This is a genomic window from Pseudomonas sp. GM_Psu_1, assembly GCF_026544185.1.
GTDB classification, from domain to species: domain Bacteria; phylum Pseudomonadota; class Gammaproteobacteria; order Pseudomonadales; family Pseudomonadaceae; genus Chryseomonas; species Chryseomonas oryzihabitans.
In genome coordinates this window covers 280,234-335,929 of the sequence record NZ_JALNUX010000002.1, presented here as the reverse complement: position 1 = coordinate 335,929, position 55,696 = coordinate 280,234, and the positions used below count along the sequence as shown (strand labels likewise).

The 55,696-nt window shown below is 67.2% G+C and carries 51 protein-coding genes (1 of these 51 cut by a window edge); 28 read left to right on the top strand and 23 right to left on the bottom strand.

The features are described from left to right. The first annotated feature begins 146 nt into the window (after positions 1-146). The 3 genes from OXS31_RS04275 (at position 147) to recX (ending at position 2,295) form a co-directional block, all read left to right on the top strand. On the top strand, positions 147-647 hold the full coding sequence (locus tag OXS31_RS04275) for a CinA family protein (protein ID WP_027597052.1): 501 nt from the start codon (positions 147-149) through the stop codon (positions 645-647). Positions 648-733: 86 nt separating this feature from the next. Further along, on the top strand, positions 734-1,777 hold the full coding sequence (gene recA, locus OXS31_RS04270) for a recombinase RecA (protein WP_007159381.1): 1,044 nt from the start codon (positions 734-736) through the stop codon (positions 1,775-1,777). A 65-nt stretch (positions 1,778-1,842) separates the two neighbouring features. After that, complete coding sequence (gene recX / locus OXS31_RS04265) at positions 1,843-2,295, top strand: recombination regulator RecX (RefSeq protein ID WP_007159380.1); 453 nt, start codon at positions 1,843-1,845, stop codon at positions 2,293-2,295. Here recX and OXS31_RS04260 read toward each other — a convergent pair. The 3 genes from OXS31_RS04260 to OXS31_RS04250 all read right to left on the bottom strand — a co-directional run bounded on the left by OXS31_RS04260 (position 2,270) and on the right by OXS31_RS04250 (position 4,177). Further along, positions 2,270-2,518 (bottom strand): hypothetical protein, encoded by a 249-nt coding sequence (locus OXS31_RS04260; RefSeq protein ID WP_267398077.1) that lies wholly within the window; start codon positions 2,516-2,518, stop codon positions 2,270-2,272. The genes recX and OXS31_RS04260 overlap by 26 nt on opposite strands. A 156-nt stretch (positions 2,519-2,674) precedes the next feature. Beyond that, positions 2,675-3,754, bottom strand: a complete 1,080-nt coding sequence (locus OXS31_RS04255) for a TIGR00730 family Rossman fold protein (RefSeq protein WP_044341506.1) — start codon at positions 3,752-3,754, stop codon at positions 2,675-2,677. 15 nt (positions 3,755-3,769) lie between these two features. Next, positions 3,770-4,177 carry a quorum-sensing-regulated virulence factor family protein gene (locus OXS31_RS04250; RefSeq protein ID WP_027597050.1) on the bottom strand — a complete coding sequence of 136 codons (408 nt, stop codon included), beginning with the start codon at positions 4,175-4,177 and terminating at the stop codon, positions 3,770-3,772. A gap of 141 nt (positions 4,178-4,318) precedes the next feature. On the opposite strand from OXS31_RS04250, the gene OXS31_RS04245 reads away from it, so the two are divergent. After that, entirely contained in the window at positions 4,319-5,056 is a 738-nt protein-coding gene (locus OXS31_RS04245) for a tRNA-uridine aminocarboxypropyltransferase (protein WP_027597049.1), read from the top strand. On the opposite strand, the gene OXS31_RS04240 is transcribed toward OXS31_RS04245, so the two are convergent. After that, positions 5,049-5,945: a DMT family transporter gene (locus OXS31_RS04240; RefSeq protein ID WP_007159376.1), complete on the bottom strand. Its 897-nt coding sequence runs from the start codon at positions 5,943-5,945 to the stop codon at positions 5,049-5,051. The genes OXS31_RS04245 and OXS31_RS04240 overlap by 8 nt on opposite strands. A gap of 172 nt (positions 5,946-6,117) precedes the next feature. Between OXS31_RS04240 and erdR the strand changes: the two genes are divergently transcribed. Together erdR and OXS31_RS04230 are read left to right on the top strand one after the other, a co-directional pair. Continuing rightward, positions 6,118-6,768: a response regulator transcription factor ErdR gene (gene erdR, locus OXS31_RS04235; RefSeq protein ID WP_007159375.1), complete on the top strand. Its 651-nt coding sequence runs from the start codon at positions 6,118-6,120 to the stop codon at positions 6,766-6,768. A 109-nt stretch (positions 6,769-6,877) separates the two neighbouring features. Then, positions 6,878-7,246 carry a diacylglycerol kinase gene (locus OXS31_RS04230; RefSeq protein ID WP_267398072.1) on the top strand — a complete coding sequence of 123 codons (369 nt, stop codon included), beginning with the start codon at positions 6,878-6,880 and terminating at the stop codon, positions 7,244-7,246. Positions 7,247-7,258: 12 nt separating this feature from the next. Here the strand turns inward: OXS31_RS04230 and OXS31_RS04225 are convergent, their stop codons facing one another. Further along, the gene (locus OXS31_RS04225; protein ID WP_267398069.1) at positions 7,259-8,458 is read right to left on the bottom strand and encodes a putative zinc-binding peptidase; all 1,200 of its coding nucleotides are present in this window, start codon (positions 8,456-8,458) and stop codon (positions 7,259-7,261) included. 312 nt (positions 8,459-8,770) lie between these two features. Between OXS31_RS04225 and OXS31_RS04220 the strand changes: the two genes are divergently transcribed. The 8 genes from OXS31_RS04220 to hutC all read left to right on the top strand — a co-directional run bounded on the left by OXS31_RS04220 (position 8,771) and on the right by hutC (position 18,854). After that, positions 8,771-11,251, top strand: a complete 2,481-nt coding sequence (locus tag OXS31_RS04220) for a circularly permuted type 2 ATP-grasp protein (protein ID WP_267398068.1) — start codon at positions 8,771-8,773, stop codon at positions 11,249-11,251. After that, entirely contained in the window at positions 11,251-12,132 is an 882-nt protein-coding gene (locus tag OXS31_RS04215; RefSeq protein ID WP_027602601.1) for a transglutaminase family protein, read from the top strand. The genes OXS31_RS04220 and OXS31_RS04215 overlap by 1 nt, the downstream gene beginning before the upstream one ends. Before the next feature lie 27 nt (positions 12,133-12,159). Continuing rightward, on the top strand, positions 12,160-12,516 hold the full coding sequence (locus tag OXS31_RS04210; protein ID WP_027602602.1) for a hypothetical protein: 357 nt from the start codon (positions 12,160-12,162) through the stop codon (positions 12,514-12,516). A 159-nt stretch (positions 12,517-12,675) separates the two neighbouring features. Beyond that, positions 12,676-13,890: an imidazolonepropionase gene (hutI, locus tag OXS31_RS04205; RefSeq protein WP_267398066.1), complete on the top strand. Its 1,215-nt coding sequence runs from the start codon at positions 12,676-12,678 to the stop codon at positions 13,888-13,890. Further along, positions 13,880-14,824, top strand: coding sequence for a formimidoylglutamase (hutG, locus tag OXS31_RS04200; RefSeq protein ID WP_267398065.1), 945 nt, complete (start codon positions 13,880-13,882; stop codon positions 14,822-14,824). Before hutI ends, hutG begins: the two co-directional genes overlap by 11 nt. A 33-nt stretch (positions 14,825-14,857) precedes the next feature. Next, on the top strand, positions 14,858-16,528 hold the full coding sequence (gene hutU, locus OXS31_RS04195) for a urocanate hydratase (RefSeq protein ID WP_267398064.1): 1,671 nt from the start codon (positions 14,858-14,860) through the stop codon (positions 16,526-16,528). Between the two features lie 3 nt (positions 16,529-16,531). Further along, positions 16,532-18,064: a histidine ammonia-lyase gene (gene hutH, locus OXS31_RS04190; protein ID WP_267398063.1), complete on the top strand. Its 1,533-nt coding sequence runs from the start codon at positions 16,532-16,534 to the stop codon at positions 18,062-18,064. A 76-nt stretch (positions 18,065-18,140) separates the two neighbouring features. Beyond that, positions 18,141-18,854, top strand: a complete 714-nt coding sequence (gene hutC, locus OXS31_RS04185) for a histidine utilization repressor (protein ID WP_007159364.1) — start codon at positions 18,141-18,143, stop codon at positions 18,852-18,854. Positions 18,855-19,092: 238 nt separating this feature from the next. Here hutC and OXS31_RS04180 read toward each other — a convergent pair whose 3' ends face one another. From OXS31_RS04180 to OXS31_RS04170, 3 genes are all read right to left on the bottom strand, one after another. After that, positions 19,093-19,701, bottom strand: a complete 609-nt coding sequence (locus OXS31_RS04180; RefSeq protein WP_074583765.1) for an NAD(P)H-dependent oxidoreductase — start codon at positions 19,699-19,701, stop codon at positions 19,093-19,095. 316 nt (positions 19,702-20,017) lie between these two features. Further along, complete coding sequence (locus OXS31_RS04175) at positions 20,018-21,391, bottom strand: PepSY-associated TM helix domain-containing protein (RefSeq protein WP_267398058.1); 1,374 nt, start codon at positions 21,389-21,391, stop codon at positions 20,018-20,020. A gap of 89 nt (positions 21,392-21,480) precedes the next feature. Further along, positions 21,481-21,888, bottom strand: a complete 408-nt coding sequence (locus OXS31_RS04170) for a hypothetical protein (protein ID WP_042136000.1) — start codon at positions 21,886-21,888, stop codon at positions 21,481-21,483. Positions 21,889-21,991: 103 nt separating this feature from the next. Between OXS31_RS04170 and OXS31_RS04165 the strand changes: the two genes are divergently transcribed. Further along, positions 21,992-22,537, top strand: a complete 546-nt coding sequence (locus tag OXS31_RS04165; protein WP_267398056.1) for a GNAT family N-acetyltransferase — start codon at positions 21,992-21,994, stop codon at positions 22,535-22,537. Here OXS31_RS04165 and cobF read toward each other — a convergent pair. Next, positions 22,504-23,265, bottom strand: coding sequence for a precorrin-6A synthase (deacetylating) (cobF, locus tag OXS31_RS04160; protein ID WP_144955543.1), 762 nt, complete (start codon positions 23,263-23,265; stop codon positions 22,504-22,506). The genes OXS31_RS04165 and cobF overlap by 34 nt on opposite strands. 203 nt (positions 23,266-23,468) lie before the next feature. Here cobF and OXS31_RS04155 point away from each other — a divergent pair, with 203 nt between their 5' ends. Next, positions 23,469-24,602 carry an MFS transporter gene (locus OXS31_RS04155; protein ID WP_267398052.1) on the top strand — a complete coding sequence of 378 codons (1,134 nt, stop codon included), beginning with the start codon at positions 23,469-23,471 and terminating at the stop codon, positions 24,600-24,602. Here the strand turns inward: OXS31_RS04155 and OXS31_RS04150 are convergent. The 6 genes from OXS31_RS04150 to OXS31_RS04125 form a co-directional block, all read right to left on the bottom strand. Continuing rightward, entirely contained in the window at positions 24,599-27,211 is a 2,613-nt protein-coding gene (locus OXS31_RS04150; protein ID WP_267398051.1) for an excinuclease ABC subunit UvrA, read from the bottom strand. The two genes, OXS31_RS04155 and OXS31_RS04150, sit on opposite strands and share 4 nt — an antisense overlap. Positions 27,212-27,260: 49 nt before the next feature. After that, positions 27,261-27,899, bottom strand: a complete 639-nt coding sequence (locus OXS31_RS04145; RefSeq protein ID WP_267398050.1) for an HNH endonuclease — start codon at positions 27,897-27,899, stop codon at positions 27,261-27,263. A gap of 73 nt (positions 27,900-27,972) precedes the next feature. Continuing rightward, entirely contained in the window at positions 27,973-28,542 is a 570-nt protein-coding gene (locus OXS31_RS04140) for an Sbal_3080 family lipoprotein (protein ID WP_007159355.1), read from the bottom strand. Positions 28,543-28,754: 212 nt separating this feature from the next. Then, positions 28,755-29,948, bottom strand: coding sequence for a DUF2252 family protein (locus OXS31_RS04135; RefSeq protein WP_027602615.1), 1,194 nt, complete (start codon positions 29,946-29,948; stop codon positions 28,755-28,757). Positions 29,949-30,077: 129 nt separating this feature from the next. Next, positions 30,078-31,709, bottom strand: coding sequence for a methyl-accepting chemotaxis protein (locus OXS31_RS04130; protein WP_267398047.1), 1,632 nt, complete (start codon positions 31,707-31,709; stop codon positions 30,078-30,080). Positions 31,710-32,058: 349 nt separating this feature from the next. Continuing rightward, positions 32,059-33,459 (bottom strand): PLP-dependent aminotransferase family protein, encoded by a 1,401-nt coding sequence (locus OXS31_RS04125; protein WP_267398044.1) that lies wholly within the window; start codon positions 33,457-33,459, stop codon positions 32,059-32,061. A gap of 86 nt (positions 33,460-33,545) precedes the next feature. Between OXS31_RS04125 and OXS31_RS04120 the strand changes: the two genes are divergently transcribed. The 7 genes from OXS31_RS04120 to OXS31_RS04090 all read left to right on the top strand — a co-directional run bounded on the left by OXS31_RS04120 (position 33,546) and on the right by OXS31_RS04090 (position 40,111). Then, on the top strand, positions 33,546-33,995 hold the full coding sequence (locus tag OXS31_RS04120; protein WP_267398042.1) for a GNAT family N-acetyltransferase: 450 nt from the start codon (positions 33,546-33,548) through the stop codon (positions 33,993-33,995). After that, positions 33,992-34,630, top strand: coding sequence for an NAD(P)H-dependent oxidoreductase (locus OXS31_RS04115; protein ID WP_267398041.1), 639 nt, complete (start codon positions 33,992-33,994; stop codon positions 34,628-34,630). The genes OXS31_RS04120 and OXS31_RS04115 overlap by 4 nt, the downstream gene beginning before the upstream one ends. Before the next feature lie 3 nt (positions 34,631-34,633). Next, positions 34,634-35,065, top strand: a complete 432-nt coding sequence (locus OXS31_RS04110) for a carboxymuconolactone decarboxylase family protein (RefSeq protein ID WP_267398040.1) — start codon at positions 34,634-34,636, stop codon at positions 35,063-35,065. Between the two features lie 479 nt (positions 35,066-35,544). Further along, positions 35,545-37,242, top strand: coding sequence for an aspartate-alanine antiporter (gene aspT, locus OXS31_RS04105; protein ID WP_267398039.1), 1,698 nt, complete (start codon positions 35,545-35,547; stop codon positions 37,240-37,242). A 16-nt stretch (positions 37,243-37,258) separates the two neighbouring features. After that, a complete protein-coding gene (locus tag OXS31_RS04100) occupies positions 37,259-38,878 on the top strand; it encodes a bifunctional aspartate transaminase/aspartate 4-decarboxylase (RefSeq protein WP_267398038.1) in 1,620 nt (539 codons plus the stop codon). A gap of 78 nt (positions 38,879-38,956) precedes the next feature. Further along, positions 38,957-39,313: a YajD family HNH nuclease gene (locus tag OXS31_RS04095; RefSeq protein WP_007159345.1), complete on the top strand. Its 357-nt coding sequence runs from the start codon at positions 38,957-38,959 to the stop codon at positions 39,311-39,313. 96 nt (positions 39,314-39,409) lie between these two features. Continuing rightward, complete coding sequence (locus OXS31_RS04090; protein WP_267398037.1) at positions 39,410-40,111, top strand: ATP-dependent Clp protease proteolytic subunit; 702 nt, start codon at positions 39,410-39,412, stop codon at positions 40,109-40,111. A gap of 26 nt (positions 40,112-40,137) precedes the next feature. On the opposite strand, the gene OXS31_RS04085 is transcribed toward OXS31_RS04090, so the two are convergent. Next, positions 40,138-41,070 (bottom strand): LysR family transcriptional regulator, encoded by a 933-nt coding sequence (locus OXS31_RS04085; RefSeq protein WP_267398036.1) that lies wholly within the window; start codon positions 41,068-41,070, stop codon positions 40,138-40,140. Positions 41,071-41,187: 117 nt separating this feature from the next. On the opposite strand from OXS31_RS04085, the gene OXS31_RS04080 reads away from it, so the two are divergent. Next, positions 41,188-41,448 carry a DUF2798 domain-containing protein gene (locus OXS31_RS04080; RefSeq protein ID WP_042135969.1) on the top strand — a complete coding sequence of 87 codons (261 nt, stop codon included), beginning with the start codon at positions 41,188-41,190 and terminating at the stop codon, positions 41,446-41,448. Between the two features lie 27 nt (positions 41,449-41,475). On the opposite strand, the gene OXS31_RS04075 is transcribed toward OXS31_RS04080, so the two are convergent. Next, positions 41,476-42,099 (bottom strand): DUF998 domain-containing protein, encoded by a 624-nt coding sequence (locus OXS31_RS04075; RefSeq protein WP_267398033.1) that lies wholly within the window; start codon positions 42,097-42,099, stop codon positions 41,476-41,478. A 152-nt stretch (positions 42,100-42,251) separates the two neighbouring features. Between OXS31_RS04075 and OXS31_RS04070 the strand changes: the two genes are divergently transcribed. Further along, positions 42,252-43,121: a LysR substrate-binding domain-containing protein gene (locus tag OXS31_RS04070; RefSeq protein ID WP_115945945.1), complete on the top strand. Its 870-nt coding sequence runs from the start codon at positions 42,252-42,254 to the stop codon at positions 43,119-43,121. A gap of 523 nt (positions 43,122-43,644) precedes the next feature. On the opposite strand, the gene OXS31_RS04065 is transcribed toward OXS31_RS04070, so the two are convergent. The 3 genes from OXS31_RS04065 to OXS31_RS04055 all read right to left on the bottom strand — a co-directional run bounded on the left by OXS31_RS04065 (position 43,645) and on the right by OXS31_RS04055 (position 49,044). After that, positions 43,645-45,558, bottom strand: coding sequence for a methyl-accepting chemotaxis protein (locus OXS31_RS04065; RefSeq protein ID WP_267398032.1), 1,914 nt, complete (start codon positions 45,556-45,558; stop codon positions 43,645-43,647). A 541-nt stretch (positions 45,559-46,099) separates the two neighbouring features. Beyond that, entirely contained in the window at positions 46,100-47,746 is a 1,647-nt protein-coding gene (locus OXS31_RS04060) for an acetolactate synthase large subunit (RefSeq protein ID WP_027597019.1), read from the bottom strand. Between the two features lie 152 nt (positions 47,747-47,898). Further along, positions 47,899-49,044, bottom strand: a complete 1,146-nt coding sequence (locus OXS31_RS04055) for a YbfB/YjiJ family MFS transporter (protein WP_027602626.1) — start codon at positions 49,042-49,044, stop codon at positions 47,899-47,901. Positions 49,045-49,153: 109 nt separating this feature from the next. On the opposite strand from OXS31_RS04055, the gene OXS31_RS04050 reads away from it, so the two are divergent. Continuing rightward, positions 49,154-50,038, top strand: coding sequence for a LysR family transcriptional regulator (locus tag OXS31_RS04050; protein WP_027602627.1), 885 nt, complete (start codon positions 49,154-49,156; stop codon positions 50,036-50,038). 50 nt (positions 50,039-50,088) lie between these two features. Continuing rightward, entirely contained in the window at positions 50,089-51,009 is a 921-nt protein-coding gene (locus OXS31_RS04045; RefSeq protein WP_027602628.1) for a Gfo/Idh/MocA family oxidoreductase, read from the top strand. Positions 51,010-51,515: 506 nt separating this feature from the next. On the opposite strand, the gene trmA is transcribed toward OXS31_RS04045, so the two are convergent. From trmA to OXS31_RS04030, 3 genes are all read right to left on the bottom strand, one after another. After that, positions 51,516-52,604 (bottom strand): tRNA (uridine(54)-C5)-methyltransferase TrmA, encoded by a 1,089-nt coding sequence (gene trmA / locus OXS31_RS04040; RefSeq protein ID WP_115945947.1) that lies wholly within the window; start codon positions 52,602-52,604, stop codon positions 51,516-51,518. A 64-nt stretch (positions 52,605-52,668) separates the two neighbouring features. Further along, positions 52,669-53,964, bottom strand: a complete 1,296-nt coding sequence (locus tag OXS31_RS04035) for an NCS2 family permease (protein WP_027602630.1) — start codon at positions 53,962-53,964, stop codon at positions 52,669-52,671. A 124-nt stretch (positions 53,965-54,088) separates the two neighbouring features. Continuing rightward, positions 54,089-55,480 carry an MFS transporter gene (locus tag OXS31_RS04030; RefSeq protein WP_027597013.1) on the bottom strand — a complete coding sequence of 464 codons (1,392 nt, stop codon included), beginning with the start codon at positions 55,478-55,480 and terminating at the stop codon, positions 54,089-54,091. Positions 55,481-55,652: 172 nt separating this feature from the next. On the opposite strand from OXS31_RS04030, the gene OXS31_RS04025 reads away from it, so the two are divergent. Continuing rightward, a protein-coding gene (locus tag OXS31_RS04025; RefSeq protein ID WP_027597012.1) for a hypothetical protein crosses the window boundary here: on the top strand, positions 55,653-55,696 show its beginning. 208 nt of this gene lie beyond the right edge of the window; the window shows 44 of its 252 coding nt (coding positions 1-44); the start codon lies at positions 55,653-55,655; its stop codon lies off the right edge, out of view.

Here is a 55,696-nt window from a genome sequence, read left to right as displayed (position 1 = left end):
TTTTTGTAGGTGCCTGAAACCGGTTTCAGTAAATCTTTTCTCACGCGCGGCGGCAAGCCGGTCTAAGGTGCAGGCCGACCAGTGGTCGCCGCAGCCACTCGCTTGCCGCGGTCACCTTCTAAGTCTCTTTGCACAGGAAGCTCTCGATGGACCTCCTCGACAGCCTGGCCCAACGCCTCGGTGAAGCCCTGCAGGCGGCCGGCGCCCAGGTCACCACCGCCGAATCCTGCACCGGTGGCGGTATCGCCGAAGCCATTACCCGCATCGCCGGCAGCTCCGCCTGGTTCGAGGCCGGCTTCGTCACCTATTCCAACCGCCAGAAGACCCTGCAGCTGGACGTGCCCGAGGCCCTGTTCGAGCAGGTCGGAGCGGTCAGCGAAGAGGTGGTGACGGCCATGGCGCTGGGTGCGCAACAGCGCGCCGGGGCGCGCTTCGCCGTGGCGGTGAGCGGGATCGCCGGGCCGGGTGGCGCGGTGCCGGGCAAGCCGGTCGGCACCGTCTGGCTGGCCTGGCGCGACGGCGAGAAATTGCGCACTGAACGGCAGGTCTTTGCCGGCGATCGCGCCGCCGTCCGCCAGCAGACCCAGGTCCGCGCGCTGGAGGTTTTATTGGCGTTTCTGACCGAGGAAAAAGGCCCTCAGGTGTAGCAACCAGGGGGCGACTATGGTTTAATACTGTTCACTTATACAGGTATCCACGGCCGTCTGGCCCTTCTTTCTCCGAGAGGAATCTAATGGACGACAACAAAAAGCGTGCCCTGGCCGCGGCCTTGGGACAGATTGAAAAGCAATTCGGCAAGGGCACCGTGATGCGCATGGGCGATCACGATCGCCAGGCCATTCCGGCGATTTCCACCGGCTCCCTGGGTCTCGACATCGCCCTCGGCATCGGCGGTCTGCCCAAGGGCCGTATCGTCGAAATCTACGGTCCCGAGTCCTCGGGCAAGACCACCCTGACCCTGTCGGTCATCGCCCAGGCCCAGAAGCAGGGCGCCACCTGCGCCTTCGTCGACGCCGAGCACGCGCTGGACCCGGACTATGCCGGCAAGCTGGGCGTCAACGTCGACGACCTGCTGGTGTCCCAGCCGGATACCGGCGAACAGGCCCTGGAAATCACCGACATGCTGGTGCGCTCCAACGCGGTCGACGTCATCATCGTCGACTCCGTGGCCGCCCTGGTGCCCAAGGCCGAGATCGAAGGCGAGATGGGTGACATGCACGTGGGTCTGCAGGCGCGTCTGATGTCCCAGGCGCTGCGCAAGATCACCGGCAACATCAAGAACGCCAACTGCCTGGTCATCTTCATCAACCAGATCCGCATGAAGATCGGTGTGATGTTCGGCAACCCCGAGACCACCACCGGCGGTAACGCCCTGAAGTTCTACTCCTCGGTCCGTCTCGACATCCGCCGCATCGGCGCGGTGAAGGAAGGCGACGAGGTGATCGGTAGCGAAACCCGTGTCAAGGTGGTCAAGAACAAGGTGGCACCGCCGTTCCGTCAGGCCGAGTTCCAGATCCTCTACGGCAAGGGTATCTACCTGAACGGCGAGATCATTGATCTGGGCGTGCAACTGGGTCTGATCGAGAAGTCGGGCGCCTGGTACAGCTACCAGGGCAGCAAGATCGGCCAGGGCAAGGGCAATGCTGCCAAGTTCCTGGAAGACAACCCCGAGATCAAGGGCGCCGTGGACAAGGCGATCCGCGAGAAGCTGCTGAGCCAGCCGACTAATCAGAAGGCCGAAGTGGCCGCTGAAGAAGACGCTGACGTCGATTTCTGATCGCCGGCCAGTGCTCTAGACGACCCCCGCCCCGTGCGGGGGTTTTCGCATAAGGAGGATCACCCTTGGGCAATCCACTGGATACCACCGCTGCCATCCGTTTCGCCGCCATGGACCTCCTGGCGCGTCGCGAGCATGGCCGTGAAGAGCTGTCGCGCAAGCTGCGGCGGCGCGGGGCCGAGGAAAGCCTGCTCGGTCCGGTGCTGGATCGCCTGGCCGAGGATGGCCTGCTCGACGAAAGCCGCTATCTGGAGAGCTATATCGCCAGCCGTGCCCGTTCCGGTTACGGCCCCATGCGGATCCGCGAAGAACTGGGCCAGCGTGGCCTGAAAAGAGAGCAGGTGGAAACGGCCCTGCGCGAAGCGGATGTGGACTGGCAGGCGCAGCTGGAAGAGGTGTGGCGCCGGAAATTCGGTACACCGCCGGCCGACGCCAAGGAGCGCGCCAAGCAGGGCCGCTTCCTGGCCTACCGAGGTTATGCCATGGACGGGATCAACCGGGTGCTGAGCCGGCGGTAATGGGGCGTGGCTTGCGGTGTTGGGCTTTGCTGCGCTCAGCGCCAGCCTGCAGGTCCACTCCGCCCGCGGTGAGCGACTGATTGCGGAAAACGGCTAACCCCCTCTCCCTGAGGGAGAGGGTTGGGGTGAGGGCGCGCGTCGCGGTGATGCCGAAGGGAAAGGGAGTTGCCATTTCCCGTGCTTTTGCCTGGAAACGAATCAGGCTCAGCGCTATCGCGGCCATGGGCCGCTCCTACCGTCAACTCAGCGTCCGTAGGAGCGGCCCATGGCCGCGATGTCAGCAATCAACCTCGGTCGCGCAGGTTTGCCCTGAGCAGAGTGCAGACCAACATCGATTCTGGTGTTGGAGAGCGTTGGGCTTCGCTGCGCTCAACCCAACCTAGGTGGCTGCCCAATGCTCCGGTCGATTGAGTTCGTCCACCAGTTCGCGCAGACGGCCATAGTGACGACCGTGGAAGTCAAAGGTGAGGCGTGTCAGGTGGGCGAACTCGGCTTCGTCGGCCTCGCCTTCGCCCGGGGCCAGCAGGGTGAAGCCCGGGGTGCGACAGAGGTCGGCGAAATCCGCGGCCAGCTGTTCCAGGCAGGCGGGGGTCACGGCGTGCTTGAGACGGATGTGCAGCAGGCCGTCACGCCGGCGGGTGGAGTGGTAGTTGCCGTAGAAGTGCTCGATCTCGGCCGCGGCGGCTTCCGGCGAACGCACCAGGCGCACCAACTTGAGATCGGCGGGAAGGATGTAGCCTTCTTCCAGCAGGTTGCGCTGCAGATAGGCCAGGGTGTCGTCCCAGAAATGGCCGTCGGGGGTGTCCAGCAGGACCAGCGGCACCAGGGGGCTCTTGCCGGTCTGGATCAGGGTGAGCACCTCGAAGGTCTCGTCCAGGGTGCCGAAGCCGCCGGGGCAGAGCACCAGAGCATCCGCCTCCTTCAGAAAGAACAGCTTGCGCACATAGAAGAAGTGAAAGGACAGCAGGTGATCCGTGCCCTCGATGGTCGGATTGGCGCGCTGTTCGAAGGGCAGGGTGATGTTGAAGCCGAGACTGGCTTCCGGCCCCGCGCCCTCGTGGGCGGCGCCCATGATGCCGGCGCCGCCGCCGGTGATGACCATCATGTCGCGGCGGGCCAGGGCGCTGCCCAGTTCGCGGGCGAGGGTATAGAGGCCGTGATCGATGCGGGTCCGCGCCGAGCCGAACACCGTGACCTTGCGCCGCCGGCGAAAGCGCTCCAGGGTGCGGAAGGCCTGCTCCAGCTCCTTGAGCGTCTGCAGCATGATCTTGGCGTCCCAGCGCGCCGGATTGGTCTGCGCCATGCGCACCACCGTCACCAGCATCTCGCGGTAGAGGCCGAGATTGGGGCTGCCGCCTGGCAGCGCATGCGCCAGCAATTCGTCGATGCGCTGACCGAGATCGGCGGCGCTGGGCTCCACATGGCGGGCCAGGTAGCTGTCGTCGCTGTCCTCGGTCATGGCCGCGGTCTCCGCTTACTTGCCCAGGCCGCAGTCGGCGGCCTGGAAGCGCTCGACCATGACCGGCTTGTTGGTCTGGTATTCGGTGAAGTCATAGACCAGGGTGGCGCCGCGGGCCAGCAGCTGGCGATAGCCGTTGTTCTGGCAGACGCTTTCGGCGAGCTGCACCCGCACCGTGGCCGGATTCTCGCGCATGCGGGCGGCATGGGCCGGGCGGACGCTGAGGTTGTTGATCAGCTGCTTGCCCTGCACGGTGTAGCCGCGGTCGAGGATGTCCTCGTTGATGGCGCGGGGCGTGCCCTGGCTGCTTTCGGTGGCCACCTTGCGCAGCATCTGGTTGAGCTCGTGGTCCTTGAGCGACTCGGCCGCCTGGACGGTGAAGGGCAGGGCGAGGGTCAGGGCGAGCAAAGCAAAACGAGGCATCGTGTTCTCCAGCGTAGAGGAGCCCGTTTCGACCGTGGTCGCGGGCGGGGGTTCGCAAGGCGTCTGCGCAGGGTAACCTGCCTGGCCGCCGCGGGCATCCCGATCGCTCTGGTAAACTGCGCTTTTGCCCGCGAGCCCGGCATGACCCCGATCAGCGACACCCCTCTGCATGCCGTGGCCCGTTTGCGCCAGGAGCGCCTGGCGCGCAGCATCAAGCCCTTCATCGCCCGTGGCTCGCGCATGGCGCGCTGCCCGAATTGCCGCCTGGCGCCCAGCCACTGCCTCTGCGACTTGCGTCCCCTGCGCCAGACCCAGGCCGGCATGTGCCTGCTGATGCACGACGTCGAGCCGCTCAAGCCGAGCAACACCGGCTGGCTGATCGCCGACGTGGTGGCCGACACCCACGCCTTCGGCTGGAGTCGCACGGCGGTGGATCCGGCGCTGCCGGAATTGCTCGCGCAGCCGGAATGGCAACCACTGCTGGTATTTCCCGGCGAATACGCCGCGCCCGAGCGGGTGGTCGAGAGCCTGCCGCTGGCCCCCGGTCAGCGCCCGCTGTTCGTGCTGCTGGATGCCACCTGGACCGAGGCGCGCAAGATGTTTCGCAAGAGTCCCTATCTGGACCACCTGCCGGTGCTGAGCTTTCAGCCCAATGCGCTGTCGCGCTACCGGTTGCGGCGCTCCACCCGCGGCGAGCACCTATGCACCGCCGAGGTCGCCGCCCTGTGCCTGGAACTGGCCGGTGAGGCACCGGCCGGACGCCTGCTGGAGGCCTATCTGGATGTCTTCAGCGAGCGCTACCTGGATGCCAAGCATCACCTGCCGCTGGCGGCGGACAGCCCGGCCAGCCGGCAACTGAAGACCCTGCGCGCTAGTTGACCGGCTTGACCTCGACCGGCGCCTGGCGCGGCCAGAGCTGGGCGGCGAGCATGCCGGCGAACATCAGGACGCAACCCAGGTAGCCACGGCCACTGAGGGCCTCGCCTAGCAGCCAGGCACCAAAGAAGGCGGCGAACACCGCCTCCAGGGAAAAGATCACCGCCGCATGGGAGGCGATGGCGCCGCGTTGGGCGAAGACCTGCAAGGTGTAGCCGATGCCGGCGGCGATCACCCCGCCATAGAGCAGCTCGGGCAGGGCCAGGACGATCCGCGTCGACTGGATCGGCTCGAACGCCAGCGCCAGCGCGAGGCTGAGCACGGCGCAGACGCCGAATTGCAGAATCGACAGCACCGTGGCGTCGTGGCGACTGGAATAGTGGCCCACCAGCAGGACATGGACACCCCAGGCCAGCGCGCCGGCCAGTTGCAGCAGATCGCCCGAGGCCACCTGGAAGTTGTCGCCGATGCTCAGCAGCCCCATGCCCACCACCGCCAGGCTGGCGCCGATCCAGGTGCCCAGGTGGCTGCGCTGGCCGAGCAGCAGCCCCAGCAGCGGCACCACGATGACATAGAGACCGGTGATGAAGCCGGAGTTGGTCACGCTGGTGAACAGCAGCCCCACCTGCTGCAGATTGATGCCCAGGGTCAGCACCAGGCCCATCAGCAGGCCGCCCTTGAGGGTGTCGCGGGTCAGGCGCTGCTGACGGCCGCGGCGGCGCAGGAACAGTAGCAGCGGGACCAGGGTCAGGGCGCCCAGGGCGAATCTCAGGCCGGTGTAGAGAAAGGGACCGATGTGCTCCATACCGCCGGTCTGGGCGACGAAGGCGCTGCCCCAGATGAGGGCGGTGAGCAGCATGAGCAGATCGGCACGCAGGGCGGCGCTGGGCATGGGGCATCTCTTGGGCAAAACGGCAACTGTGCCGCAAACCGCAGGGCCTTGCCTACCGTCGGCGAGCCACCCGGCCTTGCTCCCGTCCGCGCCGTTCGGCATGCTTGCGTGCAGCCCGTGCGCCAGCTTCCTGGTCGATGGGGGCGCTCACGACAACAAGGAAAGCTACACCATGGCGGCTGCCTACCAGATCCTGATCGCCGACGATCATCCGCTGTTTCGCAGCGCGCTGCAGCAGGCCCTGACCCTGGGGCTGGGTGCCCAGGCGCGGCTCACCGAAGTGGCCGACATCGCCGAACTCCAGGCCTGCCTGGCCGAGCGCACCGACTGGGATCTGGTCCTGCTCGATCTCAACATGCCCGGCGCCTATGGCTTTTCCGGACTGGTCCTCTTGCGCGGCCAGTATCCCCAGGTGCCGGTGGTGATGATCTCGGCCCAGGAAGAACCCGCCGTGGTGCAGCGCGCCCGGGAATTCGGCGCCAGTGGCTTCATTCCCAAGTCCAGCGATCTGAGCACCCTGCAACAGGCGGTCAGTCAGGTGCTGGATGGCGATACCTGGTGGCCACCGCAGGTGGAAGGCGCCGCCGCCCTGAGCGAGGAGGCCAAGGCCGCCAGTGCCGGCCTCGCCAGTCTCACGCCGCAGCAATTCCGGGTGCTCACCATGCTCTGCGAGGGGCTGCTCAACAAGCAGATCGCCTTCGAGTTGAATGTCTCCGAAGCCACGGTCAAGGCCCATGCCACGGCCATCTTTCGTAAACTTGGCGTCCGCACCCGCACCCAGGCGGCCCTGCTGCTGCAGCAGTTGGAGAGCACGTCCGGCTGATGTCCGCTGGCAGCGGCGCCCGGCGTGGGCGTGACTGCCCACCTTCCCCTTTTCCGCACCTGCCGTCCACGCGCGTCGGCGGTTCGCCCCTGCTGGATGGAGCTTTTTCTTGATCTCTCCCTACAAAGGCAAGACCGGTCTGCGCCGGGTCATCAACGCCACCGGCTATTCCCTGGCCGGCCTGCGCACGGCCTTTCGCCAGGAAGCGGCCTTTCGTTCGCTGGTGCTGCTCAACGTGATATTGGTGCCCCTGGCCTTCTGGCTGGACGTGAGTCGCGGCGAGCGGGCGCTGCTGGTGGCGGTCTGCCTGCTGTCGCTGGTGGTCGAATTGTTCAACGCCGCCATCGAAGCGGTGGTGGATCGCATTTCCCTGGACTGGCACGAACTGTCGAAGAATGCCAAGGATCTTGGCAGTGCTGCGCAGTTCGTGGCCATGATCATCATCGCCGTGGTCTGGGGCATCGTCCTGCTCGGCTGAGCAGGACGAGGATCACAGGGTCGCGCCCAGGGTGGCGCCGGCTGCCGTGTCGTCCGCGGCGAGGCCCCTTTCCACCAGGCTGGGCTGGGCCGAATGGATGACCTTGTGGATGAAGTGCAGCTTGGCGATCACCGGGGCGGGCAGGGCGAAGGGATAGAAGTCCGGCTGGCCCATGCTGCGGGATAATTCGTTGAGCATGGCCGCCAGTTCGATCCAGGCATTGGCGAAGCCGAGGAATTCGTCGTCGCTGTGGTCTTCCGCCTCGTATAGCGCCTCGCGGGTAAAGGGCTGGAAGTCCAGCTGCAGGCTGCCGGCGTTCATGCCCAGGCTGGCGGCGGTGGCCAGGGTATCCATCATGTGCAGGTAGTGCGCCCAGGTCTCCGCCCAGTCCTCCCAGGGGTGCATGGTGGCGTAGGCGCTGACGTACTGGCTTTCCCAGCCGGCCGGTGCGCCCTGTTCATAGTGGCGCTGCAGGGCTTCGCCATAGTCGGCGCGCTCGTCGCCGAAGAGGGCGCGGAAGGGCTCTTCCCAGTCGGTCCCGGCGACCAGACGATCGAAGTAGTAATGCCCGACCTCGTGGCGGAAATGCCCGAGCAGGGTACGATAGGGCTCGTGCATGTCGGCACGGACCTTTTCCCGGTGGGCGTCGTCTGCCTCGAGGATGTTCAGGGTGATGAGGCCATTGGCATGCCCGGTGGTGGGGGTGCCGGTGGCGTCGGGGGCGAGGAAGTCGAAGGCGAGTCCGTGCTCGGCATCCACGGTCTGGGGGATCACCTGCAGCCCCAGCCCCAGCAACTGGGCGACCAGTTGCCGCTTGGCCAGCTCCAGCTTGCGCCAGCGCTCGCCGTTGCCCTCGAAGGACAGATCCGGAATGGTGTGGTTGAGCTGGCAGGCCACGCAGAATTCATTGCCGGAATCGGCCGGCACCAGCCAGTTGCAGGCAGCGGGCGTGTCCAGGTTGGCGCAGCGGCGATAGAGGCCGCTGCCGGCCTCGGGCAACTGCCAGAGACCGCCTTCGCCCGGCAGCAGCGCCGTCGGCGTGCCCTGGTCCGGGGCGTAGCCCAGGGCGTTGCCACAGGCCAGGCATTCGCTGTTGGGAAAGAAGATGGCCTGGCCGCAGGTGCAGTTGGCGACCTTGCGCTGGACGGGCAGGGCGCGCAGGGCGTTGCGTTGCTGACGATTGGAACTGTAGCTTCCGAGAAAATTGCGCATGGGGGCTGATACCTGGCGAGAGCGGCCGCGTCGGACGCCGGCGGAGCGCCGGCGTCTTGCTAGCGAATTAGTAGAGCGGCCAGACCCTGGAGTTCCGGGTTGTTCGTCGCCTGGGACGACCGGCGAGGGCTCTGGGATCGGTCCCGGCAACCGCTGACGCTCCGCTGGCCGTGGTGGCCCGCGTTTGCGGTGGCGCATCCCGAGCCACACCACTACCCTAGTGACCATCGAGACGGGCGCGGGCGTTCCGGCGCCCCCGCCGCTGCGCGCCGTCCGAATCCGCTTCCGTACCCTGTCAGCCGTCCCTTGACCATGCCCCCGAACGCTTCCCGCAATGCCAGCGACATGACCGGCAGCTACCACGAACTCTGGAGTCCGCGGGGCGGCGTGCGGCCGCCCTGGCGCCGTTTCTACGGCCATCTGGCCGGGCTGCGACCCGCCCAGCTCGACCAGCGCCAGGCCCTGATCGCGCGGCAGATCCAGGAAAACGGCGTGACCTACAATGTCTACGCCGATCCCAAGGGCAGCGATCGGCCCTGGGCGCTGGACCTGCTGCCCCAGCTGATCTCGGCGGAGGAGTGGGCGCCCCTGGCCGCCGGCGTGGCGCAGCGGGCGCGCCTGCTGAATCGGGTGCTGGGCGATCTCTATGGCGAGCAGCGCCTGCTGCACGAGCGGCTGCTGCCGCCGGAGCTGGTGTTCGGGCACAACAACTTTCTCTGGGCTTGCCAGGGGCTGCGTCCGCCGGGCGATACCTGGCTGCACGTCTACGCGGTGGATCTGGCGCGGGCGCCTGATGGTCGCTGGTGGGTGCTGGCCGATCGCACCCAGGCGCCGTCCGGCGCCGGCTATGCCCTGGAGAATCGCCACATCGTGGCGCGGGCCTTTCCCGAGTTGCACCGCGATCTGCAGGTCCAGCCGCTCAACGGCTACTTCCAGGCGCTGCAACGCACCCTGAGCACGGGCCTGGACACCGGCGAGGAGGCGCCGCTGGCGGTGCTGCTGACGCCGGGGCGCTACAACGAGACCTACTTCGAGCACCTCTACCAGGCGCGGCAACTGGGCTTTCCGCTGGTGGAAGGCCAGGACCTCACGGTGCGCGACGCCTGCCTCTATCTCAAGACCCTGAGCGGGCTGAGGCGCGTCCATGCGGTGTTCCGCCGGCTGGACGACGACTTCTGCGATCCGCTGGAATTGCGTACCGATTCGGCGCTGGGCGTACCCGGCCTGCTGGAAGCGGTGCGCCAGGGCAACGTCATCATGGCCAATGCCCTGGGCAGCGGCTTGCTGGAGTCGCCCGGTCTGCTGGGCTTTCTGCCCGGTGTCTGCCAGGCCCTGCTGGGCGAAACCCTGGCATTGCCTTCCGTCGCCACCTGGTGGTGCGGCGAGAAGCCGGTGCGCGAAGCGGCCCTGGCGCGGCTGGCGGAGCTGGTGATCAAGCCGGCCTATCCGGCCCAGGGCTTCGAGCCGGTGTTCGGCAAGGCCCTGGATACCGCGGGGCTGGCCGAACTGCGCGCGCGCATCCTGGCCACGCCCCACGCCTATGTGGCCCAGGAACGCATCCAGCTGTCCCAGGCGCCGGTCTGGCAGGGCAGCAGTCTGCAGTCGCGGGCCATCGGCATGCGCGTCTATGCGGTGGCCAGCGAAGACGGCTACTGGGTGATGCCCGGTGGGCTGACCCGGGTCGCTCATGAAGGCGCCGCGGTGGTGTCCATGCAGCGCGGCGGGTCGAGCAAGGACACCTGGGTGCTGGGCGGCAGTCGCGGCGCCGCCGAGGTGCCCGGGGCGCGGGTGCTGGGGGTGCGCGACCTGGTGCGCAAGGACCCCTTCCTGCCCTCGCGCACCGCCGAGAATCTGTTCTGGTACGGTCGCTACAGCGAGCGCTGCGAGGATGCCGCGCGCCTGCTGCGGATCGTCCTGAGTCGCTACCTGGACGCCGACGACGGCGGGCCGGCGGTGCAGTCGGCCATCGATCTGGCCACGGCCCTGGAATTGCTGCCCGCGGGCGGCCGGCTGGCGGAGCAGCTGCATGCCGCCCTGGGGCCGGGCGACTTTCCCAGCGGCCTGGGCGCCAATCTGCAACGGCTGCACTGGGCCGCGGCCCAGGTCCGCGGCCGGCTGTCGCCGGAGAACTGGCGCGCCATCCGCGAGGTGGAGCGCGAGGCCCATGGCCTGGGCCAGGTCGGCAGCGAGCCGGGCGAGGCGCTGCAGAGTCTCAACCGCCTGGTGATGGCGCTGGCTGCGGTGGCCGGCTTCACCTTCGACGACATGACCCACGACGAGAGCTGGCGCTTTCTGATGATCGGCCGGCGCATCGAACGGGTGCAATTCCTCGCCGGCAGCCTGGCGCACTTCCTCGAAGGCGGCGCCACCTGGGATGCGGCGGGCCTGGAATGGCTGCTGGAGCTGGGCAACAGCATCATCACCTATCGCTCGCGCTACCAGGCGGCGCCCCAGCTGATCCCGGTGCTGGACCTGCTGATGCTGCACGAGCACAATCCCTATTCGATCCGCTTCCAGCTGCATGCGCTGATCAACGCCGTGGAGCACCTGGAACGCTATTACGGCCTGCCCCGCGATCCGGCATTGCACGATACCTACGACCGCCTGCGCCGCTTCGACCTCGGCACCCTGGAGAACACCCTGTTCGGCGACGCCGGCCGGGTCGAGGTGCAGCAGGGCCTGGCGCGCCTGCTGCGGCAGATCGCCGAGGCCAGCAGCCAGCTGTCCGAACGGGTCATCTATCGCTGCTTCGCCCATGTCGATGCCGTCAGTCAGCGTACGGTATCCATGTGATGAATCAGGTTCGCTATCGCATCCAGCACGACACCCACTATCGCTACGAGGCGCCGGTGTCGCTGTCGCAGCAGCTGCTGCACCTGTTGCCACGCGACTGCGCCTGGCAGCGCTGCCTGTCCCGGCAACTGGTGATCCTGCCGCAGCCGACCCAGCGCCAGGACGCCTGGGACGCCTTCGGCAATCCGCTGACCCGGCTGTCCTTCGAGCGGCCCCACGACGAACTCTATGTCGGCACCGAGCTGGAGGTGGAAGTGGACTCCCGCGCCGGTCTCGGGCTGGCGGATTCGCCCCCCTGGGAACAGGTGCGCGATGGCCTGCGCTATCCCGCGGACCGGGTGCCGCTGGACGTCCATCACTTCCGTTTCGAATCCCCGGCGGTGCCCGTGGATGGCATCTTCGCCCGTTTTGCCGAGGACTGCTTCCCACCGGGCCGCCCCCTGCTGCTGGGCTGCCGGGCGCTGATGGAAAAAGTCCACCGCGAATTCCGCTTCGACGCCACCGCCACCCAGGTGGCGACGCCGCTGCGCGAGGTGCTGGAGCATCGCCATGGCGTCTGCCAGGACTTCGCCCACCTGATGCTGGCCTGCCTGCGCGCCCTGGGGCTGGTGGCGCGCTATGTCAGTGGCTATCTGCTGACCCGGCCGCCGCCGGGCAAGCCGCGGCTGATCGGTGCCGACGCCTCCCACGCCTGGGTCAGCGTGCATTGCCCGCTGCTGGGCTGGGTCGACTTCGATCCCACCAACGATGTCCTGCCGGACCTGGAGCACATCACCCTGGCCTGGGGGCGCGACTTCACCGACGTCTCGCCGCTACGCGGGGTGATTCTCGGCGGCGGCGACCACGATCCGGTGGTCGAGGTGACGGTGACGCCGCTGTAGCGTGCTGGTTTGGAAAGGACTCCATTGATGAAAGATCCCAAGTGGCTGAACATCCCGCTCGGCCCTGCACGACCCAATACCTTCCTGTTCTGCATAACGGTCCTCCTGGCCTTGCTCCTAGGCATCCGGATCGGTCGACCTGCGACGCCGGAAGCCTGGATGTATCTGTTACTGATCGGCCTTCCCCTGACCTGGGCAGTGTTTACGCGCCTTCATTGGCTGGACGACTGGAGCCGACGCTGCCGTTACGGCTTCGCGCCTCTACTGGTCTTGCTGGCAAGAGCGGCACTGATCGTGGCGATTTTCAAGATTGAGCCGTTGTCGCGGCCAGTTACGAGCTGGCTATGGCAACAGGTGGGCATCTGGTTTCCAGATATCCACTGAAGCTATTGTCTATACAAAATAGGCTACCTTTTTACCTAACATTGGCCGCCCATGAACGGAGGCGCTTGTCTGCTATTTTGAGACGATAGCTATATCGGGAATGCTTGACGAGGGATCGACTCTGGATTAAATGTATATACATTAACCGGAGAGGTCACCATGTCCGTCGCTACCCAAGCGCTGCTCTGGCGCCATGTCACCCTGTTCGATGGCCTCCAGTCCTGGCCCACGCCCATGGCCGTTCGGGTGGAGGCTGGCCGCATTGTCGGACTCTGGCCGGAAGCCGACTTCCTGGCCGCGCAGGGCGAGGGGGCCGAACTGGCCGGGAAAGGCGGGGTGCTGACGCCCGGGCTGGTGGATTGCCATACCCACCTGGTCCATGCCGGCCAGCGTGCCGGGGAATTCGAGCAGCGGCTGGAAGGGACGAGCTATGCCGAGATCGCCCGGGCCGGTGGTGGCATCCTCGGCACGGTGCGCGCGACGCGGGCGGCCAGCGAGGCAGAACTCTTCGCCGTTGCCCGACCGCGCTTGCAGGCGCTGATCGACGAGGGCGTCACCACCGTGGAGATCAAGTCCGGCTATGGCCTGACGGTGGCCGACGAACTCAAGCTATTGCGGGTCGCTCGGCGTCTGGGCGAGGCGCTGCCGGTACGGGTGATCACCACGCTGCTGGGCGCCCATGCCGTACCGCCGGAATTCCAGGGCGATGCCGAGGGCTACGTCGATCTGGTCTGTCGGGAGATGATCCCGGCCGCGGTGGCCGAGGGCCTGGCCGATGCGGTGGACGTCTTCTGCGAGGGCATCGCCTTTTCGCCGGCCCAGTGCGAGCGGGTATTCCTGGCGGCGCGCGAGCACGGTCTGCCGATCAAGGCCCATGCCGAGCAGCTGTCCAACCTGGGTGGCAGTGCCCTGGCCGCGCGGCTGGGCGCGCTGTCGGCGGATCACGTGGAGTATCTCGACGAAGCCGGAGTGCGTGCCCTGGCCGCCGCCGGTACGGTCGCCGTGCTCTTGCCCGGTGCCTTCCTGATGCTGGGCGAAAACCAGCATCCGCCCGTGGAATTGCTCCGTCGGTACGGGGTGCCCATGGCCCTGGCCAGTGACGCCAACCCCGGCACCTCGCCGCTCTATCTGCCGACCCTGATCGCGCACCTGGGCTGCACCCTGTTTCGGCTGACCCCCCGCGAGGCCCTGGCCGGCATGACCGCCCATGCGGCCCAGGCCCTGGGGCGTCCGGAACTGGGCCGCATCCAGGTGGGTGCCTCGGCGGATCTCTGCCTGTGGGACGTCGGTCAGCCGGCGGAGCTGGCCTATGAGGTGCGTCCGGGGCGCCTGCGTCAGCGCGTCTTCGCCGGGGAGGTGCAGCATGTTCGCTGATCGCCAGACCCTGGAATGCTGGACCGGTCGTACCGATCCGGAAGCCGACGCCTTGCGCTGGCACCAGTGTATCCAGCCGCTGGCCGTGGACAGCGCGCCGGGTATGGCGCTGCTGGGTTTCGCCTGCGACGAGGGAGTGCGGCGCAACCAGGGTCGCACCGGCGCTGCCGAGGGTCCCGTCGCCCTGCGGCGGGCCCTGGCCAACGTGGCCTGGCAGCGTCAGGGCCCAGCCTATGATGCCGGTGATATTCGCTGCGCCGATTGTGATCTGGAAGGCGCTCAGACGCGCCTGGTCGGGGCCGTGCGCGGTCTGCTGGACGGCGGTCATCTGCCGCTGGTGCTGGGCGGCGGTCACGAGGTGGCCTGGGCCAGCTGGTCGGGCCTGGCGCTGCACCTGGCCAAGACGCTACCCAAGCCACGCATCGGCATCGTCAATTTCGATGCCCACCTGGACCTGCGCGATCCGACGCGGGGACCCACCTCAGGTACGCCCTTCGCCCAGATCGCCGCGCACTGCGCCACCCACGGCTGGCCCTTCCACTATGCCTGCCTGGGCCTGAGTCTGGCGGCCAATACCCGCACCCTGCTCAGGCGTGCCGCCGAGCTGGATGTGTTGATCCGCGAAGACCATGAGATTCGCGAGGGCAGTCTTGAGCACATCGGCGCCGAACTGGACGCCTTCGCCGCCGGCTGCGATGCCCTCTATCTCACCTTCGACCTGGATGTGCTACCCGCGGCCGACGCCCCCGGGGTCAGCGCGCCTGCCGCCCATGGCGTCAGCCTCGCCCTGTTGGAACCCCTGATCCGTCGGCTCAAGGCCAGCGGCAAGTTGCGCCTGGCCGACGTGGCCGAACTCAATCCCGCGCTCGACCAGGACGGCCGCACGGCCCGGGTCGCGGCGCGGCTGATCCATACCCTGGCACTGGACCTCTAGGGCCTGCCGCGAACAACAAGAGAGGAAGACCCCATGACCCGCTTTCGTGAAGGTGAGATCCGTGCCCCCCGCGGCACCCAGCTCAATGCCAGGAGCTGGCTGACCGAGGCGCCGCTGCGCATGCTGATGAACAATCTCGATCCCGAGGTCGCGGAAAATCCCCAGGAGCTGGTGGTCTACGGCGGCATCGGCCGGGCGGCGCGCAACTGGGAGTGCTACGACAGGATCGTCGAGAGCCTCAAGGCGCTGGGTGACGACGAAACCCTGCTGGTGCAATCGGGCAAGCCGGTCGGGGTGTTCAAGACCCACGCCGATGCCCCGCGGGTGCTGATCGCCAACTCCAACCTGGTACCGCACTGGGCCAGCTGGGAGCACTTCAACGAACTGGATGCCAAGGGCCTGGCCATGTACGGCCAGATGACCGCCGGCAGCTGGATCTACATCGGCAGCCAGGGCATCGTGCAGGGCACCTACGAGACCTTTGTCGAGGCCGGGCGCCAGCACTACCAGGGTGACCTGCGCGGCCGCTGGGTGCTGACCGCCGGTCTCGGCGGCATGGGCGGCGCCCAGCCCTTGGCCGCGACCCTGGCCGGCGCCTGTTCGCTGAACATCGAGTGCCAGCAGAGCCGTATCGATTTCCGCCTCAAGACCCGCTATGTGGACGAACAGGCCAGCGACCTGGACGACGCCCTGGCACGCATCGCCCGGCACACCGCCGCCGGTGCCGCGGTGTCCGTCGCCCTGCTGGGCAACGCCGCCGAGATCCTGCCGGAACTGGTCCGCCGCGGCGTGCGCCCGGATATGGTCACCGACCAGACCAGCGCCCACGATCCGCTCAATGGCTACCTGCCGGCCGGTTGGAGCTGGGAGCAGTATCGTGATCGCGCCCAAACCGATCCGGCTGCCGTGGTCGCCGCGGCCAAGCAGTCGATGGCCGTGCACGTCCAGGCCATGCTGGACTTCCAGAAGATGGGCGTCCCCACCTTCGACTACGGTAACAACATCCGCCAGATGGCCCAGGAAGCCGGCGTCGCCGATGCCTTCGCCTTCCCGGGCTTCGTGCCGGCCTATATCCGTCCGCTGTTCTGCCGCGGCATCGGTCCGTTCCGCTGGGCCGCATTGTCGGGCGATGCCGAGGACATCCATCGCACCGACGCCAAGGTCAAGGAACTGATTCCCGATGACGCCCACCTCCACCGCTGGCTTGACATGGCCCGCGAGCGCATCGCCTTCCAGGGCTTGCCGGCGCGCATCTGCTGGGTCGGCCTGGGCTTGCGTGCCAAGCTGGGGCTGGCCTTCAACGAGATGGTGCGCAGCGGCGAACTCAAGGCGCCCATCGTCATCGGGCGTGACCACCTGGACAGCGGCTCGGTATCCAGCCCCAACCGCGAGACCGAGGCCATGCAGGACGGCTCCGATGCCGTCTCCGACTGGCCACTGCTCAACGCCCTGCTCAACACCGCCAGCGGCGCCACCTGGGTCTCGCTGCACCACGGCGGCGGGGTAGGGATGGGCTTCTCCCAGCATTCCGGGATGGTCATCGTCTGCGACGGCACCGACGCCGCCGCCGCCCGTATCGCCCGGGTGCTGCACAACGACCCGGCCACCGGGGTGATGCGCCACGCCGACGCCGGCTATGACATCGCCATCGACTGCGCCCGCGAGCAGGGCCTGAATCTGCCCATGATCGGCAAAGGAGTCTGATCGATGCACACCCTTGTCCTGAAACCCGGCACCCTCGACCTGGCCCAGCTGCGCCAGGCCTATCTGCAGCCGCTGCGCATGGAACTGGATCCGGCCGCCCACGCGGCCATCGATGCCAGCGTGGCCTGCGTGGAAAGCATTCTCGCGGAAGGCCGGACCGCCTATGGCATCAACACCGGCTTCGGCCTGCTGGCCTCGACGCGGATTGCGCCGGCGGATCTGGAAAAGCTGCAGCGCTCCCTGGTGCTGTCCCATGCCGCCGGCGTGGGCGAGGCGCTGGACGATGACCTGGTGCGGCTGATCATGCTGCTCAAGGTCAACAGCCTGGCCCGCGGTTTCTCCGCCATTCGCCGCCAGGTCATCGAGGCGCTGATCGCCCTGATCAATGCCGAGGTCTATCCGCACATCCCGCTCAAGGGCTCGGTGGGGGCCTCGGGTGACCTGGCGCCGCTGGCGCACATGTCGCTGGTGCTGATCGGCGAGAGTAAGGCGCGCTACCAGGGCCAGTGGCTGCCGGCCCGCGAGGCGCTGGCGGTCGCGGGCCTCGAACCCATGACCCTGGCGGCCAAGGAGGGCCTGGCGCTGCTCAATGGCACCCAGGTGTCCACCGCCTACGCCTTGCGCGGGCTGTTCGAGGGTGAAGACCTGTTCGCCGCGGCCACGGTCTGCGGCGGCCTGAGCGTCGAGGCCATGCTTGGTTCTCGGGCGCCCTTCGATGCGCGTATCCATGCCGCGCGGGGCCAGCGTGGCCAGATCGACGTGGCCGCGGCCTATCGCGAGCTGCTCACTGACAGCAGCGAGGTGTCCCGCTCCCACGCCAATTGCGACAAGGTCCAGGATCCCTATTCGCTGCGCTGCCAGCCCCAGGTGATGGGCGCCTGCCTGACCCAGTTGCGCCAGGCCGCCGAGGTGCTGGAGGTGGAGGCCAACGCCGTGTCCGATAACCCGCTGGTGTTCGCGGAAGAGGGCGACGTCATCTCCGGCGGCAACTTCCACGCGGAGCCGGTGGCCATGGCCGCCGACAACCTGGCCCTGGCGCTGGCCGAGATCGGCGCCCTGTCGGAGCGGCGCATCTCGCTGATGATGGATCGGCACATGTCCCAGCTGCCGCCCTTCCTGGTGGAGAACGGCGGGGTCAATTCCGGCTTCATGATCGCCCAGGTCACCGCCGCGGCCCTGGCCAGCGACAACAAGGCCCTGGCCCATCCGGCCAGCGTCGACAGCCTGCCCACCTCGGCCAACCAGGAAGACCATGTGTCCATGGCGCCCAATGCCGGCAAGCGGCTGTGGGCGATGGCCGAGAACGTGCGCGGCATCCTGGCCATCGAGTGGCTGGGTGCCTGCCAGGGCCTGGACTTCCGGCATGGCCTGAAGAGTTCGGAACGCCTGGAAAGGGCGCGCAGCCTCTTGCGCGAGAGGGTGCCCTACTACCAGGAAGACCGCTTCTTCGCCCCGGACATCGAGGCGGCCAGCGCACTGCTGGCCAGCGGTTGCCTGAACGGGCTGGTCACGCCGCGGCTGCTGCCCAGTCTCTGAGGCGGACGCGGTCCGGCAGCCAGAACGCCGGACCGCGCGTTATCATCGGCTGTCCATTTTCCGACCTGGAGTTCGCGTGAGCAGCACGACACCCCCGCGCTACAAGGTGATCGAGGACTTTCTGCTCGAACGCATCCAGGGTGGTGCCTACCCGGTGCATCACCAGATCCCCACCGAGGAGCAGCTGGCGCGGGATTTCGCGGTCAGCCGCATGACCGCCAACAAGGCCATCACCCGCCTGGTGCAGCAGGGCTACCTGACGCGCCAGGCGGGACTCGGGACCTTTGTCATCGAGCGCAAGGCCGAGTCCTCGCTGCACGAGGTGATGAACATCGCCGCCGAGGTGCGCGCCCGAGGGCATGTCTATTCCAACGAGGTGCTGCGCAGCGAGGCCATCGCCGCCGACGATGAAGTGGCCCTGCGGCTGGGCCTGCGGATCGGCAGCCAGGTGTTTCACAGCATCCTGGTGCACCGCGAGAACGGCCTGCCCATCCAGCTGGAGGATCGCTACGTCAATCCGCGCTGGGTACCGCACTACCTGGAAAGCGACTTCAGCCGCCAGACGCCCAACGAGGTGCTGGTGGCCAGCTGTCCGATCAGCGATGTGGAACATATCGTCGAGGCGGTGCTGGCCACCGCCCAGACCGCACGCTGGCTGGACATCGCCGAGGGCGCGGCCTGCCTGTCGATGATCCGCCGCACCTGGTCGGACGAGCACCTGGTCAGCTATGTGCGGTTGCTGCATCCGGGCGACAGGTACAAGCTGAGCTCGACGACCCGGCATCGCTGAGGGACCTGGCGCGGGGAGGGGGGCTGGGCTTCGCGGTGCTCAACCCAACCTACGCGACTGTTCGCCCGCGCCGATCTACCCCCTCTCCCTTTGGAAGAGGGCTGGGGGGTGAGAGGAGCGGCATCGCTGTTGGGCTTCGCGGCGCTCAACCCAACCTACGCGACTGTTCGCCCGCGCCGATCTGCCCCCTCTCCCTTTGGGAGAGGGTTGGGGTGAGGGTGGCCCCTGCAGTCAGGGATCAGAGCCTGCTCACCAGGGCCACGGCGTCCTGTTTGGCCTGGTCGCGCGACGCCTGGTCGACTTCCGGTCCGAACAAGGTCTTTTCCACCACCACGGTGTGCATCCGATCGATGCCGACCATCTCGCACCAGGTGCGCAGATAGGACTCCTGGTGCTCCTGGCGATCCAGGGCCGCACCGCGGGCCGCGATCACCAGCGCCTGGCGACCGCCGAGCAGGCCGTTGAGGCCGCGGTCGTCGAAGGTGAACAGCAGGTCCTTCTGGCTGACCACGTCGAACAGCTGCTTGAGCTTGTAGGGGATGCCGAAATTCCAGCAGGGCACGCCGAATACCAGTACATCGGCGGCCTTGAAGCGCTGTGCCAGTGCCTTGGCCACCTTCCAGGCATGCTCCTGCTCGCTGCTGAGGGACTCGCCCTGGATGCCGGCGTACTTGGCGTCGAGGATGGGACCGTCGAATTCCGGCAGGTCGCACTGCCAGACGTCGAGGGTATCGACCTCGGCATCGGGGTGTTTGCCCTGCCAGGCCTGGATGAAGGCAGTGGCGACTTCCAGCGAGGCGGAGCGATCCTGGCGGGGCGAACCTATCACGTGCAACAGACGGGGCATGGCAGATCCTCGAAGGATGGGGATTGCGATAACTATAAGCGTCTCGCTGGGGTGCGCCAGCGTCGGCTAGGGTGTGCCGATGGATGGTCTGGGAGGCGGTTCCTGGCGTGACGACTGGTGTTGGGCGGGCCCTCACCCCAGCCCTCTCCCAGCGGGAGAGGGGGTGGTTTGGTGTGGGCGGTCGGCTGCGTGCGGGTAGGGTGGACAACGGCGCAGCCTTGTCCACGCGTCCTGGGTGGCACAGGTGGAAAACGCTGCGCGGTTTTCCACGCTACGGCTGGGTCAGGGCGAAGCCCAACAACCACCCATCCCCACCTCAGGCCGAACCGGCCTCCGTGCGCAGCGCCGGGCCGCGCAGGCCCAGCAGGGCGTCCACCACCAGGAACAGCAGCAGGCTGCCGCCCAGCACCGGCAGGCACAGGCCGAGCAGCAGGGCCGTCGCCGGGACCAGCAGACGCGGCAGGGGCGGCAGCTGGCGCCAGAGGGTGATCAGGCCGGGTTGTGCCGGATCGCGGCTGGGCCGACGGCGCCACCAGAGCAGATAGCCCCAGACGGTCATCACCAGCAGGCCCAGGGCGACGACCGCCAGCACCAGCTGGTTGGCCAGGCCGAACAGCACGCCCATGTGGGCATCGATGCCCCAGCGGGTCAGCTTGGCCGGCAGCGAGTACTGGGCGAAACGCACCTGATCGACCACCTTGAAGCTGGTCGGGTCGACGGCGACGGCGTCCACCTGGGTCGGCCAGCGGCGGTCGATCTCGCTCACCGTCCAGGCCTTGTCGGCGCTGCGCCCCGGACGGATCTCCAGCTTGCCGGCGTCGATGCCGGCGGCGCGGGCGCTGGCCAGCACCCCGTCGAAGGTGGCCGGATCCAGAGCCGGTGCCTTGGCCATGTGCATGGCGCCATGGTGATCGGCGTGCTCGTCATGGGCCATGGCCGGCGCGGGTGCGGTGCCTAGGGCGGTCTTCACGCCCGGCGTGGACCAGCCGTAGTGGGCGCGCAGCACGCCGATGTTGTCGCCGGCGAAGCGCGACCAGGTCAGACCGGTGGCGGAGAGGAACAGCAGGCCACCCAGCAGCCAGACCCCGGTGCTGGCATGCAGGCCGCGCAGGCCGCGGGCCGGGCGGCGCTGGCGGCGGCGCACCAGCCACAGGGTCAGACCGCCGAGGGCCGCGACCCACAGCCAGGAGGCGGCCAGTTCGCTGTAGAGGCGACCGGGCTCCCCGAGCAGCAGGCTGCGGTGGAACTGGTCGATGGTGGTGCGCAGCGGCAGGATGCCGCTGGTGCCATAGACCGCCAGATCGCCGCGGATGGCGCCGGTGACCGGATCGATGAACAGCGCCCGGTGGGTGGACTCGCCCAGCGCCGGATCGTTGAACATCACCCGGGTGGTGTCGCCCTCGGCCGGCGCGGGGCGCACCGCGCCCAGGGTCAGGGTGGGGTCTACCGCGGCCTGGGCGATATGGATCTGCTCGGCCAGCGGCAGGGGCTTGCCGCGGCTGGGGGTGTGCAGCGCCTCGGCATAGAGGTGGGCCTCGAGTTGCGGCGTGAGGGCATAGATCAGGCCACTGGCGGCGGCCACCAGCAGGAAGGGACCGACGAACAGGCCGATGAGGAAATGCAGCCGCGCCAACAGCTGCAGCAGCGGCCCCGGCGTCTTGGCGGTCGGAGCGGAGGGGTGCGAAGTCATAGCGTTCACCACGGAGCGACGCGCGGCCAGCGAGGGGCCACGCGCAGGATTACGAGAAAGGAGGACAGCCGTCTTTCGTCGCCGGGGTGTCAGGGCGCCTGGGGATGGAGCGTGGAGCGCCGTGCGCGGGGTGGCGGCGGCAGCGCACTCTGGTAGCGAGGACGATGAGGATCGCCGGGACGCAGCAGCCACTGCAGTACGACGGCGGCCAGCGTGGCGAGGAAGAGGGTGGCGGCGAACACGCAGTCACCCGTGGGGGAAAGGGTGGTCACGCTGCCGCCCGGCAGGCCCGCATGCATGCCGGCCATGTCGTCCTGGGCGGTCTGGGCGTGCAGGCCGTGGTGATGCTCGTGCCCCTGGGCCAGCGGAGGCGAGACCGGCAAGGTAAGTCGCGCCAGCATCTGGCCATGGCCGAGGGCGCAGACGAGTCCGTTCAGCAGGATGCAGGCGAGCAGCATCCAGGCGAGCGAAGCGCGCGGGGAACGGACGGTTATCATGGCGGGGAACTGTATCATCGTCGCGGGCCACGCACAGCCCGGCCGGCGCGAACCTGCGCCGAAATGTCGCGCCCCTGCCGCTGCTGGAGAGACGAACAGGACCATGAGCGAAGCGCCACCCATCACCCTCGAACGGCTCACCGTGGCGGATGACGAGACGCTGGGTTTTCTGCTGGCGAGCTATCGCGAGCTGTTCGGTAGCCGGGTCGAGGCGAATGCCGTACCCCAGGATCTACAGCGCTTCGCCGACCACTATGGTGCGGATCGTGGCTGCCTGCTGCTCGCCCGGGGCGCCGCCGGAGAGCCGATCGGCAGCATCGCCTATCGACCCTACGACCGACGCTTTCCCCAGCTGGCCTATCCCGGTGAAAGGGTGGTCGAAGTGGTACGACTGTTCGTGGTGCCCCGGCAGCGGCGCCAGGGCCTGGCGCGGCGGCTGTTCGCGGCGCTGCTGGCCCAGGCACGGCGCGACGCGGTCGAGCGCCTCTACCTGCACACCCATCCCTTCCTGCCCGGGGCCGAGGCCTTCTGGCTCGACCAGGGCTTTCAGGTCGTCGTGCGGGAGATGGCCTTGCCCTGGCAGACCCTTCACCTGGATCGACGCCTGGACAGCCCTCAGGCGTCCGCCGGCCCCCGACAGAGCAGATAGGTGTCCATGATCCAGCCGTGCTCTTCACGCGCGGCGCTGCGCACCCGGTGGATCTCCTCGGCCACCTCCTGCAGCGGACCGGCGATGAGGAGCTCGTCCGCCGTGCCCACGTAGGCACCCCAGTAGATGTGCAGGCCGGGTTCGTCCAGGCGGCGATAGGCTTCATGGGAATCGAGCATCACCACCAGGCTGTCCAGGTGCGCGGGGAAGCGCTCCAGGCGCCGGCCCGGGGTGATCTCCAGGGCCTGGCCGATGCGATTGAGCGGCACCCGGTGGCGCGCGGCCAGGGCCTGGACGCTGGAGATGCCGGGGATCACCTCGTAGTCGAAGTCCAGCCGGCCTTCGCGCTTGATCGCCGCCAGGATGCGCAGGGTGCTGTCGTACAGCGCCGGATCGCCCCAGACCAGGAAGGCGCCGCATTCGTCGTCCGCCAGTTCCTGCTCGATCATCTCCACCATCAGCGCCTGCTTGGCGGCGTTGAGGTCGTCCACCGCCTGGCGGTAGTCGCCTTCGCGGCGACGCTCGGGAATGGGCGCGGTGACGAAGCGATAGTCCGCCTGGCGGATGTGGCGGGCGCAGATGGTTTCGCGCAGGTGGATCAGGCTGTCCTTTTCCGTGCCCTTGTCGAACAGGAAGAAGGTACTGGCGCGATTGAGGGCGGCGATGGCCTGGAGGGTGAGGTAGTCGGGATCGCCGGCGCCGATGCCGATGACCAGCAGGGTTTTCATGGGATGGCCTCGAGAAAAGGAGCGGCGCCCAGTGTAACGGGGGATGTCACGTCCGTAGAGCCTCAGGCAATCGTCATGCTAATTTCGACCGGTTTGCCTGCCGCCAGGCAGGGATGGACGGGATCGAGAGGGACAGGGGCGTGACGATGACGGCGAGCTGGCGACGGATACCCCGAGGGGTCTGGATTCTGGGTGGAGTGAGCATGTTCATGGACATCTCTTCGGAGATGATCCACAGCCTGCTGCCGCTGTTCCTGGCCACCGGCCTGGGCCTGAGCGTGCTCTACATCGGCATCCTCGAAGGGGTGGCCGAGGCGACCGCGCTCATCACCAAGATCTTTTCCGGCGTACTCAGCGACTACCTGGGCAAGCGCAAGGGCCTGGCGGTGCTGGGCTATGGCCTGGGCGCCCTGAGCAAGCCACTGTTCGCCCTGGCCAGCGGTGCCGGCCTGGTATTCGGCGCGCGCTTCATGGATCGCATCGGCAAGGGCATCCGCGGCGCGCCGCGCGACGCCCTGGTGGCCGATGTGACGCCGCCGGAGATCCGTGGCGCCGCCTATGGCCTGCGCCAGTCGCTGGACACCTTTGGCGCCTTTCTTGGCCCGCTGCTGGCGGTGGGGCTGATGCTGCTCTGGGCCAACGATTTCCGCGCGGTGTTCTGGGTGGCGGTGATCCCGGCCTTCATCGCCGTGGCCCTGCTGGTTTTCGGCCTGGACGAACCCAGGGCGGCCATCGTCCAGGCGCGCACCAATCCGCTGACGCGCAGCCAGCTGCGCAAGCTGTCGGCGGCCTTCTGGCAGGTGGCGCTGCTCGGCGGCGTCTTCACCCTGGCGCGTTTCAGCGAAGCCTTCCTGGTGCTCAAGGCTGAGCAGGTGGGCGTACCCCTGGCGCTGGTGCCGCTGGTGATGGTGGGCATGCAGCTGGTGTTCTCGCTGTCGGCCTATCCGCTTGGGGCGCTATCCGACCGGGTCAGTCACCGCGCGCTGCTGGCCTGGGGCTTGGTGCTGCTGATCCTGGCGGACCTGGCGCTGGCCTTCAGCAGCGGCTGGAGCGGTCTGGCGCTGGGCGTCGTGCTCTGGGGCCTGCACATGGGCATGACCCAGGGGCTGCTCGCCGCCATGGTCGCCCGCACCGCCCCGGCCGAGTTGCGCGGCACCGCCTTCGGCCTGTTCAACCTGGTCAGTGGCATCGCCCTGTTGCTGGCCAGCAGCATCGCCGGCGCGCTCTGGCACTTCCTCGGCTCCGCCGCCACCTTCCAGTTCGGTGCCCTGGCGGCGGTGGCTTCCCTGCTGGTGCTGGCGGCCTGTCGCCGCAGCCTGGCACCGCTGGCCAGCTAGTCGAACAGGGGGCGCAGATAGGGCGCCGTGGGGCTGGCGGGATCGTCCGCCACCGCGCGGGGCGTGCCGCTGGCGACGATGCGACCACCGGCCGTGCCGGCGCCGGGGCCGATGTCGATCAGCCAGTCACTGCCGGCCACCACCTGCAGATTGTGCTCCACCAGCACCACGGTATTGCCCTCGTCGACCAGGCCGTGCAGCTGGCGCATCAGACGCTCCACGTCGGCCGGGTGCAGACCGGTGGTGGGTTCGTCCAGCACATAGAGGGTAGTGCCACGGCTGGTGCGCTGCAACTCGGTGGCCAGCTTGATGCGCTGGGCCTCGCCGCCGGAGAGTTCGGTGGCCGGCTGGCCCAGGCGCAGATAGCCCAGGCCGATATCGGCCAGCACCCGCAGCGCCCGCGCCACCGTGGCTTCCTCGGCGAAGAAGGCCAGGGCCTCGTCCACCGTCAGGCCGAGCACCTCGGCGATGGTCTTGCCCTGCCAGCGCACCTCCAGGGTTTCGGGGTTGTAGCGCGCGCCCTGGCAGGTGGGGCAGGCGGCATAGACACTGGGCATGAACAGCAGCTCGACGCTGACGAAGCCTTCGCCCTCGCAGGTTGGGCAGCGGCCCTTGGCGACGTTGAAGGAGAAGCGTCCGGCGTCGAAGCCTCTTTCCCGGGCCTCAGGGGTGGCGGCGAACAGCTTGCGCACCCCGTCGAACAGGCCGGTGTAGGTGGCCAGGTTGGAGCGCGGGGTGCGGCCGATGGGCTTCTGATCCACCGGCACCAGCCGGCGGATGCCGCCGAGACCCTCGACCACCTGGCCGGTGGTGGCGGGCAGGGCATCGGCCTCCAGCTCCGTTGCCTCGTCACTGTCCTCGGCGGCGCGCTGGCCCAGCTCGGCGCCCACCAGTTCCAGCAGCGCCTGGCTGACCAGGCTGGACTTGCCCGAACCGGAGACACCGGTCACGGCCGTCAGGCAGCCCAGCGGAAAGGCGGCGTCCAAACTCTGGAGATTGTTGCGGGTGACCCCGGCCAGGCGCAGCCAGCCCTGGGGCTCGCGCGGTGGCCGGTTCTCGCGCTGCGGCGCGGCGAATAGATAGCGCGCCGTCACCGACTCCTCGATGTCGGCCAGGCCGGCGGGCGGACCGCTGTAGAGCACCCGGCCACCGCCTTCGCCAGCGGCGGGACCGACATCCACCAGCCAGTCGGCACGCTTCATGGTGGCCAGGTCGTGCTCCACCACGAACAGCGAATTGCCCTGGGCCTTGAGGCCGTCGAGGGCTTCCAGCAGGGATTCGCCATCGGCCGGATGCAGACCGGCGGAGGGTTCGTCCAGCACATAGACCACGCCGAACAGCTGGGACACCAGCTGGGTCGCCAGGCGCAGCCGCTGCAACTCGCCGGAAGAGAGGGTGGTGGTGCTGCGCTCCAGCGCCAGGTAGCCGAGGCCCAGGCGGGTCAGGGTCTGCAGCCGTTCCAGCAATTCGCTGGCCATGCGCTGGGCGGCCAGACGTTTTTCCGGGGACAGATCGGGGGTGCGGCGCACGTCCGGTGCGCCGGCGTGGTCGCTGCCACCAGCGGCCTTGCGCCGGGCGCGATCCTGCTGGCCGGTCTTGGCGTCCAGCACGCGGGCATCCTTCGCCTCGTCGAAATCGCCGGCCGCGACCCGGCGCAGCAGCACGGTGAGGTCGTCCAGCGGCAGCCGCGACAGCTCGCCGATGTCCAGGCCGGCAAAGGTCACCGAGAGCGCCGCCCGGGTCAGCCGCTTGCCGTGGCACAGCGGGCAGGTCTGGCCGATCATGAAGCGCGCCGCGCGCTGCTTCATCTTGGCGCTCTGGGAATTGGCGAAGGTGTGCAGCACATGGCGCCGCGCCCCGGTGTAGGTGCCCTGGTAGCTGGGCTCGGCCTTGCGCTTGAGCGCGGCGCGGGTCTGCTCGGGGGTGAGGCCGGCATAGACCGGCACCGTGGGTTGTTCCTCGGTGAAGAGAATCCAGTCGCGCTGCTCTTGCGGCAGGTCGCGCCAGGGGATGTCGACGTCATAGCCCAGGGTGACCAGGATGTCTCGCAGATTCTGCCCGCCCCAGGCGGTGGGCCAGGCGGCGATGGCGCGCTGGCGGATGGTCAGCGCGGGGTCCGGCACCATGGAGGCCTCGGTCACCTCGTAGACCCGGCCCAGGCCGTGACACTTGGGGCAGGCGCCCTGGGGCGTGTTGGGCGAGAAGTCCTCGGCATAGAGCATCGGCTGGTCGGCGGGATAGCGCCCGGCGCGGGAGTAGAGCATTCGCACCAGACTGGACAGTCCGGTCACGCTGCCCATGGACGACCGACTGCTGGGCTGGCCGCGCTGCTGCTGCAGGGCCACCGCCGGCGGCAGACCCTCGATGGCTTCCACCTGCGGTACCCCGACCTGGTCGATCAGTCGCCGCGCATAGGGCGCCACGGATTCGAAGTAGCGCCGCTGGGCCTCGGCATAGAGGGTGCCGAAGGCCAGCGACGACTTGCCCGAGCCGGACACCCCGGTAAAGACCACCAAGGCATCGCGAGGGATGTCCACGTCGACGTTCTTCAGATTGTGCTCGCGGGCACCGCGGACGGAGACGAAACCGGGACGGGGGGAGGAGGGCATGGGCGAAGTACAGCCTTGTTCAGGAACGTGCAGAATCGGACCTTGCGAGTTAGTAAGAGTCTCCGTTCAGCTCGAATTTATGGTCCGGGAAGGCCTCGAATCGCTCCAGTCCGTCCCAATGGCTGACCACGATGGGAAACTCTCTGGGGTCCAGCAGGCCAATTTCCTCCAGACGATAGGACATCTTGCCGAAGTTGCAGGCGGCACAGGTCACGATTAGGTTATCCAGCTCGTTGGTACCGCCTGCGGAATGGGGCACGACATGATCGTACTGAGCCCATAACGCCTGGAAGCCCGCATGCTGGGAGGCATTGGTCCTGCCCCAGCTGACGGCCTCGGGATACAGCGCGACCGCCTTCTTCCTAATTTCCGCGCGAATCACGGGTAGTCCACAGAAACGGCAATGAAAGCCGTCGCGCGCATGAAGGCTGCGGATCTGGGCGTTGGTGGGCATCCTGGCTTTGACAGGCATCGTGATAGGTAAGGGCGGCAACTTGGTCACCGTCACGTAGGGGCTGGCTCGGCCCCAGATGGACTCCAGCCATTGCCGCGCAAGCTGACAGTCAGCGAGCGTGAACAATCTTGCTGCGTCCATTGCATAGCCCGCGTGGTGTGCGGATACCGCAGCGTCCAGATAACGTGCGACATCGAAGAGCGCGGGAATGGGCGAGCGAAAGCAGCGTTTCATGGTTACTACCTTCGGCCCGCCCGACATCTACTCAAGGTGCCCTTCTGAATGAGCAATGACAAAGTACGAAGTATCACTGGGCCATGATTTCCCGATAACGTCTCGAGTATTCCTCATAAGACAACCCTTGACCTTGAAGAGCCTGGATCCGGGCCTCCTTGGACGAGAGGCTAGGCGCCGATATGGAAGCGGGTGCCTGGTACTTGCGGACGAGCTCGCCGGCACCGCGGGGAAACAACTCGTTTGCAAGCTGGTTGATTTTGTTTTCGGCGTTGATGAACTTGTCCGGTCGACCCGAGCCCCAGCGTGAGTCGTATATAGCCTGGCCAATTTGACGTCCATTCTGAAACACGCGGATATCCGCGAACTTCATGTACAGCGCCAGATCCCAACCCCACGTTCCGGTATAGGTGGTGGAAAGGTCGCACTCGGCGGGGTTCGAACCAGCAGGTAGTGGCCTGACCTTGAATCCTTTCCGTTCCAGGGCATCGACATAGGTCGTATTGAAGCCCGATCTTAGCCCTGCCGCAGGGATGGTACAGATCTCAGAAGAGCTCGCCCCGGACAGCTCGGCCGGAGCCACCTGCTGTTTTATGCTGCAGCCGCTAAGCAAAGCAGCGAAGAGAATGACCGTCCTTTTCACTGAAACCTCCTTGTAAAAAATGGAAGTTTAAGTGCGGCATGACATTGTCTGCCGTAGAAACTGGCAGGACGGGCAAAAGGAGGGGAAGAGTGGTAGCGATTGCCAGAGGTCTCACTACCACTCTCCTGGATCGCTTACGGTACAAGGACCGCAAGTCGTGCTCCGCAAGTGGCCACGTGACGTGCCAGTCTGGAGATTTGGCCCCTACCTGATCAGTCCTGCGCATGCTCCAGCGCATAGGCGCGGCAGTGGGCGAGGTAACCCATTTCGTGGGCGCCTACCAGTTGCACCACGCTGCTCCACAGCCAGGAGGGGGCATCCAGGGTGCGGGTGCGATTGCGTTGCAGGTCGCTCATCCACTCGACGCGGGTGGCCAGGTCCATCTGCCGGGCGTGGGCGCGGCCGACCACGCGGGCCAGGTAGGCGGCGGCGCTCATGGCTTCGCGGGCGCTGAGTTCGTCCAGTTCAAGCTTGAGATCCTGGGGCAGCAATTCGCGGATGAAGAAGGAGTGGTCGAGCATGCGCACCGCCAGCATGCGATTGCCCAGGGCCGGGGAGAGCTGGCGGGCGCCTTCCACCACGCGCTTGCCGTTGTCGCGGGGCATGGTGGCATGGGCCACGCGCGGAGCGGCGGCGGCCACCGCCTGCTTGACGTCGATCAGGCAGTAGTCCTGGTCGTCGCCGTCGTCCACGCCCAGCAGCACGGCGTAGCGCCGCAGCCCCAGGGAGCTGCAGCCCTTGACCCAGTAGGCGCTGTCCAGCAGTTCGACGCGGCTGTCGTGGCTGCGGCCCTTGAGCGAGGTCACCAGGGCATGGATGCCCGGCGTCTCGCACAGCTCGGCGATGGCCTTGCGCTCGTCCTTGCTCAGCTGCCAGAAGTGCTTGCCCAGCGGCAGCTTGGGGCGGGTGTTTTCCATGCGCTCCCTGGCCAAGTGCTTCCAGGTGCGCTGTACCGCGCTGCGCATCCCGGCCTTTACCTGGGCGGGGCGCGGGACCTCGCGCTCGAGATCGTCTTCGAAGGCCACCTCGTAGCCGCGCATCATCTCTTCGAGCATCCGCGCGGTGGTCACCCCCGGCAGGTCGGAGCCGCGCGCCGCCGTGGCCAGCGACAGCGCCAGACGCACCAGGTCATGGGCCGGATTGCCGACCACGGTCTGATCCAGGTCGCGGATGTTGACGTCGGTGGAGCCGTGCAGATCGCCGGTGGGGCCCAGGTTGCCGGCATGGCAGTCGCCACAGATCCACACCGCCGGCCCATTGGGCAGGTTGCGGCCGGGCTGGCTGTGCAGCCACTCGTAGAACTGCACCGTGCTGCCGCGGACGTAGGCGTGGGCGGAGCGGGCCATTTTCAGATTGCGCAGCTGGTTGAGGCGGGGCAGACGATCGACGGGACGCGGGGTTTTCATGCAGGGCGCAGGCCTTGAGGGAGACGCCTTTGTGACCGTTGCGTTAAGAGAATGTTGCGAGGTGTTTCGGCGAGGCGATCCCGGCCAGGTACCGGGATCGATGGAAAGGCGGTGCGGGGGAGCCTGGCGCTAGCAGCGGAACTGCCCGATCTGGCGATTCAGGTCGTTGGCCAGGGCGTCGAGGGACACCGCGGTCTGCACCGTCTCGCCGATGGCTTCGCTGTTTTGCTGGGCCATCTGCGCCAGGCGCTCCACGGTACGGGCCACGTCGTGGCTGGCGGCGGTCTGCTCGCGCAGGGCCAGGGAGATCTGGTTTACCACCCGCACCACCTTGTCCGAAGAGGTGTTGATACTGACCACCGCTTCACCGGCCTGATTGGCCAGGTCGACCCCACCGTTGACCTGGCGCACGCCCACTTCCATGTCGCTCATGGCGGCCTGGGTCGCTGCCTGGATCTTCTCGATCATGGCGGCGATCTCCTGGGTGGAATTGGTGGTGCGTTGCGCCAGCTGGCGCACCTCGTCGGCCACCACGGCGAAGCCGCGTCCCTGTTCGCCGGCCCGCGCCGCCTCGATGGCGGCATTCAACGCCAGCAGGTTGGTCTGGTCGGCGATGCCCTTGATCACGCTGACGATGGAGGAGACCCGCTCGGAATGCTCGCCCAGTTCGCCGATGCGGGCGGCCGAGGACTGCACCGTGCCGGCGATGGATCTCATGCTGTCCACCGAGGCCTGGATGGTCTGGCCACCGTCCTGGGCCAGTCGGCCCGACTGGCTGGAGAGGTCGTGGGCTTCCCCGGCGTTGTCGGAAACGTGGTTGATGCTCACGGTCAGCTCTTCCACGGTAGCCGCCATGCTGGAGGCGGCGCTGGACTGTTCCTGGGCAGCGGCGGACAGCTGCTGGGAATTGGCCGAGATGCTGTGGGAGGCGGCCACCAACTGGTCGGTGCCCTGCTTGATCCCCTGGATCATGCCGCGCAGCTTGTCCTGCATCTGGCCGAAGGCGGTCAGCAGCTGGCCCAGTTCGTCGCGTCCGCCAGTGGGAATCGGCGAATCCAGCTGGCCGGCGGCGATGGTGCGGGCGATGGCGACGGTCTGGGTGAGCCGGCCGACGATGGTACGGGTCAGCGACCAGGCGATGCCCAGCGCCAGCAGGGCGGCGAGGATGCCACCACTGATGAGGATCGCCATGGCCTGCTGCTTGGCGTCGGCCATCGACTGGGTCCGGCCGTCCAGCAAGGCGTTCTCACGGGTCTTGATCTGCGCCAGCAACTCGCGCATGCCATCCATCCTGCCCTTGTCCTGGGCGGTGGCGATGCGGGCGGTCAGGGCATCCAGCGGCTGGGTACCGGCATTGACCTGCCGGCGCAACGCCAGGATCTGCTGGACGGACTCGCTATTCCACTGCTGCTTGGCCTGGCCCAGCTGGGTCAGGTCGGCCTGCTGGGCGGGGTTGTCGCGAGTGAGCTGAGTCAGCTCCTGCAACTGCTCGGCGAAGCGCTGCTCACCCCTGTTCAGGGGTTCGAGAAACTCTTCCTTGCCGGTCAGGGCGAAACCGCGCATGCCGGTCTCCATGTTGACCAGCGCCAGCAGGGCCGCGTCCGAGTCCTGCAGGACATGGTAGGAATGAATGTTCTGCTGAACCGCCAGATTGACCTGGTTGAAGCCCTGCCGGGCCGCCAGGATCAGCGCCAGGATGATGACCAGAATGGCACCGAAGCCGAGTCTGAGTTTGTTCGCGATGGTCAGCTGTTGCAGCATGGGAAGGCCTCACGCGCCAGGTTGTCGACTCACGCCCAGAGGGCAACGTTTTGGGAGTACAGCGAACGAGCGGAGGGATACGCGACTGATCCGTGTCTTGCGTGGACGGCAGGGAAGCGTGGCTCCTGGTAGTGCAGGTATCGCGGGTGACTCCGTTCGTGCCGCTACTTGCGGAGTGGGTGCCGAAAAAGGCTTTGTTTCCAATCAAGAGTGGCAGGCTAGAGCCTCCGAGCCTGGTCTTTGAGCGGTCGCGCCTGAAAAAGTTTTATGTGACGAAATAAACATTTTTGCGCTTCGGTGCAGCCCCTGATGACGGGACGGGCGAAGGGCCGAGACGAACAGCGAGCGGTCAGGGCGCCAGCTGAGCCAGCCGCCGGGCCAGGGCGACGGCTTCCGCCGCGCTGACGACATTGGTGAAGCCCAGCAGCAGGCCCTGGGCACTGGGCGTCTCCAGATACCAGCGAGACAGGGCCTGGACCGCCAGGCCGTCGGCCTGGGCGGCCTCCGCCCAGCGGCGATCGTCGCCCTGGGTCAGGCGTGCCAGCAGGTGCAGGCCGCCGGCCTGCAGGTCGATCCGCATCGCGTCGCCCAGCGCGCTCGTCAGCGCCTCGGCCAGCCACAGGCGGCGCTGTCGGTAGAGGGTGCGCATGCGATTGAGATGGCGGGCGAAATGCCCTTCTTCGAGAAAGCTCGCCACCGTGCCCTGCAGCAGCAGGGGCGCGTGGTTGTGCAAGCGGTCGGCGCTGCGACCGAAGGCGGCGACCTGACCGGGCGGCACCACCAGGTAGGCGAGGCGCAGGCCGGGAAACAGCACCTTGCTGAAGGTACCGGTGTAGAGCACCCGTCCTCCGTCATCCAGACTCTTGAGCGCGGGCAGCGGCTTGCCCTGATAGCGGTATTCGCCGTCGTAGTCGTCCTCGATGATCCAGGCGTTCTGCCGCCCCGCCCAGTCCAGCAGTGCCAGCCGCCGGGGCAGGGCGAGAGACACGCCCAGCGGGCTCTGGTGACTGGGGGTGACCAGGGCGCAACGGGCGGTCGGTGCCCGGGCGAGGCCGGCGGCGACATCCAGTCCCGCTGCGTCCACGGGAACCGGCACCAGTTCCAGGCCGGCGTCCTGCAATGCCCGGCGGGCGATGAAATAGCCGGGCTCCTCGAACCAGCAGGCAGCACCCGGCGCCAGCAGCGTCTGCACGATCAGATCCAGGCAGGCGCGATAGCCCGCGCAGACGAACACCTGCTCCGGACGACAGGCGATCCCGCGGGACAGGCCGAGGTAGGTGGCGAGGGCGGCGCGCAAGCCGGCGTGACCCCGGGCATCGGGATAGACCAGACCCTCCAGTCCCTGGCTGCGCAGTTGCCGCGCGGCCAGGCGCGTCCAGAGCTTGCGCGGGAAGGCGTCCAGCGCCGGCAGACCCAGCTGCAGCGGCAACGGCGTGCCGCCGGCGTGGATTGCCGAGGCGGTCGGCACGGAGGGTACGGCCGCTGGTGGAGCGGTCGGTCGATTCCACTGCGGCGAGACGATGGTCCCGGCCGGACCGCGCGGCAGCAGAAAGCCTTCGGCGATCAGCTGCTGGTAGGCCATCTCCACCGTGCCCCGGGCCACGTTCAACTCCGCCGCCAGGGCGCGCACCGCCGGAACCCGGTCACCGGGCCGCAGCCGGCCTTCGTCCAGTGCCTGGCGAAAGCGCTGGTAGAGCTGGCGATAGAGCGGCAGGGTAAGGCGGCTGTCGAGGGCGCCGTTCAGGGTCATGGCCTGGTCGTTTTTAGCTTTCTTGGCTCTATAGCCTAGGCCATTGGCTGCCTAGAGTGGAGGCATCTTTCCTAGAGACCCTCACCATGGCCCTGATCTTCCAGCCACTGCCGCCCGATCATCCCCTGTGCCAGGCCAGTCTGCCGCTGATGCAGGTTCTGCGCCCCCATCTCGCCGACGCCGAGCGCTACCAGGCGCAACTTCAGCGCCAGGCGGCCCAGGGTTATCGGCTGCTGGCCGCCCTGGCGGAGGGCGAGGTGGTCGGCCTGGCCGGTTACCGCGAACTGGAAAATCTGCTCTACGGTCGTTTCCTCTATGTGGACGATCTGGTGGTGGCGCCGGCTCGCCAGCGCGATGGCCTGGGGGCCCGCCTGCTGGCAGCGGTCCGTAGCGAGGCCCTGGAGTGCGGCTGCTCCCATCTGATCCTGGATACCGGGCTGCATATGCCCCTGGCCCAGCGCTTCTATTTCCGTCAGGGCCTGCTCGCCCGTGGCCTGCATTTCGCCGAGCGCCTGAGCGGAGAGGTGCCGGCATGAAGACCGCCCTCTACCTCAACGCCAGCCCGCGCCCGGCCGCCTCCCACGGGCATCGGCTGGCCGGCGAACTCCTGGCTGCCCTGCGCCAGGGCTATCCCCGCCTGCAGGTACTGGAGCGGGATCTGGCTACCGCGCCGCTGCCACCGCTGAGCGCCGACTATGCCGAAGCCCTGACCCGGCGGACGCCCCCGGAGGCGCCGGTATTCGCCCTGTCCGAAACCCTCATCGGCGAGCTGGAGGCCAGTGACCTGCTGCTGATCAATACGCCGTTGCACAACTTCACCCTGCCGGCGGCGCTCAAGCTGTGGCTGGACTTCGTGCTGCGCATCGGCCGCACCTTCGAGTCCACCGCCGAGGGCAAGCGCGGCCTGCTGGCCGATCGGCCGGTCTATCTGCTGGTCAGTTCGGGCGGTCATCACCGCGGGCCACGCGCACGGCAGCCGGATTTCCTGACCTCCTACGTGCGCCATGCCCTGGGCACGCTCGGGCTGTTCGACCTGCACTTCAGCTATCTGGAGGGCCTGGTCGGCGACCCGGCTGAGGTGGCCGACACCCTGGCGAGCGCCCGTGAACAACTCTCCCGCGAGGTGCCCTTCCGCCATCTCGCCCACCCTGTGACCACGACCCTGGAGTAAGCCATGAGCCAACTACGACTGCCGTTTTCCACCCTCTCGCCCGCCGCCTATCAGGGGCTGATCGCCACGGGCCAGGCCCTGGCGCAGAGCGCCCTCGGCCTGGAACTGGTGGAGCTGATCTACCTGCGCATCTCCCAGATCAACGGCTGCGCCTTCTGCCTGGGCAAGCACGCCGAAACCCTGCGCGAGCAGGGCGTCAGCCAGGCCAAGCTGGATCGCCTGGCCGGCTGGCGCATCAGCGAGCTGTTCGATGCCCGCGAGCGCGCCGCCCTGGAGTGGGCCGAGACCCTGACCGCCGTCGCCGAGAAGGGCGCGCCCGATGCCGTCTATGAATCGCTGAGGACGCATTTCAGCGATGCCGAAATCTCCGACCTCACCTTTGTCGTGGCGCTGATGAACGCCTTCAACCGGCTGGCGGTGGGCATGAAGCTCTAGCCGGTGACGCGGCCAAGGGGCGCGGCCGAGGGCGAAAGGATCACCCGAAACCCGGATGAACCGCGCCGAAGTACCCGATGAATGGCAGGTAGGGGTGCCAGGTGAGTTCCACCCGAGAACGCCAGGCGCTGGCGCGCTCGACCTTCCTGCCAGGCCAGTGTCGGCGGGCTGCCGGTGGCCTGCCGAGCCCCGCCATGGGGAGCGGATTTCACGCCCGCGAAGTCTGTCTTCGCGGCGCCGATTCGCGGTGGCTGCGCTTTTGACAGCTCTAGAATGCTGTGCTTAGGTTCTTTGGGCCATGCCGACATAGGTCTTCATATGACCAGACTAACGTCGGCGGGGCGCCCTCGCTGTCAGGAGTTTCCTGCAGGGCAAGGTGGCGTAGCAGGTGGAGCCGTGGCTCGCCGGGCCGTTCGAAGGCCAGCCCGGACCCCCTTCACTTCGTTCCGCTCTCGAATCCCTGGTCGAAGGCGGCTCCCATGGAATACCTGCGGCAGATCTTGAATCAGGCACCGGAACTGGCCCTGTTCCTGTCCCTGGCCATCGGTTACTGGGTCGGCAGCATCCAGTTCGGCAAGTTCCAGCTGGGTGGGGTTGCCGGCTCGCTGCTGGTGGCGGTGGTCATCAGCCAGATCGGCATCAGCATCGACAACGGCATCAAGTCGGTGCTCTTCGCGCTGTTCATCTACGCCGTAGGCTTCGAGAGCGGACCGCAGTTCTTTCGCTCCCTGGGTCGGCAATCGTTGCGCGAGATCGTCCTGGCCGCGGTGATGGCGCTCAGCGGCCTGCTGACCGTCATCGCCTGCGCCCGCCTGTTCGGCCTCGACAAGGGCATCGCCGCGGGGATCGCCGCCGGCTCCATGACCCAGTCCGCCATCATCGGCACCGCCAGCGCCGCCATCGCCAAGCTCGACTTGCCGCTGGAGCAGATCCAGACACTGCAGGGCAACGTCGCCGTGGGCTATGCGGTGACCTACATCTTCGGCTCCTTTGGCGCCATCATCCTCTGCGTCAATGTGCTGCCCTGGTTCATGCGGCGCAGCATCCGCGACGATGCGACCCAGGCCGAGGCCGAGTTGCTGGCCGGGGCCAAGGTCTATGGCCCGGGGGAATTGCCCGCCATCCCGCCGCTGGTGGGACGGCTCTATCGCATCGACCAGGCGGCCGGCCAGACTGTGGCACAACTGGAGGTCAGCGACCAGGGCGATCCCCAGGCGGCCCTCACCATCGAGCGCATCAAGCGCGGCGGCGCCCTGGTCGGGGTGACCCCGACGACGGTGCTGGAAGCCGGCGACGTGGTGCTGGTGGTGGGGCGGCGCGCCGGGGTGGTGGCCATCGCCGGGCGCCTGGGCGCCGAGTTGCAGTCCTCGCCCGACATGGACGTGGTGGTGGTGCAGCGCGACGTCAGCCTCGACAACCCGACCTTCGTCGGTCGCCGCGTGGCCGAGATCCGCCAGGCCGCCAGCCAGGCCCTGCGCCACGGCGTCTACGTGGTTGGCGTGAAACGCGCCGGGCGGCCCCTGGCGCTGGAGCCCGATACCGTCATCGAGGCAGGCGACCTGGTCACCCTCTATGGCACCCCGGACGACATCCAGAGAGTCGCCCAGCAGGTCGGCTCCATCATCGTCCCCAGCGACAAGACCGACTTCGTCTTCCATGGCTTCGGTCTGGCCGTCGGGCTGCTCATCGGCCTGGTCGTGATCCGCCTGGGCGCCATCCCCCTGACCCTGGGCAGCGGCGGCGGGGCGCTGATCGCCGGCCTGGTCTTTGGCTGGTATCGCAGTCGCCACCTGACCCGCGGCAACCTGCCGTTGCCGGCCTCGACCCTGTTGCGCGACCTTGGCCTGGCCGGCTTCGTGGCGGTGGTGGGGCTGCAGTCCGGACGCCAGGCGGTGGAGACCATCGCCACCCAGGGCCTCTCCATCTTCCTCATCGGGGTGGTGGTCTGCGTGGTGCCCATCGTCATCACCATCCTGGTCGGTCGCTATGTGCTGCGCTACCGCAACCTGGCGCTGTTCGCCGGGGCCGTAGCCGGAGCGCGCAGTGCCAACCCCGCCTTCGGCGAGGTGCTGGACAAGGCCGGCAACTCGATCCCCACGGTGCCCTTCGCGGTCACCTACGCCCTGGCCAACGTGTTTCTCACCCTGCTCGGGCCACTGGTCGTGGCCTTCGCCTAACCGAAGGAAACAAGTCATGAGCGAAGTTCAAGACGATTACGCCCAGTACGCCAAACTGAGTCCGTTCGAACTCAAGGACGAACTGATCAATCTCGCCTCGGGCAGCGAGAACCGCCTGATGCTCAACGCCGGTCGCGGCAATCCCAACTTCCTGGCCACCCTGCCGCGGCGGGCCTTCTTCCGCCTCGGCCTGTTCGCCACCAGCGAGGCGGAACTGTCCTATTCCTACATGCCTCACGGGGTCGGCGGCCTGCCGCAGATCGATGGCATTGAGGCGCGCTTCGAGCGCTATACCGCCGAACACCGCGACCAGCCCGGCGTGCTGTTCCTGGCCAAGAGCCTGAGCTATGTGCGCGACCAGCTGGGTCTGTCGGCCTCGGCCTTTCTCCACGAGATGGTGGAAGGCATCCTCGGCGCCAACTACCCGGTGCCGCCGCGCATGCTCAAGATCTCCGAGCAGGTGGTCAGCCACTACATCGTCAAGGAGATGATCGGCGGCTACGTGCCCGCCGGCTCGGTCGACCTCTTCGCCGTGGAGGGCGGCACGGCCGCCATGACCTACATCTTCCATTCGCTGCAGCAGAACGGCCTGGTCAAGCGGGGTGACAAGGTGGCCATCGGCATGCCGGCCTTCACCCCCTACATCGAGATCCCGGAGCTGGAAGAATTCGGTCTGGAGCAGGTGCACATCCACGCCGATCCCCAGGCGAACTGGCAGTATCCGGATAGCGAACTCGACAAGCTGCGCGATCCGACAATCAAGATCTTCTTCTGCATCAACCCCAGCAATCCGGCCTCGGTGAAGATGGACGACCGCAGCCTGGCCACCGTCGCCCGCCTCGTCGCCGAGGCGCGTCCGGACCTCTTCATCCTCACCGACGATGTCTACGGCACCTTCGCCGACGACTTCCGTTCGCTGTTCGCCACCTGCCCGCGCAACACCCTGCTGGTGTATTCCTTCTCCAAGTACTTCGGTGCCACCGGCTGGCGCCTGGGGGTGATAGGCGCGCACAAGGACAGCATCTTCGACCAGGCCCTGGCCGAACTGCCCGAGGCGACCAAGGCCTCCCTGGACCGCCGCTACGGCAGCCTGCTGCCGGACGTGCGCGGCCTCAAATTCCTCGATCGGCTCGTCGCCGACAGCCGCACCGTGGCGCTCAACCACACGGCCGGGCTCTCCACGCCGCAGCAGGTGCAGATGGTGCTGTTCGCGCTGTTCGCCCTGATGGACGAAAGCGACGGCTACAAGACCGAGCTGAAAAAGCTGGTGCGGCGCCGTGAAGCCGCCCTCTATCGCGAACTGGGCGTCGCCCCGGAGAACGATCCCAACGCCGTCGACTATTACACCCTGCTGGATCTGGAAGACCTGGCGCGCAAGCTCCATGGCGACGCCTTCGCCACCTGGGTGAAGGCCAAATTCAGCAGTGGCGACCTGCTGTTCCGCATCGCCAGGGAGACCGGCATCGTGCTCCTCCCCGGCAAGGGCTTCGGCACCCAGCAACCGGCTGCCCGGGTCTCTCTCGCCAACCTCAACGAATACGAGTACGCCAACATCGGCCGCTCGTTGCGGGCCATGGCGGAGCAGTATTTCGCCGAATTCGAGGGGGAGGAGGGGTGCGCCCAGCCGAAGCCCTGAGTGGACTCGTGCCTGATCACCCGCGGGGCCAGGCGCGGGCTATACTGAGCCTCCCGACACGACCCCTCAGGACGCAGCATGGCTACCGATACCTCGAAGCTGGATCGAATCCTCGCCGAGACCCAGCGCGAGCGCGAACGCGGTTACCGCGACAAGGCGCTGAAGATGTATCCCCACGTCTGCGGTCGCTGTGCCCGCGAATTCTCCGGCAAGCGCCTGAGCGAGCTGACCGTGCACCACCGTGACCACAACCACGACAACAATCCCCAGGATGGCTCCAACTGGGAATTGCTGTGCCTGTACTGCCACGACAACGAGCACAGTCGCTACACCGATCAGCAGTACTTCAGCGACAGTTCCCTGAGCTCGCCCAAGGTGGCCCAGGCCACCCACAATCCCTTCGCCGGACTGGCCGGGCTGCTGAAAAAGGACTGAGGCCAGCGCGAACCTGCGCACCCCGATGGGTTAAGCCGACCTTAAGCCGCGCTATCTACCTTTTCAGGCCTGATGCCGAGAAGGGAGCGAGCAGGGATGAGACGTTCGACGCGTGCGCCACGGCTGTCCAGGGTCGTCCTGGCGCTGCTGGTCGCGAGCTGGCTGACGGAGGCTGCGGCCGACATGACCGTCATCCGCGGGGAGGGCGGTGCGGCCACTGCCGACACCGCCTCGGTGTACTTCAACAGCGGCATCAGCGATCGAGCGGTCAGCTCCCTGCTCGCCGCCCTCAGCGACATCGCTTTCAAATACCCCGCCGTCAAGAACGTCAATCTCTATCTCAACAGCCATGGTGGCGACATGGAGGCGGGCTATGTGGCCTACGAATTCATCCGTCACTATCCGCTGCATCTAAACACCATCAATGCCGCCGCGACGGACTCTTCCGCCACGCTGATCTACTGCGCGACCGAGGATCGCTATGCCGCGCCGTTGTCCACCTTTCTCCTGCATCCGGCCGCGACGTCCATCGCCGTGAATGGGTACATGAAGCCTGACCAGGCCAAGCAGGCGTTCGAAGATGTCGAGCGTGAGAACCTCAAATTCCGCGAGATCTACAAGGGCTGCCTCAAGCTGGCCCCGGAGGAGCTCACCACCCTGCTGTCCTCCGAGAGCAACAGACGGCGCCTGGGCTACGATGCCGCCAAGGACATCGGCCTGATCAACCGAACCCCTGAGCAGTTGCCACGCGGCCTGGACCGGGCTACCTACTTCATCACCGACGGCGGGGGGCACTGACCGCAGCGCTGCCGACGCAGGCCTGTTCAGTGAGCGGGCACCGTCCCGTCGCGGGTCTGCAACGCCTCTTCGAGAAAGTCGATGAAGGCGCGCACCTTGCCGGTCAGCGCCGAACGTTCGGCGACGCAGGCATAGATATCCATGGCTTCCGACTGGGCCGACGTGGCGCCCTGACTATCCGCGCCGAACAGCGGTATCAGCTGTCCGCGCTCGATCAGCGGCAGGGCGACGAAGTCCGCCAGGCGCGCGATGCCGCCGCCGTTCACCGCGATCTGCGCCAGCATGTCGATGTCGTCGCAGACGAAACCGGGACGCGTAGCTGCCTCGAAGACCTGGCCTTCGCGTTCGAATCGCCAGGGCAGATAGCGCCCGTCGGTGGGATAGCGAAACAGCAGGCAGGCGTGCTGCTGCAGGTCTTCCGGAGTGCGCGGTGTGCCCGCGTGTGCCAGATAGGCGGGCGCCGCGCAGAACAGAAAGGCCCGGGACGCGATGCGTCGGGCGACCAGGCTGTCGCTGAGCTGCGCCTTGATCCTCAGGCTGACGTCTATCTGTTCCAGGCGATGATCCAGGCGCCGGTCGGAGCCGATCAGTTCGATGTCGATGCCCGGATAGCGGCGCTTGAACGCCGGCAGCAGCGGCGCCAGCAGATGCCGGCCGAAGGCGGCGGTGGTCGCCACTCGCAGCGCTCCCTGGGGTTCGCTGGCCAGGGTCGCCGACTGGGCGGCACTCTCGACCTCCTGCGGGATATGTCGGACCTGGTCGAAATAGCGGGCCCCGCTTTCCGTCATGGCCAGGCGGCGCGTGGTCCGCGACAGTAGACGCACACCCAGATGCGCCTCCAGTCGGGCCAGGCTCTGGCTTACCGCGGCCGCACTCAGGCCCAGGCCACGGGCAGCCCCGGCGATGCTGCCGGCTTCCACGACCTTGATGTAGGTACTGATCAAACCCAGGATGTCCACGAGATCCCTGTCGCTGTATTCGTTGATTTCTGTTGAAGGTGAACCAACGACGAGGCGGCTACCGGCCGGTTCCGCTGCTTGTTAGCTTGGCCTCGCCCATCCACCAGAGACTAGCCGATGAATTCCCAGACTCCAGCGCTTCCCGCCAGACGACGCCTGCCCAAGGGCGTGACGCCCTATGTGTTCGCCCTCTATATGTCGACCATCATGGCCTTGCTGATGTGCCTGGTGATCACCCTGGCCGAGTTCGGGTTCGATGCCCATTACTTCAGGAATGTGATGAACGCCTACCAGGTGGCGATGCCTGCGGCGTTCGTCTGCGTGCTGCTGGTCAGACCGCTGGTGGCGCGGCTGGTCGCCCTGACCGTACAGGCCTGAGGCGTCCGCCGTGCCGCTTGCCGCCGGTTACCCGCGTTCGTGCCGGGCCAGCCAGACCAGGACCGCGAGCCAGCAGACGCCCGTGGCGTAGTTGAGGCGCTGGTAGAGTCCGAAGCCTTGGCCGTCGGTGACCGCTCCCGCCATCAGGGCCGCGGTGATTAGCGCCAGCGCGGTACAGAGGATCGACAAGCAGGCAAAGCCCGGCGAGGCCAGCAGGCGCCTGCCAAGCCAGCCCCAGAGTGCGCTGGCCAGGGTCAGCGACAGGAACATCACCAGGCCCGCCAGGTTGTGCAGCGTTTGCGAGCGCGAGGGCTGCACCGGGGAGCAGCCCTGATCGCAGGGAAAGACGCCGGTGGCGAAGCTCGCCAGACCATGCAGCAGGATCAGGGCCGCACTCAGGCGGGCCAGGCGCGATCCGCGAAAGCGCCGGGCCAGGCCCAGGGCCACCAGCACGAAGAGCATGCCGAGCGGCAGGTTGTTGATCCAGGCGGAAAAGCCCTGGGTGGGCGCACCAATGGCGCCCAACCGACTCAGGGCGTGGTCGACATGGCTATAGCCGGGATAGGCCAGGGCGGTCAGTCCTACACCGATCGTCAGCCAGACAGGAATCACCAGACCCATGCCCAGCAGAACCCGGTCGACCCTGTTCAAGGTGGACGTCCTCGTCATCATGGCTCGCGCTTCCTTGGTCTTCAGGTCCGCTCATGCTAGGAGGCGCGGGCCGGCGAGCGTTACGGATTTTTTTGCAAGGCAGCTTGCCCAGGCGTCATCCTGTGCCGCCCCGCCGCCAAGGATGACCGCCGATGACTAGACGCCTGCCCAGCACCACGGCGCTGGTGGCCCTGGAAGCGGCTGCCCGCCATCTCAGCTTTGCCAGGGCCGCGCAGGAGCTGGCGCTGAGTGAGGGCGCCATCAGCCGGCAGATCGCCAAGCTGGAGGCTGCGGTGGGTGTCCGGCTGTTCAATCGGATCGGCAATCGCGTCGAGCTCTCCGCCGCCGGTGCCGGCTATGCTGCGCAGATGCGCACGGCGCTCGCCGACATCGAGCGCCATACCCAGCAACTGATCGCCCAGGCCCGCGGCGCCACGACGCTGGAGATCGGCGTCATCCCGACCCTGGCCGGTCGCTGGCTGATCCCCCTCCTGGCGCGTTTCCACGAGCGCCATCCGGAGATCCAGGTCAACCTGCGCGAGCGGACGCAGCCCTTCGCCCTGGAGGACAGCGGCCTGCATGCCGCGATCAACTACGAGCATCCGGCCTGGCAGAGCCTGAGGGTGCAACGGCTGTTCGAGGCGCAACTGGTCGCGGTCTGTCATCCGCGGCTGGCCGATCATCCGCCGGCCAGTCTGCCGTTGTTGCACAAGCGGGAGAGTCCGCACAGCTGGCGTCGTTATGCCGCGCTCACCGGACTGCCCTTAGGTGCCCAGGTGACCGGCCCTACCTATGATCGCTATTCGCTGCTGATCGAGGCCGCCAAGGCCGGTTTCGGCATGGCTCTGGTGCCCCAGCGCTACATCGAGGAAGACCTGGCCACCGGCCGCCTCCAGGCGCCCTGGCCGGTCATGCCCGAACTGCGCGAGCGCTATGTGCTGGTGACCCGTCCCGCGGAGGCCGTCGATCCGACGCTGGCGCTTTTCGAGCGGTGGTTGCTGGAAGAGGCCAGCCTGGAGTAGGGGAGTTGCTACCCGAGGGTGGATAAGGCTGCGCCGTTTTCCACCCTGCGCTGGGGCATAGCGGGTGCGCTCCCTCTCCCTGGGGGCGCGGTAAGGGATCTGCAGGCTGGTTTGCAGCGAAGCCGCTATCGCAGCGGGCTCTTTCGCGTGGAAAAGACTGCGCCGTTTTCCACCCTAACGCTGGGCCGCACCGGGTGCGCCTCCTCTCCTCATGGGAGAGGGTCGCGGTGAGGGATCTGCAGGTTGGTTTACAGCGAAGCCGCTATCGCAGCGGGTTCGTCCGCGTGGAAAAGGCTGCGCCGTTTTCCACCCTACGTCGGGCCATATCGGGTGCGCCTCCTCTCCCCATGGGAGAGGGGAGGGGTGAGCGATCTGCAGGGTGGTTTGCAGCGAAGCCGCTATCGCAGCGGGTTCGTCCGCGTGGAAAAGGCTACGCCGTTTTCCACCCTGCGCGGGCCACACCGGGTGCGCCCCCTCTCCCTGGGGGAGAGGGTCGGGGTGAGGGAAGCCCCCGGCGCCAGACCTACACCTTGAAGCGCGCCGTCATCTCCTGCAGGCGTACGCCGATGCGGGCCAGCTCCATGCTCGAGGACGCCGTCTCTTCGCTGGCGGCCGCGGTCTGGTCGGAGATGTCGCGGACGTTGGTGACATTGCGGCTGATCTCCTCGCCCGCCGAACTCTGCTGCTCGGCGGCGCAGGCGATCTGTTCATTCATCGATTCGATGTCCTTGACCGACTGGGTGATGCGCTTGAGCATCTCGCCCGCCTCGCGCGACAGGCCGACGCTGCTGTCGGTCAGCTGCACATTGTGGTCGAGCACCGTCGCCATGCGGTCGGTGCTCTGGTGCAGGCCGGTGATGAGCTGGGCGATCTCGTCCGTCGAGGAGCGGGTGCGCTGAGCCAGGCCGCGGACCTCGTCGGCGACCACCGCGAAGCCGCGGCCCGCCTCGCCGGCCCGAGCGGCTTCGATGGCGGCATTGAGCGCCAGCAGATTGGTCTGCTCGGAGACGGCCTTGATCACGTCGAGCACGCCGCCGATGCTGTCGGCATGGCCGCGCAGGGTGGCCATGGCGGCCTTGGTCGATTCCATTTCCCGGGCCAGCACCTCGATCTGGTCGACCGCCTTGCTCACCGACTGCTCCCCTTGCTGGGCCTGCCTACTCGCTTCCAGTGCGGACTTGGCGGCATTCCCGGCGTTGCGCGCCACCTCGTGGGTGGTGGCGGTCATTTCCTGCATGGCGGTGGCGATCTGGTCGGTCTCGACCTTTTGCGATTGCACGCCAGCACTGGTCTGCTCGGTGACCGCCGACAGCTGCTCGGCAGCACTGGCCACCTGAACCACCCCGTCGCGCACCTCGCCGATCAGGCGCCGCAGGTTGCCGGTCATGCCTTGCATGCTGGTCTGCAGCGCGCCCAGTTCATCCTTGCGGGTCACCTCCAGCTGATGGGTGAAGTCACCGTTGGCAACCTGCTTGGCCAGGGTCACGGTGTCCTGCAAGGGCTTGACGATAGAGCGGGTGATCAGCCAGGCACAGGTCAGGCCCAGGGCGATGGCGACGGCCAGCCAGATCAACAGCAGCTGACGGGCACCGGCCACGTCGGCCGCGCGGAATTCCTGCTGGATGGCGGTGAGCTTGTCGGCGATGCCGAGCAGGGTGGTGATGGTGGTGGTGATACCGCCCTGCGCCTGATCCACCTGCGCCTGCGCGGCCACCAGCTGGTCGAGACGCTGCCCGTAGGCGGTGATTTCACCGACCAGCTTTTGCACGGTCTCGGTCGGCAACGCCGTGGTGCCGAGCGCCTTGGCCTGGGTGAGGGTGGCATTGACGGAGGTGCGTGCCGTCTGCTCAGTGTCCTTCCCGGGTAAGCTGGCGTAGCCGCGGAAATCGACCCTCATCCGCTGTACACCGATGAACAGCGCCGCCAGCTGCTGGCGATCGGCCTGGCGGCCGGTCTCGCCATTCGCCTCTTCGGCCAGTGCCAGCAGCTGGGCATTGGCCGCCTCTGCCGCATTGCTGGCGATCTTGCGGATGGATTCCCGCTCGCGGGTGGCGGTGATCGTCTGGTTGTAGAAGTCGCGATAGCGTTTGAGCGCGGCTCCGGCCTCGTCGAGCAGGGCCTTGTTCGCCGGGGAGTTGAAGTGCGGGACGATGGCCTGCAACTGGCCTTCTGTCTTGTCCAGGGCGGCGAGCCACTTGGCCGCCTGGGCGTCATCGGCCTTGGTGAAATACACCAGTCGCTCGATGCGCATGTCGCGGGCCAGGGTGCTGTAGCCGGCGATATCGTTCATGCGCTCGCTGCGATCGCGCAGGGTATCGGTGGCCGACCAGCCGGTGTAGGCCACCAGCAGGATCATGCCGATGAGCAGGGCGAAGCCAAGGCCCAGCTTGGCCCTGACGCTTATATTGCTTAGTGGATTCCAGCCAACTTGCTGCATGTGGACTACCTGGATAGCGGAGCGTTGGAAGGTGCGGGTCCGGGGACCTCGCGCCTCGTGCTTCGCGGTTACGGCAGCCTCTGTCGATTCGTCAGCCGGCCGGCAGAAGCCGGCGGCGCGAAGGGGGCGCTTGGCAGCTTGTGCGGGTAACCACGGATTGACCCCAAGGACTCTTTGCGGGTACCGAGCCATCTGCCGTCGGGTCCCGATCCGCGACCTCGGCGAGGGCAGGGCGCTCGTCAGGACGGCTCAAGGACGGCGAGAACTCATCCACCGCGGTGCTTAAGGGTTGCTTAATAGAACGCGAATCGCCGCGATATTCGAGTCCGGACGATAGGCTGTGTGATTACCCGGATAGTCGGCAGGGTCTTGTGTGGTCCCACATCGTATCTGTTTGTTTTTTCAGGCTTTTCCTGCCTATTAGTTTGACGATATGGCGCCAGCTTGGATGGCGGAGAGGACTAACTGGCTGCTTCAGGCGCCATGAAAAACGCCCCGACCTGGAGGCCGGGGCGTCGTAGGGATCGCCGGGGCTAAGCGATCAGACCGCCGCGCTGCGCTCCTTGATGTCCTGGTGCAGGATGCGATCGTTCTCGGAGTAGTCCACCGGGCAGTCGATGACGTGGACGCCGGGGGTGTCCAGGCAGTGCTGCACCAGCGGCGCGAAGGCCGCCGCGCTTTCCACGCGATGGCCGTGGGCGCCGTAGCTTTCGGCGTAGCGGACGAAGTCCGGGTTGCCGTAGTCCAGGCCGAAGTCCTCGAAGCCCATCTGCGCCTGCTTCCAGCGGATCATGCCGTAGCCGTCGTCGCGCAGGATGATGACAACCAGGTTCATCTTCAGACGCACCGCGGTTTCCAGCTCCTGGCTGTTCATCATGAAGCCGCCGTCACCGCACACCGCCACGATGGGGGTGTTGGGGTGTACCAGGCGCGCGGCCATGGCCGACGGCAGACCGGCGCCCATGGTGGCCAGGGCGTTGTCCAGCAGCACCGTGTTGGGCATGTAGGCCTTGTAGTTGCGGGCGAACCAGATCTTGTAGATGCCGTTGTCCAGGGCGACGATGCCGTCGGACGGCAGCACGTGGCGCAGATCGGCCACCAGGCGCTGGGGATAGACCGGGAAGCGGTCGTCGGTGGCGCCTTCGGCGACATGGGCCTCGTTGGCTTCGCGGATGGTCAGGAGGCGGTCGAAGTCCCAGGTGGGCTGGACCTCGATGCGCTCCTTGATCTCCCAGATGGCGTTGGCGATGTCGCCGACCACCTCGACCTGGGGGAAGTACACCGGATCGACTTCGGCGGAGCGGAAGTTGATGTGGATGACCTCGGTACCGCCGCGGGTCATGAAGAACGGCGGCTTCTCGATCACATCGTGGCCGATGTTGACGATGAGGTCGGCGGACTCCAGCGCACGGTGCACGAAGTCACCGGCGGAGAGGGCGGCGTTGCCCAGGAAGCGCGGATGGCGCTCGTCGACCACGCCCTTGCCGAGCTGGGTGGTGACGAAGGGGATGCCGGTCTTCTCGATCAGCTGGCGCAGGACGCGCGCGGTCATCTTGCGGTTGGTGCCGGCGCCCAGCACCAGCACCGGGCTGCGGGCGTTTTCCAGCTTGGAGACGGCGGCGGCGATGGCCTTGGCTTCGGCGACCGGACGACGGCTCAGGCTCGGCGGGACCGGCAGGCTCTCGGTGTGCTCGTCGGCGATGTCTTCCGGCAATTCCAGGTGCACGGAGCCGGGCTTTTCTTCCTCGGCGAGGCGGAAGGCCTCGCGGATGCGCGACGGGATGTTGTCGGCGGAGGCGAACTGGTGGGTGTACTTGGTGAGCGGCGCCATCATGCGGCACACGTCGAGAATCTGGAAACGCCCCTGCTTGGATTTCTTGATCGGCTTCTGGCCGGTCAGCATCAGCATCGGCATGCCGCCCAGGTAGGCGTAGGCGCCGGCGGTGACCAGGTTGGTGGCACCTGGACCGAGGGTGGAAAGGCAGACACCGGTCTTGCCGGTGAAGCGGCCGTAGGTGGCGGCCATGAAGCCGGCGGACTGCTCGTGGCGAGTCAGGATCAGCTTGATCTGCGAGGAGCGACGCAGGGATTCCAGCAGGTCCAGGTTCTCTTCGCCGGGAATGCCGAAGATGTATTCCACACCCTCGTTCTCCAAGCAGCGAACGACCAGATCGGAGGCCTTCATCATGAGTGTTGTATTCCTTGTAGGGTGGATGGCGAGCGCCTGAGGCGCCTCCTCTATGAGGCGCGGCGATCACTGTACTCAGGAACGGCGAAACATTTCAAAACAAGGAACCACCCAGTTTTACTTCTGTGACGAATGGCCGCAGCGGAAACGATTCAGGCGATGCAGCGCTGTAGCGACGCCCGGGCGCGGCGCAGTTGCAGACCGGCGAACAGCAGGCCCAGCGCGGCGATCACCAGGGCCGGTTGCAGGTCGCCGGCGAAATGGCTGCTCGCCGCGCCGAGCAGCGGACCGAGCAACTGGCCGCTGGCGAAGCTGGCGGTGAGCACCCCGGCGTTGCGTTGCGGCGTGGCCGGTGCCAGCTCGCGACCGTATTGCATCACCAACTGCATGCAGGCGAGGAAGGGACCGCCGCAGAGCAGCACGCCGAGGAACAGCGCCAGGCTGCCCGGCAGGAGGCAGAGCAGTACGCCCGCGGCCTGTAGCCAAAGGGTCGCGATCAGCCAGCGCCGGGTGTCGGTGCCCGGGCGTCTCAGGCTGACCAGCACCACGCCCAGGGCCGCGGCCAGGCCGTAGCCGGGCCAGAAGAGGTCGGCCTGCCACTGGCCGTGGAAGCGGCTGGCGGCCATCTGCGAAAGAAAGGTCGCCGGCAGGATGTAGCCGACGCCCACCAGGCCATAGGCCAGGATCAGGCGGTTGAAGGCCGGGGAACGCTTGGCCGGCGCTGCGGCGGTGGGTAACAGTGTGGCCGGACCGCGCCGTGGCAGCAGGGGCAGCAGCGCCAGGGTCGCCACGCTGGCGAGCAGGCCGTAGCTCAGCCACAGCTGATTGGAGCCACCGCCCAGGCGATTGCTGACGAGGGCCATCAACCCGCTGATGAGGATGCCCACCCCGGGACCGGTAAAGACCAGGGCGCCCAGGCGCGGCCGGCCGGCTTCGGCGGCCAGGGGCTGGCTGAGACCGGTCACCATCACCAGCACCCAGGCGCTGGCCAGGCCGGTGCCGAAGCGCAGCAGCGCCTGGGCAGCCAGGCCATCGGCCAGCAGCGAAGCCAGGGTCAGGCCGGCGCAGAGCCAGAGGCCGCCGACCAGTCGCGCATGGGTGCGGCGGGCGAAGAGCGCATCCAGCGCGCCCAGCAGATAGCCCAGGTAGTTGGCCGCGGCCAGCAGGCTGGCGCCGGTGAGGTCGATCTGGCCTTCGGCGATCAGGTGCGGCAGGGCGGGGGTAAGGGCGAAGCGGCCGATGCCCATGGCGGTGGCCAGGGCGAGCAGGCAGGCCAGCAGGCGGGTGGTGGCGGTCATCGCAGGACTCCAGTAGCGAGCGGATGGGTACAGCCTAGGCCTTGAAGTTAATCAATAAAAACGAATAATAGAGAAATAGATGTTCAGCTAAAGAGAAAGGTGGTGATCCATGGAATTCGCAGAGCTACGTATTTTCCAGGCGGTTGCCGAGGAGGGATCCCTAGTGAAGGCCGCCGAGCGGCTCAACCGGGTGCCATCCAATCTCTCCACGCGCCTGCGCCAGCTGGAAGACAAACTGGGGGTGGAGCTGTTCCTGCGCGAACGCCAGCGGCTGCACCTGACCGCCGCCGGCCATCGGCTGCTGGACTACGCCCATCGCCTGTTCGCCCTGGCCGACGAGGCGCGCAGCGCGGTGCAGGGCGGTGAGCCGGCCGGTACCTTCGTGCTGGGCTCCATGTTCAGTACCGCGGCCATCCACCTGCCGGGGCTGCTGGCGCGTTATCACCAGCGCTATCCCAAGGTGAATCTGCAGGTGCACAGCGGCCCCAGCGGCGAACTGGTCGAGGGCCTGCTGGCCGGTCGCCTGGACGCCGCCCTGGTGGACGGCCCGGCGCCCGACGCGGCGCTGGAAGGCCAGCCCTGGTTCGAGGAGCGCCTGGTGCTGATCACCGGGCTGGAACTCGGTCCGGTGCGTTCGCCCGCCGACGTGGCGGGGCGCCCGGTGTTCGGTTTTCGCGCCGGCTGCTCCTATCGTCGCTACCTGGACACCTGGTACGCCGCCGCCGGGGTGCCCAGCGGACCGGTGATGGAGATCGAGTCCTACCACAGCATGCTGGCCTGCGTGATCACCGGCGGAGTGGCGCTGATGCCGGAATCCATGCTCGACAGCCTGCCCGGTCGCGAGCGGGTGCAGCGTCACGAAATCCAGGCACGCTTCGCCCGGGCCACCACCTGGCTGATGTGGCGCAAGGGCCGCGAGGGGGCCAATCTGCGCAGTTGGCTGGAGTTGCGCGAGAGCCTGCAGACCGACCGCGAAGCTGTTGCTTTGGTGTGATGATTGCCCGATCCTAGGTGGCGGTTTCCTACCGTTTACCGAGGACGATCATGATAAGAATAGCCATCGTCGGTTTGGGCAAGATCGCCCGTGACCAGCACCTGCCGGCGCTCGCCGCCAATCCCGACTACGAGCTGGTCGCCGTGGCCAGCCGCAATGCCCAGCTCGACGGCGTCGCCCACTATCCCAGCCTGAGCGCGCTGCTCGAAGACGGTCCGGCGATCGACGCCGTGTCGCTCTGCGCCCCCGCGGCGGTGCGCTACGAACAGGCCCGCGAGGCCCTGGCGGCGGGCAAGCACGTGATGCTGGAGAAACCGCCGGGGGCGACCCTCAGCGAGGTGGACGCCCTGGCGCGCCAGGCCGAGGCGGCCCGCCTTTCGCTGTTCGCCACCTGGCACTCCCGCCATGCCCAGGGCGTGCAGCCGGCGCGCGAGTGGCTGGAAGGCAAGCGCATTCAGGCGGTGCGGATCGAGTGGAAGGAAGACGTGCGCGTCTGGCATCCGGGTCAGGCCTGGATCTGGGAACCGGGCGGCATGGGCGTCTTCGATCCGGGCATCAATGCCCTGTCCATTGTCACCGCCATCCTGCCGCGGCCGTTCTTTCTCAAGGAGGCGACGCTGCAGGTGCCCGGCAACTGCCAGACCCCGGTGGCGGCGCAGCTGGCCTTCGTCGACAGCGCCGGGGTGCCCATCGCCGCCGACTTCGACTTCCTGCAGACCGGGCCCCAGACCTGGGACATCCACGTCGACACCGATGCGGGTCGCCTGACCCTGAGCAAGGGCGGCAGCGAGCTGTACCTGGACGGCCAACTGAGCCACCAGGGCCCGGACCAGGAATACGCCGGTCTCTATGCGCGCTTCGCCGAGCTGGTGGCGCAGAACCGCTCCGACGTGGACGTGGCGCCGCTACGGCATGTGGCCGACGCCTTCCTCTATGGCCGACGCGAGACGGTGGCGGAGTTTCACGAGTAGGGCCTCCCTCACCCCAGCCCTCTCCCGGAGGGAGAGGGGGCGCCACCTCGGGCTCGTGTAGGTTGGGTTGAGCGCAGCGAAGCCCAACAGGGATGGCTTGGCTTGTTGGGCTTCGACGGTGGAGCTGTCTCAACCCACCTACGGTACGGCTTCCCTCACCCCAGCCGTCTCCCGGAGGGAGAGGGGGCGCCACCTCGGGCTCTTGTAGGCTGGGTTGAGCGCAGCGAAGCCCAACAAGGGTGGCTTGGCTTGTTGGGTTTCGATGATGGAGCTGTCTCAACCCAATCTACGGCTCGGTGGCTTCCCTCACCCCAGTCCTCTCCCGCAGGGCAAGGGGGCGCCACCTCGGGCTCGTGTAGGTTGGGTTGAGCGCAGCGAAGCCCAACAAGGGTGGCTTGGCTTGTTGGCTTCCCTCACCCCAACCCTCTTCCCAAGGGAGAAAGGCGCTCAGCTGCGGCGTAGGGTGGAAAACGGCGCAGCCTTTTCCACGCGGGCTGGCTCGATGCTCAACGCCGCTCCAGCAACACCCCACTCTCCATGTGGTGCGTCCAGGGGAACTGGTCGAACAGGGCGCAGCGGGTGATGCGGTGGGTGTCCTGCAGCTGGGCGATGTTCTCGGCCAGGGTCTCCGGGTTGCAGGAGATGTAGAGGATGCGCTCGAAGCGGCGGGTCAGTTCGCAGGTGTCCGGATCCATGCCGGCGCGCGGCGGATCGACGAACACGGTGCCGAAGTCGTAGCTCTTGAGATCCACGCCCGCCAGGCGGCGGAAGGGGCGGACCTCGTTGAGCGCCTGGGTCAGTTCCTCGGCGGAGAGGCGCACCAGGCTGACGTTGTCCACGCCATTGCTGGCCAGGTTGTGCAGGGCGGCGTTGACCGAGGTCTTGCTCACCTCGGTGGCCAGCACCTTGCGGACCCGGCTGGCCAGCGGCAGGGTGAAGTTGCCGTTGCCGCAATAGAGCTCCAGCAGATCGTCCTCGCGCTCGCCCAGGGCGGTATGGGCCCAGGTCAGCATCTTCTGGTTGACGGTGCCATTGGGCTGGGTGAAGCCGCCCTCGGGTTGCAGATAGCTATAGGTCTTCCCGGCCACCTCCAGTTCTTCGAGCACATGGTCACGTCCGATCACCAGGCGCTGACCGCGGGAGCGACCGATCAGACTGACACCGAGGTCGGCGGCCAGGCGCTCGGCGGCGCCCTGCCAGGCGGCGTCCAGCGGGCGGTGGTAGGCCAGGGTGATCAGCGCATCGCCGCTCAGGGTGGTGAGGAATTCTACCTGGAACAGCTTGAACGACAGCGCCACGTCCGCCTGCCAGCCGGCCTTGAGCCGGGGCATCAGGTCGTTGATGCGCTGGCTGGCGATGGGGAAGTCCTCGATGAGGATCGGCGTGTGCTTGTCGCCCGGGGCGAACATCGCGTAGTGGCGCTCTTCGTTCTCCCGCCACAGGCGGAATTCGGCGCGCAGCCGGTAGTGCTGCAGCGGCGAGGCGAAGACCTCCGGCTCGGGCGCCTGGAAGGGCGCCAGCAGGTCGCGCAGGCGACCGGCCTTGGCATCGAGTTGGGTCTGGTAGTCGGCGGGGGCGAAGGAAGGCTGGGACATGGTAGATCCGGAGAGACGATAAGGCGGGGAAAACCCTCGGGACCAGGGCCCCGAGGGTGGAGGGTCAGGCGTTGAACCAGCCCAGCTTGATGACGAACAGGATCGACAGCACGATCAGCGCCGAATTCAGCTCGCGGGTACGGCCGGACAGCAGCTTGATGACCGTCCAGGTGATGAAGCCGAAGGCGATGCCGTTGGCGATGGAATAGGTCAGCGGCATGGCCAGGGCGGTGACCAGCACCGGGGCGGCGGTGGTCAGGTCGTCCCACTCGATCTCGGCCAGGCCCGAGGTCATCAGCACGGCGATGAAGAACAGTGCCGGGGCGGTGGCGAAGGCCGGCACGCTACCGGCCAGGGGAGCGAAGAACAGCGCCAGCAGGAACAGCACCGCGACCACCACGGCGGTGAGGCCGGTACGACCCCCCGCGGAAACGCCCGCGGCCGATTCGATGTAGCTGGTGGTGGTGGAGGTGCCCAGCAGCGAGCCGAACATGGCGGCGGAGCTGTCGGCGATCAGGGCGCGGCCCATCTTCGGCAGATGACCGTCCTTGCCCATCAGGCCGGCGCGCTTGGCCACGCCGATCAGGGTGCCGGAGTTGTCGAACAGGTCGACGAACAGGAAGGCGAAGATGACGCTGATCAGGCCGACGTCCAGGGCCCCCCGGATGTCCAGCTGCAGGAAGGTCGGTGCCAGCGACGGCGGCATGGAGACCAGGCCGCCGAAGGCGCTGACGCCCAGGGCGATGGCGATCACGGTGACCACCAGGATGCCGATCAGCACCGCGCCGGTGACCTTGCGCGCCTCGAGCACGACGATCAGGAAGAAGCCGAGGATGGCCAGCAGCGGACCGGGTTTGGACAGGTCGCCCAGGCCCACCAGGGTCGCCGGATTACCCACCACGATGCCGGCGGTCTGCAGGGCGATCAGCGCCAGGAACAGGCCGATGCCGGCGGCGATGCCCGAGCGCAGCGGGAGCGGGATGCTGTTGATGATCCATTCGCGGATGCGAAAGATCGACAGCAGGAAGAACATCAGCGCCGAGAGGAACACCGCGCCCAGGGCCACCTGCCAGGTATGGCCCAGGTGCAGGACCACGGTGTAGGTGAAGAAGGCGTTGAGGCCCATGCCGGGGGCGAGGGCGATGGGGTAGTTGGCGATGAGTCCCATGAGCGCCGAGCCGATGGCGGCGGCCAGGCAGGTGGCGACGAAGATCGCGCCCTTGTCCATGCCGGTCGCGCCGAGGATGCTCGGGTTGACGAACAGGATGTAGGCCATGGCCAGGAAGGTGGTCACCCCAGCCAGCAGTTCGGTGCGGACAGAGGTGTTGTGGGCCTTGAGTTGGAAGAGTCTTTCCAGCATGGGATGCCTCGTGCGCGCCGGTCTGATCGGAAAAAACGGCGCGCATCATAACAGGTCGGTTAACACGGGTAAGGCACTAAGACTTACCCCCAAATCGGCATCGGGTCGAGCACTGTCCGGTCGGTCAGCTTTTCGCGGTGTGGCCGCTGACCGAATCGCCTGCGTTGCGGGCCAGGCGGAAGGCATCCAGGGTGCTCAGGATGCCGAGCACGGCCACTATGCAAAAGGCTAGCCGGAAGTCCGACAACTGCGGATCGAGGTGGCCGTGCCACTCCATCGAGGCGCGCAGCAGCAGGGCGGCGATGGCCACGCCCAAGCCCATGGCCAGCTGGAAATTGGTGCTGAACAGAGTGGACGCATGGCTCAGCTGGGGTTTCGGAATGTCGGCGAAGGCCAGGGCATTGCTGGCGGTGAATTGCAGCGAGCGGGACACGCCGCTGGCGAACAGCAGCAGCACGATCAGCGGCAGCGGCCAGTCCGGGGTGAGCAGGCCACATGCCAGCAGGCTGAGCGCGCTGAGCACGCCGTTCATGGTCAGGATGGCGCGCAGGCCGAAGCGGCGCATGGCGGCGGTGGTGAAGGGCTTGGCCGCCAGGTTGCCGGCGAACAGCGCCAGGAGCAGCAGGCCGGCCTGGAAGGCGTCCAGGCCAAAGGCCAGCTGGAACATCAGGGGGAGCAGGAAGGGTGCGGTGGCGATGGTGACGCGGAACAGGCCGCCACCGAGGATGGCGGCGCGGTAGGTGGGAATCCGCAGTGTGCCAAAATCGATCAGCGGACGTTCGATCTTCGTCATGTGACGCACCGCCTTGGTGCCGAGGATCAGCCCTATCCCCATCCAGGCCAGGTTGCTGCCCAGGCTGCCGTGGTTCTGGCCGAGCCGTTCGACGCCCCACATGAAGGCGACGCAGGCCCCGCCCAGCAGCAGGAAGCCGCGCCAGTCCAGCGGATGGCGCTGGGTCGGCAGGTCGGCGGGCACCAGACGCCAGGCCAGCAGCAGGGCGATCGATCCCAGCGGCAGATTGAGATAGAAGATCCAGCGCCAGTCGGCATAGGTGGTGATCAGGCCGCCCAGGGGCGGGCCCAGCACGGGGGCCACCAGGCCCGGCCAGGTGATGAGGGCGATGGCGCGCACCAGTTCGTGCTTTTCGGTGACCTGCAGCACCACCAGCCGCCCGACCGGAACCATCAGCGCGCCGCCGAGCCCCTGGAGGATGCGCGCGGCGATGAATTGCTCGAGGGAGAGGGCCATCCCACACAGCAGCGAGGCCAGGGTGAAGACGCCAATAGCCAGGGTAAAGACCGGTCGTGGACCGAAGCGCTCGGCGATCCAGCCGCTGACCGGGATGCCTACGGCAATGGCCAGCAGATAGGCGCTGATGCCCAGGTTGAGGTCCACCGGATCACGGCCGAAAGACGCCGCCATCTGCGGCAGGGCCGTGGCGATCACGGTGGCGTCGAGGTTTTCCATGAAAAAGGTAAAGCTCACCAGGCCGGCGAGAATCTTCCAGCGTTCCATGGGTCAGCGCCTCAGGCCAAGGGGTGGGCTACTCTGCCTGAGGTGCTGCAAGGCGCGCCAGCCCTGGCTTGCCGATAAAAAGTCAAAGGATTTGCCACCGTCTCTCGAACAGGCTGCTAAAGTCCAGAGGAGACAGGTTCGCTAATCGTCATCGCCATGAGGAAGCCGTTGCATGAAGGACGTGATCGATAGCCACATCATGGCCATGGCGGAAGC

Excerpts from the sequence above, each read along its gene's own strand:
- OXS31_RS04275 (WP_027597052.1), top strand. The coding sequence starts at position 147 with ATGGACCTCCTCGACAGCCTGGCCCAACGCCTCGGTGAAGCCCTGCAG.
- recA (WP_007159381.1), top strand. The coding sequence starts at position 734 with ATGGACGACAACAAAAAGCGTGCCCTGGCCGCGGCCTTGGGACAGATT.
- OXS31_RS04260 (WP_267398077.1), bottom strand. The coding sequence starts at position 2,518 with ATGGCCGCGATAGCGCTGAGCCTGATTCGTTTCCAGGCAAAAGCACGG.
- OXS31_RS04255 (WP_044341506.1), bottom strand. The coding sequence starts at position 3,754 with ATGACCGAGGACAGCGACGACAGCTACCTGGCCCGCCATGTGGAGCCC.
- OXS31_RS04250 (WP_027597050.1), bottom strand. The coding sequence starts at position 4,177 with ATGCCTCGTTTTGCTTTGCTCGCCCTGACCCTCGCCCTGCCCTTCACC.
- OXS31_RS04245 (WP_027597049.1), top strand. The coding sequence starts at position 4,319 with ATGACCCCGATCAGCGACACCCCTCTGCATGCCGTGGCCCGTTTGCGC.
- OXS31_RS04240 (WP_007159376.1), bottom strand. The coding sequence starts at position 5,945 with ATGCCCAGCGCCGCCCTGCGTGCCGATCTGCTCATGCTGCTCACCGCC.
- erdR (WP_007159375.1), top strand. The coding sequence starts at position 6,118 with ATGGCGGCTGCCTACCAGATCCTGATCGCCGACGATCATCCGCTGTTT.
- OXS31_RS04225 (WP_267398069.1), bottom strand. The coding sequence starts at position 8,458 with ATGCGCAATTTTCTCGGAAGCTACAGTTCCAATCGTCAGCAACGCAAC.
- OXS31_RS04220 (WP_267398068.1), top strand. The coding sequence starts at position 8,771 with ATGCCCCCGAACGCTTCCCGCAATGCCAGCGACATGACCGGCAGCTAC.
- OXS31_RS04215 (WP_027602601.1), top strand. The coding sequence starts at position 11,251 with ATGAATCAGGTTCGCTATCGCATCCAGCACGACACCCACTATCGCTAC.
- OXS31_RS04210 (WP_027602602.1), top strand. The coding sequence starts at position 12,160 with ATGAAAGATCCCAAGTGGCTGAACATCCCGCTCGGCCCTGCACGACCC.
- hutI (WP_267398066.1), top strand. The coding sequence starts at position 12,676 with ATGTCCGTCGCTACCCAAGCGCTGCTCTGGCGCCATGTCACCCTGTTC.
- hutG (WP_267398065.1), top strand. The coding sequence starts at position 13,880 with ATGTTCGCTGATCGCCAGACCCTGGAATGCTGGACCGGTCGTACCGAT.
- hutU (WP_267398064.1), top strand. The coding sequence starts at position 14,858 with ATGACCCGCTTTCGTGAAGGTGAGATCCGTGCCCCCCGCGGCACCCAG.
- hutH (WP_267398063.1), top strand. The coding sequence starts at position 16,532 with ATGCACACCCTTGTCCTGAAACCCGGCACCCTCGACCTGGCCCAGCTG.
- OXS31_RS04180 (WP_074583765.1), bottom strand. The coding sequence starts at position 19,701 with ATGCCCCGTCTGTTGCACGTGATAGGTTCGCCCCGCCAGGATCGCTCC.
- OXS31_RS04175 (WP_267398058.1), bottom strand. The coding sequence starts at position 21,391 with ATGACTTCGCACCCCTCCGCTCCGACCGCCAAGACGCCGGGGCCGCTG.
- OXS31_RS04170 (WP_042136000.1), bottom strand. The coding sequence starts at position 21,888 with ATGATAACCGTCCGTTCCCCGCGCGCTTCGCTCGCCTGGATGCTGCTC.
- OXS31_RS04165 (WP_267398056.1), top strand. The coding sequence starts at position 21,992 with ATGAGCGAAGCGCCACCCATCACCCTCGAACGGCTCACCGTGGCGGAT.
- cobF (WP_144955543.1), bottom strand. The coding sequence starts at position 23,265 with ATGAAAACCCTGCTGGTCATCGGCATCGGCGCCGGCGATCCCGACTAC.
- OXS31_RS04155 (WP_267398052.1), top strand. The coding sequence starts at position 23,469 with ATGTTCATGGACATCTCTTCGGAGATGATCCACAGCCTGCTGCCGCTG.
- OXS31_RS04150 (WP_267398051.1), bottom strand. The coding sequence starts at position 27,211 with ATGCCCTCCTCCCCCCGTCCCGGTTTCGTCTCCGTCCGCGGTGCCCGC.
- OXS31_RS04145 (WP_267398050.1), bottom strand. The coding sequence starts at position 27,899 with ATGAAACGCTGCTTTCGCTCGCCCATTCCCGCGCTCTTCGATGTCGCA.
- OXS31_RS04135 (WP_027602615.1), bottom strand. The coding sequence starts at position 29,948 with ATGAAAACCCCGCGTCCCGTCGATCGTCTGCCCCGCCTCAACCAGCTG.
- OXS31_RS04130 (WP_267398047.1), bottom strand. The coding sequence starts at position 31,709 with ATGCTGCAACAGCTGACCATCGCGAACAAACTCAGACTCGGCTTCGGT.
- OXS31_RS04125 (WP_267398044.1), bottom strand. The coding sequence starts at position 33,459 with ATGACCCTGAACGGCGCCCTCGACAGCCGCCTTACCCTGCCGCTCTAT.
- OXS31_RS04120 (WP_267398042.1), top strand. The coding sequence starts at position 33,546 with ATGGCCCTGATCTTCCAGCCACTGCCGCCCGATCATCCCCTGTGCCAG.
- OXS31_RS04115 (WP_267398041.1), top strand. The coding sequence starts at position 33,992 with ATGAAGACCGCCCTCTACCTCAACGCCAGCCCGCGCCCGGCCGCCTCC.
- OXS31_RS04110 (WP_267398040.1), top strand. The coding sequence starts at position 34,634 with ATGAGCCAACTACGACTGCCGTTTTCCACCCTCTCGCCCGCCGCCTAT.
- aspT (WP_267398039.1), top strand. The coding sequence starts at position 35,545 with ATGGAATACCTGCGGCAGATCTTGAATCAGGCACCGGAACTGGCCCTG.
- OXS31_RS04100 (WP_267398038.1), top strand. The coding sequence starts at position 37,259 with ATGAGCGAAGTTCAAGACGATTACGCCCAGTACGCCAAACTGAGTCCG.
- OXS31_RS04095 (WP_007159345.1), top strand. The coding sequence starts at position 38,957 with ATGGCTACCGATACCTCGAAGCTGGATCGAATCCTCGCCGAGACCCAG.
- OXS31_RS04090 (WP_267398037.1), top strand. The coding sequence starts at position 39,410 with ATGAGACGTTCGACGCGTGCGCCACGGCTGTCCAGGGTCGTCCTGGCG.
- OXS31_RS04080 (WP_042135969.1), top strand. The coding sequence starts at position 41,188 with ATGAATTCCCAGACTCCAGCGCTTCCCGCCAGACGACGCCTGCCCAAG.
- OXS31_RS04070 (WP_115945945.1), top strand. The coding sequence starts at position 42,252 with ATGACTAGACGCCTGCCCAGCACCACGGCGCTGGTGGCCCTGGAAGCG.
- OXS31_RS04065 (WP_267398032.1), bottom strand. The coding sequence starts at position 45,558 with ATGCAGCAAGTTGGCTGGAATCCACTAAGCAATATAAGCGTCAGGGCC.
- OXS31_RS04060 (WP_027597019.1), bottom strand. The coding sequence starts at position 47,746 with ATGATGAAGGCCTCCGATCTGGTCGTTCGCTGCTTGGAGAACGAGGGT.
- OXS31_RS04055 (WP_027602626.1), bottom strand. The coding sequence starts at position 49,044 with ATGACCGCCACCACCCGCCTGCTGGCCTGCCTGCTCGCCCTGGCCACC.
- OXS31_RS04050 (WP_027602627.1), top strand. The coding sequence starts at position 49,154 with ATGGAATTCGCAGAGCTACGTATTTTCCAGGCGGTTGCCGAGGAGGGA.
- OXS31_RS04045 (WP_027602628.1), top strand. The coding sequence starts at position 50,089 with ATGATAAGAATAGCCATCGTCGGTTTGGGCAAGATCGCCCGTGACCAG.
- trmA (WP_115945947.1), bottom strand. The coding sequence starts at position 52,604 with ATGTCCCAGCCTTCCTTCGCCCCCGCCGACTACCAGACCCAACTCGAT.
- OXS31_RS04035 (WP_027602630.1), bottom strand. The coding sequence starts at position 53,964 with ATGCTGGAAAGACTCTTCCAACTCAAGGCCCACAACACCTCTGTCCGC.
- OXS31_RS04030 (WP_027597013.1), bottom strand. The coding sequence starts at position 55,480 with ATGGAACGCTGGAAGATTCTCGCCGGCCTGGTGAGCTTTACCTTTTTC.